Origin of the sequence: Flavobacterium ichthyis (assembly GCF_009915155.1) — a bacterium.
In the GTDB taxonomy this organism is placed as follows: Bacteria; Bacteroidota; Bacteroidia; order Flavobacteriales; family Flavobacteriaceae; genus Flavobacterium; species Flavobacterium ichthyis.
In genome coordinates this window covers 1-57,671 of the sequence record NZ_JAABLM010000012.1, presented here as the reverse complement: position 1 = coordinate 57,671, position 57,671 = coordinate 1, and the positions used below count along the sequence as shown (strand labels likewise).

General features: G+C 37.4%; 52 protein-coding genes (1 of these 52 running past the window's edge). 23 read left to right on the top strand and 29 right to left on the bottom strand.

Annotated elements, in window-relative coordinates; genetic code table 11:
* A protein-coding gene (locus GV828_RS10435; RefSeq protein ID WP_166537441.1) for a hypothetical protein crosses the window boundary here: on the top strand, positions 1 to 3,142 show its 3' portion. The gene continues 755 nt to the left of window position 1, outside the view; 3,142 of the gene's 3,897 nt are visible here — the last part of the coding sequence; its start codon lies off the left edge, out of view; its stop codon occupies positions 3,140 to 3,142.
* A 74-nt stretch (positions 3,143 to 3,216) separates the two neighbouring features.
* Here GV828_RS10435 and GV828_RS10430 read toward each other — a convergent pair whose 3' ends face one another.
* From GV828_RS10430 to GV828_RS10420, 3 genes are read right to left on the bottom strand one after another with little or no spacing between them, the layout of a single operon-like run.
* On the bottom strand, positions 3,217 to 3,852 hold the full coding sequence (locus GV828_RS10430) for a conjugal transfer protein TraD (protein WP_166537440.1): 636 nt from the start codon (positions 3,850 to 3,852) through the stop codon (positions 3,217 to 3,219).
* Between the two features lie 11 nt (positions 3,853 to 3,863).
* Positions 3,864 to 4,313, bottom strand: coding sequence for a DUF3408 domain-containing protein (locus GV828_RS10425; RefSeq protein ID WP_166537439.1), 450 nt, complete (start codon positions 4,311 to 4,313; stop codon positions 3,864 to 3,866).
* A gap of 4 nt (positions 4,314 to 4,317) precedes the next feature.
* On the bottom strand, positions 4,318 to 5,085 hold the full coding sequence (locus GV828_RS10420) for a ParA family protein (protein ID WP_166537438.1): 768 nt from the start codon (positions 5,083 to 5,085) through the stop codon (positions 4,318 to 4,320).
* 758 nt (positions 5,086 to 5,843) lie between these two features.
* Between GV828_RS10420 and mobA the strand changes: the two genes are divergently transcribed.
* Both mobA and mobB read left to right on the top strand, forming a co-directional pair.
* A complete protein-coding gene (gene mobA, locus GV828_RS10415; RefSeq protein WP_166537480.1) occupies positions 5,844 to 6,281 on the top strand; it encodes a conjugal transfer protein MobA in 438 nt (145 codons plus the stop codon).
* Between the two features lie 2 nt (positions 6,282 to 6,283).
* Complete coding sequence (mobB, locus tag GV828_RS10410) at positions 6,284 to 7,570, top strand: conjugal transfer protein MobB (RefSeq protein WP_166537437.1); 1,287 nt, start codon at positions 6,284 to 6,286, stop codon at positions 7,568 to 7,570.
* 11 nt (positions 7,571 to 7,581) lie between these two features.
* Here mobB and GV828_RS10405 read toward each other — a convergent pair whose 3' ends face one another.
* Positions 7,582 to 8,829 carry an RNA polymerase sigma factor gene (locus GV828_RS10405; RefSeq protein WP_166537436.1) on the bottom strand — a complete coding sequence of 416 codons (1,248 nt, stop codon included), beginning with the start codon at positions 8,827 to 8,829 and terminating at the stop codon, positions 7,582 to 7,584.
* The gene (locus GV828_RS10400; protein ID WP_166537435.1) at positions 8,822 to 9,166 is read right to left on the bottom strand and encodes a YciI family protein; all 345 of its coding nucleotides are present in this window, start codon (positions 9,164 to 9,166) and stop codon (positions 8,822 to 8,824) included. Before GV828_RS10400 ends, GV828_RS10405 begins: the two co-directional genes overlap by 8 nt.
* Before the next feature lie 203 nt (positions 9,167 to 9,369).
* Here GV828_RS10400 and mobC point away from each other — a divergent pair, with 203 nt between their 5' ends.
* The 6 genes from mobC (at position 9,370) to GV828_RS10370 (ending at position 14,842) form a co-directional block, all read left to right on the top strand.
* On the top strand, positions 9,370 to 11,370 hold the full coding sequence (mobC, locus tag GV828_RS10395) for a conjugal transfer protein MobC (RefSeq protein ID WP_166537434.1): 2,001 nt from the start codon (positions 9,370 to 9,372) through the stop codon (positions 11,368 to 11,370).
* 571 nt (positions 11,371 to 11,941) lie between these two features.
* Positions 11,942 to 12,490: a hypothetical protein gene (locus GV828_RS10390; RefSeq protein ID WP_166537433.1), complete on the top strand. Its 549-nt coding sequence runs from the start codon at positions 11,942 to 11,944 to the stop codon at positions 12,488 to 12,490.
* Between the two features lie 72 nt (positions 12,491 to 12,562).
* Entirely contained in the window at positions 12,563 to 13,066 is a 504-nt protein-coding gene (locus GV828_RS10385) for a GNAT family N-acetyltransferase (protein ID WP_166537432.1), read from the top strand.
* 95 nt (positions 13,067 to 13,161) lie between these two features.
* Entirely contained in the window at positions 13,162 to 13,644 is a 483-nt protein-coding gene (locus tag GV828_RS10380) for an OsmC family protein (RefSeq protein ID WP_166537431.1), read from the top strand.
* A gap of 28 nt (positions 13,645 to 13,672) precedes the next feature.
* Positions 13,673 to 14,083 (top strand): P-loop NTPase family protein, encoded by a 411-nt coding sequence (locus tag GV828_RS10375; protein ID WP_235935452.1) that lies wholly within the window; start codon positions 13,673 to 13,675, stop codon positions 14,081 to 14,083.
* Positions 14,084 to 14,230: 147 nt separating this feature from the next.
* Positions 14,231 to 14,842: a helix-turn-helix domain-containing protein gene (locus GV828_RS10370; protein WP_166537430.1), complete on the top strand. Its 612-nt coding sequence runs from the start codon at positions 14,231 to 14,233 to the stop codon at positions 14,840 to 14,842.
* Between the two features lie 24 nt (positions 14,843 to 14,866).
* Here GV828_RS10370 and GV828_RS10365 read toward each other — a convergent pair whose 3' ends face one another.
* A complete protein-coding gene (locus tag GV828_RS10365) occupies positions 14,867 to 14,971 on the bottom strand; it encodes a zinc-binding dehydrogenase (protein ID WP_235935451.1) in 105 nt (34 codons plus the stop codon).
* Between the two features lie 199 nt (positions 14,972 to 15,170).
* Complete coding sequence (locus GV828_RS10360) at positions 15,171 to 15,788, bottom strand: DUF2306 domain-containing protein (protein WP_166537429.1); 618 nt, start codon at positions 15,786 to 15,788, stop codon at positions 15,171 to 15,173.
* A gap of 138 nt (positions 15,789 to 15,926) precedes the next feature.
* Here GV828_RS10360 and GV828_RS10355 point away from each other — a divergent pair, with 138 nt between their 5' ends.
* Positions 15,927 to 16,289: a winged helix-turn-helix transcriptional regulator gene (locus GV828_RS10355; protein WP_166537428.1), complete on the top strand. Its 363-nt coding sequence runs from the start codon at positions 15,927 to 15,929 to the stop codon at positions 16,287 to 16,289.
* A 109-nt stretch (positions 16,290 to 16,398) separates the two neighbouring features.
* Here GV828_RS10355 and GV828_RS10350 read toward each other — a convergent pair whose 3' ends face one another.
* From GV828_RS10350 to GV828_RS10310, 9 genes are all read right to left on the bottom strand, one after another.
* A complete protein-coding gene (locus GV828_RS10350) occupies positions 16,399 to 17,418 on the bottom strand; it encodes an aminoglycoside phosphotransferase family protein (RefSeq protein WP_166537427.1) in 1,020 nt (339 codons plus the stop codon).
* A gap of 77 nt (positions 17,419 to 17,495) precedes the next feature.
* Positions 17,496 to 18,050 carry a dihydrofolate reductase family protein gene (locus GV828_RS10345; RefSeq protein ID WP_166537426.1) on the bottom strand — a complete coding sequence of 185 codons (555 nt, stop codon included), beginning with the start codon at positions 18,048 to 18,050 and terminating at the stop codon, positions 17,496 to 17,498.
* Positions 18,051 to 18,428, bottom strand: a complete 378-nt coding sequence (locus GV828_RS10340; protein WP_166537425.1) for a nuclear transport factor 2 family protein — start codon at positions 18,426 to 18,428, stop codon at positions 18,051 to 18,053.
* A complete protein-coding gene (locus GV828_RS10335; protein WP_166537424.1) occupies positions 18,418 to 18,912 on the bottom strand; it encodes a GNAT family N-acetyltransferase in 495 nt (164 codons plus the stop codon). Before GV828_RS10335 ends, GV828_RS10340 begins: the two co-directional genes overlap by 11 nt.
* A gap of 1 nt (position 18,913) precedes the next feature.
* On the bottom strand, positions 18,914 to 19,789 hold the full coding sequence (locus tag GV828_RS10330) for an AadS family aminoglycoside 6-adenylyltransferase (protein WP_166537423.1): 876 nt from the start codon (positions 19,787 to 19,789) through the stop codon (positions 18,914 to 18,916).
* 76 nt (positions 19,790 to 19,865) lie between these two features.
* A complete protein-coding gene (locus GV828_RS10325) occupies positions 19,866 to 21,011 on the bottom strand; it encodes a M23 family metallopeptidase (protein WP_166537422.1) in 1,146 nt (381 codons plus the stop codon).
* Complete coding sequence (locus GV828_RS10320; RefSeq protein ID WP_166537421.1) at positions 20,984 to 21,481, bottom strand: SRPBCC family protein; 498 nt, start codon at positions 21,479 to 21,481, stop codon at positions 20,984 to 20,986. The genes GV828_RS10325 and GV828_RS10320 overlap by 28 nt, the downstream gene beginning before the upstream one ends.
* A gap of 30 nt (positions 21,482 to 21,511) precedes the next feature.
* Positions 21,512 to 22,057: a DinB family protein gene (locus GV828_RS10315; RefSeq protein WP_166537420.1), complete on the bottom strand. Its 546-nt coding sequence runs from the start codon at positions 22,055 to 22,057 to the stop codon at positions 21,512 to 21,514.
* Positions 22,058 to 22,311: 254 nt separating this feature from the next.
* Positions 22,312 to 23,481, bottom strand: a complete 1,170-nt coding sequence (locus GV828_RS10310) for an MFS transporter (protein WP_166537419.1) — start codon at positions 23,479 to 23,481, stop codon at positions 22,312 to 22,314.
* A 109-nt stretch (positions 23,482 to 23,590) separates the two neighbouring features.
* Between GV828_RS10310 and GV828_RS10305 the strand changes: the two genes are divergently transcribed.
* From GV828_RS10305 to GV828_RS10270, 8 genes are all read left to right on the top strand, one after another.
* The gene (locus tag GV828_RS10305; RefSeq protein WP_166537479.1) at positions 23,591 to 24,556 is read left to right on the top strand and encodes a GlxA family transcriptional regulator; all 966 of its coding nucleotides are present in this window, start codon (positions 23,591 to 23,593) and stop codon (positions 24,554 to 24,556) included.
* 103 nt (positions 24,557 to 24,659) lie between these two features.
* Positions 24,660 to 24,950: a DUF1272 domain-containing protein gene (locus GV828_RS10300; protein ID WP_166537418.1), complete on the top strand. Its 291-nt coding sequence runs from the start codon at positions 24,660 to 24,662 to the stop codon at positions 24,948 to 24,950.
* Positions 24,951 to 25,008: 58 nt separating this feature from the next.
* Complete coding sequence (locus GV828_RS10295; RefSeq protein ID WP_166537417.1) at positions 25,009 to 25,992, top strand: helix-turn-helix domain-containing protein; 984 nt, start codon at positions 25,009 to 25,011, stop codon at positions 25,990 to 25,992.
* 155 nt (positions 25,993 to 26,147) lie between these two features.
* A complete protein-coding gene (locus tag GV828_RS10290) occupies positions 26,148 to 27,023 on the top strand; it encodes a lysophospholipid acyltransferase family protein (RefSeq protein ID WP_166537416.1) in 876 nt (291 codons plus the stop codon).
* A 276-nt stretch (positions 27,024 to 27,299) separates the two neighbouring features.
* On the top strand, positions 27,300 to 28,235 hold the full coding sequence (locus GV828_RS10285) for a DUF6268 family outer membrane beta-barrel protein (RefSeq protein WP_166537415.1): 936 nt from the start codon (positions 27,300 to 27,302) through the stop codon (positions 28,233 to 28,235).
* A 9-nt stretch (positions 28,236 to 28,244) separates the two neighbouring features.
* Positions 28,245 to 28,589, top strand: a complete 345-nt coding sequence (locus GV828_RS10280) for a VOC family protein (RefSeq protein WP_166537414.1) — start codon at positions 28,245 to 28,247, stop codon at positions 28,587 to 28,589.
* 21 nt (positions 28,590 to 28,610) lie between these two features.
* Positions 28,611 to 28,832: a methyltransferase type 11 gene (locus GV828_RS10275; protein ID WP_166537413.1), complete on the top strand. Its 222-nt coding sequence runs from the start codon at positions 28,611 to 28,613 to the stop codon at positions 28,830 to 28,832.
* Positions 28,833 to 28,851: 19 nt separating this feature from the next.
* On the top strand, positions 28,852 to 29,676 hold the full coding sequence (locus GV828_RS10270; protein ID WP_166537412.1) for an RteC domain-containing protein: 825 nt from the start codon (positions 28,852 to 28,854) through the stop codon (positions 29,674 to 29,676).
* A 7-nt stretch (positions 29,677 to 29,683) separates the two neighbouring features.
* On the opposite strand, the gene GV828_RS10265 is transcribed toward GV828_RS10270, so the two are convergent.
* Positions 29,684 to 35,062 (bottom strand): N-6 DNA methylase, encoded by a 5,379-nt coding sequence (locus tag GV828_RS10265; protein WP_166537411.1) that lies wholly within the window; start codon positions 35,060 to 35,062, stop codon positions 29,684 to 29,686.
* Positions 35,049 to 35,486: a DUF1896 domain-containing protein gene (locus GV828_RS10260; RefSeq protein ID WP_166537410.1), complete on the bottom strand. Its 438-nt coding sequence runs from the start codon at positions 35,484 to 35,486 to the stop codon at positions 35,049 to 35,051. Before GV828_RS10260 ends, GV828_RS10265 begins: the two co-directional genes overlap by 14 nt.
* A gap of 254 nt (positions 35,487 to 35,740) precedes the next feature.
* Here GV828_RS10260 and GV828_RS10255 point away from each other — a divergent pair, with 254 nt between their 5' ends.
* Positions 35,741 to 38,140: a hypothetical protein gene (locus GV828_RS10255; protein WP_166537409.1), complete on the top strand. Its 2,400-nt coding sequence runs from the start codon at positions 35,741 to 35,743 to the stop codon at positions 38,138 to 38,140.
* 13 nt (positions 38,141 to 38,153) lie between these two features.
* Here GV828_RS10255 and GV828_RS10250 read toward each other — a convergent pair whose 3' ends face one another.
* From GV828_RS10250 to GV828_RS10205, 10 genes are all read right to left on the bottom strand, one after another.
* Positions 38,154 to 39,035, bottom strand: a complete 882-nt coding sequence (locus GV828_RS10250) for an ORF6N domain-containing protein (protein ID WP_166537408.1) — start codon at positions 39,033 to 39,035, stop codon at positions 38,154 to 38,156.
* A gap of 15 nt (positions 39,036 to 39,050) precedes the next feature.
* Positions 39,051 to 41,120 (bottom strand): type IA DNA topoisomerase, encoded by a 2,070-nt coding sequence (locus tag GV828_RS10245; protein WP_166537407.1) that lies wholly within the window; start codon positions 41,118 to 41,120, stop codon positions 39,051 to 39,053.
* Positions 41,121 to 41,139: 19 nt separating this feature from the next.
* A complete protein-coding gene (locus tag GV828_RS10240) occupies positions 41,140 to 42,600 on the bottom strand; it encodes a DUF3945 domain-containing protein (RefSeq protein ID WP_166537406.1) in 1,461 nt (486 codons plus the stop codon).
* Between the two features lie 101 nt (positions 42,601 to 42,701).
* Entirely contained in the window at positions 42,702 to 42,992 is a 291-nt protein-coding gene (locus tag GV828_RS10235) for a helix-turn-helix domain-containing protein (RefSeq protein ID WP_166537405.1), read from the bottom strand.
* A 22-nt stretch (positions 42,993 to 43,014) separates the two neighbouring features.
* Positions 43,015 to 43,368 (bottom strand): helix-turn-helix domain-containing protein, encoded by a 354-nt coding sequence (locus GV828_RS10230; protein ID WP_166537404.1) that lies wholly within the window; start codon positions 43,366 to 43,368, stop codon positions 43,015 to 43,017.
* A 261-nt stretch (positions 43,369 to 43,629) separates the two neighbouring features.
* Positions 43,630 to 44,469: an RteC domain-containing protein gene (locus tag GV828_RS10225; protein WP_166537403.1), complete on the bottom strand. Its 840-nt coding sequence runs from the start codon at positions 44,467 to 44,469 to the stop codon at positions 43,630 to 43,632.
* Between the two features lie 501 nt (positions 44,470 to 44,970).
* Complete coding sequence (locus tag GV828_RS10220; RefSeq protein ID WP_166537402.1) at positions 44,971 to 48,138, bottom strand: efflux RND transporter permease subunit; 3,168 nt, start codon at positions 48,136 to 48,138, stop codon at positions 44,971 to 44,973.
* Between the two features lie 44 nt (positions 48,139 to 48,182).
* On the bottom strand, positions 48,183 to 49,244 hold the full coding sequence (locus tag GV828_RS10215) for an efflux RND transporter periplasmic adaptor subunit (protein ID WP_166537401.1): 1,062 nt from the start codon (positions 49,242 to 49,244) through the stop codon (positions 48,183 to 48,185).
* A gap of 15 nt (positions 49,245 to 49,259) precedes the next feature.
* Complete coding sequence (locus GV828_RS10210) at positions 49,260 to 50,618, bottom strand: TolC family protein (RefSeq protein WP_166537400.1); 1,359 nt, start codon at positions 50,616 to 50,618, stop codon at positions 49,260 to 49,262.
* Between the two features lie 23 nt (positions 50,619 to 50,641).
* Complete coding sequence (locus GV828_RS10205) at positions 50,642 to 51,235, bottom strand: TetR/AcrR family transcriptional regulator (protein WP_166537399.1); 594 nt, start codon at positions 51,233 to 51,235, stop codon at positions 50,642 to 50,644.
* Between the two features lie 177 nt (positions 51,236 to 51,412).
* Between GV828_RS10205 and GV828_RS10200 the strand changes: the two genes are divergently transcribed.
* Together GV828_RS10200 and GV828_RS10195 are read left to right on the top strand one after the other, a co-directional pair.
* Complete coding sequence (locus GV828_RS10200) at positions 51,413 to 52,387, top strand: polyprenyl synthetase family protein (RefSeq protein ID WP_166537398.1); 975 nt, start codon at positions 51,413 to 51,415, stop codon at positions 52,385 to 52,387.
* A gap of 3 nt (positions 52,388 to 52,390) precedes the next feature.
* A complete protein-coding gene (locus GV828_RS10195; protein WP_166537397.1) occupies positions 52,391 to 52,744 on the top strand; it encodes a hypothetical protein in 354 nt (117 codons plus the stop codon).
* Positions 52,745 to 52,751: 7 nt separating this feature from the next.
* Here GV828_RS10195 and GV828_RS10190 read toward each other — a convergent pair whose 3' ends face one another.
* Positions 52,752 to 53,282, bottom strand: a complete 531-nt coding sequence (locus GV828_RS10190) for a hypothetical protein (RefSeq protein WP_166537396.1) — start codon at positions 53,280 to 53,282, stop codon at positions 52,752 to 52,754.
* Between the two features lie 115 nt (positions 53,283 to 53,397).
* Here GV828_RS10190 and GV828_RS10185 point away from each other — a divergent pair, with 115 nt between their 5' ends.
* Together GV828_RS10185 and odhB are read left to right on the top strand one after the other, a co-directional pair.
* The gene (locus GV828_RS10185; RefSeq protein WP_166537395.1) at positions 53,398 to 56,184 is read left to right on the top strand and encodes a 2-oxoglutarate dehydrogenase E1 component; all 2,787 of its coding nucleotides are present in this window, start codon (positions 53,398 to 53,400) and stop codon (positions 56,182 to 56,184) included.
* A gap of 81 nt (positions 56,185 to 56,265) precedes the next feature.
* On the top strand, positions 56,266 to 57,516 hold the full coding sequence (gene odhB, locus GV828_RS10180) for a 2-oxoglutarate dehydrogenase complex dihydrolipoyllysine-residue succinyltransferase (protein ID WP_166537394.1): 1,251 nt from the start codon (positions 56,266 to 56,268) through the stop codon (positions 57,514 to 57,516).
* Positions 57,517 to 57,671 lie beyond the last annotated feature (155 nt).

The window sequence follows — 57,671 nt, the reverse complement described above, 5'->3', positions numbered from 1 at the left end:
CAACGAGAAACAATCGGATGATTATTATGATGGTAAGGCAGCAAGACCGTTACATATAGTTCAAGGACTTCCCGTAAGAAGAAAGGGCTGGGAAAGACAAATTGAAGAAGCAATTCAAAAATCGGACATTGTTGTTATTAGGTCTTCCAGCGGACAGGGGAAGTCAACATTAGCATGGCAGATAGGGTATAATTTAAAAACGAACCATACTATCTACCAGTTAAATACTTGCAGAGACACAGACGAGGCTAATGTTATCGTGGAATTTTTAGAATCAAGAGTTTTTATTGGCGAAGCTCCTTTAGTTGTAATCGATGGACTAGACAGTTCGGTAATAGCTTGGTCTTATATTGCAGAGAAGACTAAGGATATGCCTATTAAATTTCTAATTACTGCAAGACAAGAAGACTGGTTTAGATTCGGTGCTGATATATCACGTATCAACTTGACTCCAATAGATATTTCTTTGTCAACCCAGGAAGCAAAAGACATTTTCGAACAGTTTAAAAGGAAAAGGAAAATCCACGCTGATATTAAAGAATGGCAACCGGTGTGGGAACAGATAATGGGTAAAGGTCTTTTGATTGAGTATACCTATCTTCTGACGAAAGGACAAATGATTCAGGAACGACTTTCTTCTCAAATAAAGTATCTATATAAATCTACATCTTCGGCAGCAAAAATCGAAATCCTACGAATGGTTTCCTTGGCGGACTGTTTGAACATTAAACTGGGGACCACAAGACTTATAAATTATGTAAAATCTGAAATTGGTTTTCAACAAGACAGAGGAATATTATTAAACGAACTTGAAAAAGAATATTTCCTGAACTTTGATGGTCAATATGTAGAAGGGATTCACCCTGTTAGATCTAATCATTTAAGAGATTTATTACATAATAATTTACCCATAGAAGAATCCCTAATCAATCTTTTAAAGATAGTTGATGAGAACTACAAACATGATTTCTTTATAAATGCTCCACTTTTCTTGAATGACAGCAATAAAGCCATCTTTTATAGGGGTTTAGCAAGCTTGTTGAGCGAAGGTGATATTTCTGCTATGGTTTTCGCACTGGATGGTATCATGCATGGAGAGCCTCAACGTTATTGGCTTTCGAATAAGGAGTTATTTGATCAGGCTTATAATACAGGAGGTATAGAGCTATTCTCTATGGTCACAGTGCCATTTACAGAGCTCAATACTTTAGACGAGCTTTCAAGAATAATGGGTGAACGAGCAAAAAATTTTCAACAGCTCGCTGAATTAAAAAAGGAATTACCAATCTATTCTTTTGAAAACACCGATTTAGTGTTGTTTGCCAATGCCTTGAAAGATAGGCTGACTAAAAGAACTGCTCCCATCACTTCTTATCAGGGACTTGAATTTCTTTTCAAATGGTTTAATGAGTTAAAATTATCGTTGAGCTTACCTTTTATACAGAATAAAATACTGATAGATGACCTGATCTGTATGGAGATTCAGGAAGCTAAAGAGTTCATGTTGTACTTGCAGGTTAGCAATCCGATAGCCTTTCAAGAATTTGCAAGCAAAAATAAACGCGTTATTCTGAGTTATCTGAAAGTAAGCACCAACTCATTAACTATCGAGGAAAAAGAAAATAATATCTATATACAATATCTATTGTTTGATAGTGAAGCAGATAAAGCAAATGAATTCAGTGTATTCAGAATACAAGTTATGCATGCTTTCCTTCCGTTTTATAAAAAGTATTGTACTGAAGCAATATTGTTGCCTTTTCCTTCAGAGGAAATTATATCTGTTGTCAAACAAAACTCCATCAAACATCTTACTGTGGAAGCCATTGGTAATTTGTTTGATGTACATCTCAATAAAATATGGTTGTCTGTCATACAAAAAAATTATCAGGAAACTTCGGCTTACGAATGGCAAAAGAACATCCTTGAGGTTCGTAAGATAGCTATTGAGTGGTCAAAGGATATTATTAAATTAGTAGATTCACTACTAGAGGGGAATAACCACAAAAAAGAAAAGGTTCTCCCATCTATTGATAGGGTCAGAGTTAAGCTTAGTAATGCACTTTCCAAAAAAAGACCTTATCCTAAGTATGAGAAGAAATATTTCGAACTGGAAAACCATGTACCCGAAGAGAAGGAAATAAACAAATGGTTTTCTTCTCTTGGGAACACCAATAGTCAGTTGCTAAACATATTTGTTCCCAAAGAGGCCCATGATAGAAATGTTGCCTTAATTAATTTTAAAGCCGTTTATTTAGGATTAGGCAATATGCAGGGAGCATTTAGAAAAATTGAAGGTAGGACAATTCCTTATTTTGATTCGGAAATTATATGTCATGAGGAAAAAAAGTGTTTTGAAAGACTGTATGCTACCATACAATATTACATTTCTAATATTCCTTTAGAAAATAAAAAAGCAGTGCATGTTGCTCGGAAAGCAGTCGAGGAATGGTGGCCTCAAGCCAAAAACGAAAAGCTGAACAAATTTAAAGCAATACTAAATGCAATAGAAGGGAATTCTAACTATGAATTCATTCTACCAAATGGTCTTGAAGAAACCGAGACACTTACATACGCTACTTTCGGTATTATGGACTTTGATTTTTCTGATGCAGATGCCTTCTTTCAATTGTCAATGGATTTATCATTGTTATCAAATCTTGATATTGACTTTTTTTCGATTATTGTTGTAAAGGATGATGTGGCTATTGGAGGATTGAGATTTAAGAAAGATTATTTTGAAGCCTTTAGTAAGTTATTAATGGGAGAAGAAAATATTGATCAAAATAGATTAAGTCCTCTACCCATAAATATTGACCCAAAAATAATTGCAATCTTGCCAGAGATTGGTTTACCAGCTCCTTCTTTTATTAGTCAGGAAAAAGAAAAGCAGTGTCAAATTTTATTTGAATTATGGAAGCTATCTGAACACAGGATTAGGTTGAATAAGGAGTCAGAAATAGAAAAAAAATGGCTACAAAACGTCGAATCACAAAGTAAGAAAGCGATAAACAAATTGATTAATTCCGTAAGTCGACAGCATCAAGATTTTGAAGAGTTTGTCAATAAGGGATTGGAAAAAGATATAGTTTATACAAAAGAGGAAGTCGTTGGGCAATTGTTTAGAACAGTACAAAAGTAGAATGATACGATTCAAGTTCAAAATCTTGATAGTGTTTAGTTAATATTAAAAATATAGCAAGACGGGGGGCTTGCTCAAACAAACTCCCCAATGTCAAAATCACTCAAATCACTTTTCCGCAAAGTGGAAGAACTGTTGTCCGTTTCAGCCGAAAGTGTGCTATCCAAAAGCTCGGCAATTTTTCGGGAAGCCCCCTCTATGGAATTTTCCAGTAGGCTGAATAATTCAGTTCCCTGTAATTTGTGAACTATGGCTACCGCTGTTTCCTTTTGAGCCTGTTCCAAATTCTCTTTTTGGAGCAATGCCCCTACGGAGCTCAGTTCGTCGTAGGTAACCCCTTGGGCAAAACCGTTATCGCCACCGGATATTCCGTACCTGTTCCATTCTTCTTCCTCTTCTTCCAAATCAGGCATATTGCTGAAAACTTCGTCCAGTTCTTCCTGCGGAATTTGAATGCTGACATTTTCGTTTTCGTCGTATTCGATGTCTAAATTATCAGGGTTTATCTCCGGTTCGGTTATTTGGCTTTCATTGGCAGTGTTTGGCACTGAAAGGCTTCTTACAGGCTTAGGCTGACCCATAATATCGGGGAGGTTCAGGTTAACTTTTTTTTGCATCGGCTTTTGTTCCGACCTTTTTTTAATGACAATCTTATCCTGCAAAAGCAGGATAATGACGATGAGCAGGCAAATCACAATTATTATTTCCATAACCAGGTGCTTTAAAAAATGGGTTTAAACTTTTCGTTGAAATCATCGATAATCGCTTTCTCAAACATTTCAAAATGATGTTCCAGTATATTATCAAGGTAGGCATACAGCGGTATCTCATCTTTACCAATGACCTGTACAATACGGGATAAGCGTTCGTGGTATTCCTGCCGGATATAAATGCTTTTATCGCCCCGCTTTGTCATCGAGTGCGTTTTCAAAAAATGTTCGCCGTAGCTGCCGTCAAGATTTTTCTTGTTGCGGTTACGTTCCTTTTGTACAGGTTTGCTTTGTTGTAATTCTTCTTGTTTTACCTCGTTTTTTGCCGCTTCCTTTTTCTGCTCTTTGACAGGTTCGGGCGGAAGCTGTATGCCGTCTTTTTTAATGCCGTCCACCATCAGGTTCATCATCAACTCTTCGTTGATGTCCGGCGTGACTTTTCTTTTATTATCTTTCTCCATACGGCTATAATTGAATGATTTTTAAAAACTCGTTGATGAACAGGTCTAACTGGCATGCTTTCATCAAACGCTCATCGGGTGGCATTACCGTGGAACGGAAAACCGTTTTGCTATCCGCTTCGCTTTCTTTGCGAAATCGGGTACTGTTCTTCACTTGGCTCTGCATCAGGCTTAATCCCAGTTGCTCAATAAGCTGATTGTAAACGTCATATAAAGGTGTGCTTTCCCTGCCATCCACCTGGTTCCAAAACAGGTTAATACTTTCTATAGACGTTTCACCTTTTTTCATAATCACATCCTGTAAAAGCTGCGTGAAAATGAGGGTACTTTCCATTACCACACGGTCTGCGGTAATAGGCGTAAAAATGTGGTGCATTCCTGCCAACGCTTTCAGTATGCCGGGCGTGTTTACGGTTCCGGGCAGGTCAAAGAATATCACATCAACCGGAACAGCAGAAGCCGTTACAAATTCGTGTGCCGCATCCAATACGCTATCTGCTCTGTGCTGCGTAATGGGATAGGCTTTTTTATTGATAGTGGTAAACTGCTTATACGCCAGTTTTTTCAAAGCCTCATTTTCCATTACCATTGCTAAATCACGGGCTTTCATTTTCATCAGGCTGTGTTGCGGAAAATCCGCATCAAATACGGCTATGTTGTAGCCCAACCGATAGTGCATCGTACTAGCGACAAGCGTGGTAAATGTGCTTTTGCCAACTCCGCCTTTTTGAGAAGAAAAGGCGATAAACAGAGGTTTCTTTTTTGTGTCCATATTTTTAAAATTTAAAGTTTTAAATTCCTGTTTTCAGGCTTGCAGGCGTTCCGGCAAGCCGTTCTGATTTCCTGGGTTCTTTCAGGATAGCTATCAGGGTTGCCTGCGTTCTTACCTGATTGCCTGCTTCCTTTCAGTACAGCAGCCTTGCAATCATTCTGGTAGTTTATCAGGCAGGCTTGCCGTCATTCTTTCATTGTGTCAACCAATCCAGCTATCAGGCGAGCCGGATAGTTGGGCAGCAAGCGTTCACGCTTTCCGGCAGTCGTACAATCTTGCTTTCTTGCATTCCTGCAATTTTGCAGGCAGTATAAACTGCCAACTTGATTGTGTGCCGTCTGCTCTTCCTGAAGTACGGGCTGCCTGTCATCCTGCCATCATTCAAAGGCAAAGAACCGATCAATTTCATTCGATTGTATGTCTGTGGCATTGTTTGGCGATCAGAGGCACTGTTTGGCATTGTGGCACAGTGCAACGCTATCGGAAACAGGGCTTTACTTTGTATTGTGATTTTTATTAACGGATTTATGCAAATGACTTTTGACATATTGGGAGGTAACGGGAACGGCAACAAGCCATTTTTCCCTGTTACATTCAATCCGTCCCGCAGGGCGGATTTTTGTGTTCACCGGAACACGGCAAGTTGTGTTTTGAGGCACTCGAAACCGAGTTCGTGCCTCAAAACAACTTGCCCTTTGCAGGGGGCAGAAAACACCTTCCGAAGTCAGGGTTTTGTATGGATTTTAAATGGATTTGTGATGAACGAAAATAGTAACAGAAAAAAGAATAAGGGCGGACGGACACCTAAAACCGACCCAAGCATCCATCGCCACGTTTTCCGTCTTACAGATGAAGAAAACGCCAAACTTTTATCACTTTTTGAAGCATCGGGAATGACCAATAAAGCGAAGTTTATCATTTCCCTACTGTTTGGTAAGGAAATGAAATCGGTGAAGATTGATAAAGGAACAGTTGATTTTTATATGCGGCTGACCTCTTTTCACAACCAGTTCCGTTCCGTAGGCGTGAACTACAATCAGATTGTAAAGCTATTGTACAAGCATTTCTCCGAGAAAAAGGCAGCAGCATTCCTTTATAAACTGGAAAAACAGACGGCAGAAATGGCAATGCTTTGTCAAAAAATCATTCAGCTAACGGAGGAGTTTGAAGCGAAACATCTGAAAAAACAGCGGTAGAAATGATAGCAAAAATCGGAAGAAGCGGAAATTTGTATGGAGCATTAGCGTACAATCAGCTCAAAGTGGAGAAAGAAAATGGGAAAATTCTACTTACGAATAAGATAATTGAAACCGCAAGCGGCCATTATTCCGTGGCACAATTAGCCCAATCATTTGCTCCTTACCTGATAGCCAACCGTAATACCGAAAAACATACGTTACATATTTCGCTCAATCCCGACCCGAATGACAAGGTAAGTGATGATAAATTTCGGGAAATGGCAGAAGAATATATGCGGGAAATGGGCTACAGCGAACAGCCTTTTGTTGTCTTTAAACATACCGATATTGACCGTAGCCATATTCATATTGTATCGGTTTGCGTGGACGAGAACGGTAAAAAAATTTCAGACAAGTTTGAAAAAATGCGGTCAATGAATGTATGTCGTGAACTCGAAAGGAAACACGGATTAATACCCGCAACCGATAAAGAGCGCAATCAGAATGACAAGGTTTTTCGTCCGGTAGATTATGGGGCAGGCGATGTAAAGAGCCAAATTGCATCAGTCGTTCGCCACCTGCCAAATTATTACCAGTACCAGACTTTGGGCGAATATAATGCCTTACTATCCCTGTTCAATATTACCACCGAAAAGGTGCAGGGCGAACTGCACGGAAAAATACAGCAGGGTTTGTTGTACATTCCTCTGAATGAAAAAGGAGAAAGAACAGGGCATCCGTTCAAGGCTTCGCTATTCGGAAAGAGTGCGGGGCTTCCTGCTTTGGAATTGCATTTTGTAAAATGCAAAAATGCTTTGAAAGACAGTCCAACCAAACAGACCCTAAAATCTGCCGTTTCCATTGCGTTGCAATCTACAAATGATGAATTGAGTTTTAAGAAACAATTAGCCGAACAAGGAATTAATGTGGTGGTTCGCCGGAATGATACAGGGCGTATTTACGGAATAACTTTTATAGACCACAATTCTAAAACGGTTTGGAACGGTTCACGTTTGAGCAAGGAACTTTCTGCCAATGCCATTAATGATTATTGGAACAACAACATCAAACCGGAGATAAAAGAAGCTGCCGTACCAACACCCAAACAATCCACATCAAATGATGCGGATCTTCCTGCGGAAGAACCACACCATTTGTTCGACTTCTTAACTACGGAAAAACACGAAGACGGTTTGATTGAAGCATTGGGCGGTTTGCTACCCGATGCCCAGGGCGAGGATTATGAGGAACTGGACTTTGCCAATAAAATGAAGAGGAAAAGGAAGCAGTTAAGGAAACCCAAATAATAAAACCCCTTTTATTTTTTGCATTCTTCTTTCAACCGTTTGATTTCTCTTGTCAATGTTTGTTTTTCGATTTTCGATTTGGTTAGCTTAATGGCTTGTTCGTAGTGTTCAATAGCTTTTGTAATGTCTGTATCAGCATAAAGGTAGCCTAACAATTCATTATAATAATTGCTATCGAACAAATTCAGTTTTTCGGCTTCAGGAATAGCTTTTTCATTTCCGTAAACTTTGGCAAAAGCAAAAGTTCTGTTGAGTGCTGTGATCGGCGAATATTCAATTAAAATAAGCTGATTGTAAAGCTGTAAAATATGTTGCCATTTGTTTTGGTCTGTCGGTGTGCTATGCCAATATGCAATTCCTGCTTCCAAATGGTATTTTGAAATTTCATTTCCCTTCGTAGCATTTATCAGATAATAATTTCCTCTTTCGATAAGTGATTTATCCCACAAATTTTTATCCTGTTCATCGAACAAAACGGCTTCTCCTTTATCATTCGTTCTTGCTTCTAATCGTGAACTTTGAAAACACATAAGAGCCAATAAAGCATTGGTTTGAGGTGTGTTTGTCAATGGATTTTCTGTTAAAAACAAACTTAGCCTTGTAGCTTCTGAGCAAAGGTCTATTCTTATTTGCCTATCATTTGTTTTAGAAAAGTACCCCTCGCTAAATAGTAAATACAAAGTTTTTAAAACAATGTCTAACCTTAATCTGATTTCAGTTTCGGTTAAACTTTTAATTTGAAAATTATCATTTCGAAGATTTGTTCTTGCTCTTTGCAGTCGTTTTTTAATGGTTTCCGATTTTGTCAAAAACGCATTGGCAATTTCTTCGACACTAAAACCGCAAAGAATTTGAAGAGCCAGACAAATTTGGCTTTCATCTGAATTTACGGGATTGCAAACCGCAAAAATCATTGCTAATTGACTATCGGAAATTATCTGATTATCAAATTCAAAATCGTATTCATTTTGAATATTGGGTGGCTGTTCATTTTTGATTTTTGTTTCAAAAACCGATAGATTTTTAAAGTAATCTTTGGTTTTGTTTTTAGCAACCGTATATAGCCACGCTGTCGGGTTTTCAGGTATTCCGTTGATAGCCCAATGTTCGGACGCTTTTAAAAAAGTTTCACTTGCAATGTCTTCTGCAATCTCAATATATTGCAAACCAAAATGACGGCACAAAACAGCCGTCATTTTAGCATATTCCTGTCGGAATAAATGCGGTAAAAGTTCCTTATGTGATTTTGAGTTAATCACGTTTCAAAACTTCTCTCACTTCAATACTTCCACCTACTTGGTCAAAAATCGGATTGCCTTTTGCCATTTCTACCGCTTCATCAATATTATCGGCTTTCACAACAATATAACCGCTGATAAATTCTTTGATTTCGGTATATGCTCCGTCCGTTATCACATTGTTAGACTTTACAGTTTTTGCACTTCCTTCAAATGGTAAAAGCGTATTGCCTTTATCCACTAATTTGTTTTGTGATGCAATGCCTGCCAACCAATTCATACGTTCCTGCATTTGTTCAGGAGTTGGTTTAAAGTCTGAAATGTCTTTTAATCTGAAAATTAATGCAAATTCTTTCATTGTTTTTTAAAATTTTAATGTTCGCCCTAATGACGATTGAACTTTTAAAAGGGGGACAAAACATTCTATTTTTCTCAATACTAAATTAGAAAAAACATTCCTATAAAGGCCCCTCACAGCCAAGTACTTCCTTTGACTGCCACTTTGTTATAGCCACTCAACATAGCCTATAAATTCACGCCCGAACATTAAAACTTAAAATAATGCAGGGAGAAGACGATTTAAGAGGGCTTGCCAAGATAATGTCTTTTATGCGGGCAGTCAGTATTCTATTGGTGCTGATGCACCTTTATTGGTTCTGCTACAGTTTCTTTTTAGAACGTGGCTGGACGTTAGAACTCATCAACAAAATATTAGGCAACTTTCAGCGTACAGCCGGACTGTTCTCACACACTCTATATACCAAATTATTCGCTTTGGTATTGCTGGCTTTGAGCTGTTTGGGTACTAAGGGAGTTAAAGACGAAAAGATAACCTGGTCTAAAATCTATGTTGCTTTAGCGATTGGCGTTATTCTGTTTTTCCTGAATTTTCCTTTACTAAAGCTGTCGTTAAACACCGCTACAATACTGTATGTTCTTACCACAGGTTCAGGCTATATCGCTTTAATGGTAGCCGGAGTTTGGGTAAGCCGTTTGCTGCGCAACAACCTGATGGACGATGTATTCAACAACGAGAACGAAAGTTTTCAGCAGGAAACTCGTTTAATGGAAAACGAATATTCTGTCAATCTCGCCACGAAGTTTTATTACAAAGGAAAGTGGAACAATGGCTGGATTAACATAGTCAATCCTTTTCGAGCCTCTATTGTGTTGGGTACTCCTGGTTCAGGAAAATCTTATGCAATCGTAAACAATTACATCAAGCAGCAGATTGAGAAAGGCTTCTCAATGTACATCTACGATTTCAAGTTTGACGACCTATCTACCATTGCATACAACCATTTATTGAAGCATCAGGGTAAATACAAAGTTCAGCCGAAATTTTATGTGATAAATTTTGACGACCCACGCAAGAGCCACCGTTGTAATCCTTTGAACCCCGACTTTATGACGGACATTTCGGATGCTTATGAAGCGGCTTATACCATAATGCTTAACCTCAACCGAAGCTGGATACAGAAGCAAGGGGATTTTTTTGTGGAAAGCCCAATTATCCTATTAGCTGCCATTATTTGGTATCTGAAAATCTATGAGGACGGTAAGTATTGTACATTCCCACACGCCATTGAATTACTGAATAAGAAATACGCAGACGTGTTTACTATTTTAACCTCATATCCCGATTTGGAAAATTATCTATCTCCATTTATGGATGCTTGGCAATCAGGAGCGCAAGACCAATTACAGGGACAGATTGCATCGGCAAAAATTCCTTTGTCAAGAATGATTAGCCCGCAATTGTATTGGGTAATGACAGGCGATGATTTTACGCTCGACATCAACAATCCCAAAGAACCTAAAATTTTATGCGTAGGTAACAATCCCGACCGCCAAAATATCTATTCGGCAGCTTTGGGCTTATACAATTCACGGATTGTAAAGCTGATTAACAAAAAAGGACAATTGAAAAGTTCGGTTATCATAGATGAGTTGCCGACAATCTATTTCAGGGGATTGGATAATTTGATTGCAACGGCGAGAAGTAATAAGGTAGCGGTATGCTTGGGCTTTCAAGATTTTTCGCAATTAACAAGGGATTACGGCGACAAAGAGAGTAAGGTAATACAGAATACCGTCGGTAATATATTCAGTGGTCAGGTGGTTGGAGAAACGGCAAAAAGCCTTTCGGAACGCTTCGGTAAAGTGTTGCAAAAACGCCAAAGTATGACAATTAACCGCAATGATAAATCTACGTCTATCTCAACACAGTTAGACAGCCTTATCCCGGCTTCCAAAATCTCTACATTGACACAGGGGATGTTTGTGGGGTCTATATCGGATAATTTTGATGAGCGTATCGACCAGAAAATCTTCCACGCTGAAATTGTGGTGGATAATGAAAAAGTTGCCGCAGAAACTAAAGTCTATCAGAAGATACCAGAAATCTTATCTTTTACAGATGAACACGGTACTGATAATATGAAGCAGGAAATAGAAACTAATTACCGACAGATAAAAAAAGACATCGTACAAGTTATCGAAGCGGAGCTTGAACGCATCAAAAACGATCCTGATCTACAACATTTAATTAAACAAAACTAACTTATTGGAGAGTAATTTAAGTATCGACTTTCTTTCAAGGAATCTAAAACCAGTTGCTCAAATTCATCTTTGCTTTCGGCATCAAAGAGGTTAAATATAGGTAATTCAATCGATTTAGAATCTGCAATAACAAGTTGTGTCTATGTTCGCTATGCTCTGCTTAGTCACTCCTTAATAACTACGTACAATGATTACTGTCTTGTTGGGAGCCTGTTAGTTATTCAAAAATCAGCATCTCTTACAGAAGCGTAAGACCCTGCTAACAACGTAAGGAATGGCAAGTTTTTCGAAAAAGCTTCAAGTTTACAGCAAATACTCATTCATCGGATTTCTAAAATAATCCTTTTTACGAAACTAAAATTCCCTTTTAAAGAACTGAAACGAGCATTTAAAACTCAATTTTGACAAAAATGACTAATTCAACGAAAGAATTACAATTAATATTAACTGTTGACAAACTGGATGAAGTAATAGACATTTCATTTGTGTTCAGGTAGTTAGCAAAAAGGCCACCTAAAAGCTTTCTTGAACCCAAGCATCAACAACAACTTTATAGAAAAACAAAGTTAGTATGTCACAAAATGAAATCTTAAATATCCCTGTAATAAACTTCGACGCTAACGGTGAATTGATCATTCAACCATCAGCTACATCTTCAAAACATGATTTCGATTTTTTTGAGGGAAAATGGCTGTTGAAAAATAAAAAGCTGAAAACTAAGCTAAACAATTGCACCGAATGGATAGAGTTTGACTCTACCCAGGAAATGTATCGGATTTTAAATGGTATTGGGAATATCGACAATTTTATCGCTGAATTCGATGGCGTTCCTTTTGAAGGTATGACCTTGAGGCTTTTCAATCCCAAAACAAAACTGTGGAGTATCTTTTGGGCAGATTCAAATGAAGGGAAACTAGATCCGCCAGTTCTTGGGTCATTCGAGAATAACGTAGGCCATTTCATCACAAAAGATATTTTTGAAGGCAAACCAATTTTGGTTGTTTTTCGATGGGATGTTAGAGATAAAGATAATCCGGTTTGGAGTCAGGCATTTTCTGATGATTATGGCAAAACATGGGAATGGAACTGGTTCATGTACATGACAAGGATTGATAGGTAGTCGTTCTGAAAATTCTACCAATTAAATACTTTTATATTACACATCAAATTTTATTCGATAAACAAGCCCATAATGACAGTTATAGAAACGGAAAGGTTAGTGATTAGGGAGATCACCCAACAAGATTTTAAAGAACTTGATATTATTTGTAGCGACCCAGAAATCATGAAGTTTATGGGAGATGGAAAGCCACTTTCGAAGGAGCAAACTCAAAGATGGATAGATGTAACCCTAAAGAATTACAAGGAAAAAGGTTTTGGAGTTTTTGCTGTCATTGATAAAAATAGCGGTGTATTCATCGGTTATAGTGGATTGGTATTTTCTGAGCAAATTAAAGACTATGAACTCATTTATGCTTTATCGAAAGCTTTTTGGGGACAAGGATTAGCTACTGAAATAGCTAATCAAATGGTACGATTTGGATTTGATTCACAGCATATGAAATGTATCTATGCATCTATTGATCCAAAGAACAAGGCTTCTCAAAGTATCTTATTGAAAATTGGCTTTACAGAACTTTGCAGAATGAATGATGAATTTGGTCTTGAATCGATTTATTACCAGAAGAAAAAATAATTATCTATCTGTCTAGTAAGATTTCATCTAAAAATACTTCATCTGCAAAAGGCATCGTAGCTTTTACGGGTTTTAATTCATAAAAGAGTAGAAAAATGGAAAAAAAGCATTATTACAAATTAAATACGATCTGGACAGGCAATCAAGGTTCAGGCACTTCTAGTTACAACTCTTATAGTAGAGACCACGAAATAAATGTGGAGGGAAAACCAGTATTGCTTTCATCTTCAGATCCATCTTTTAGAGGGAATAAATCTCGCTATAATCCTGAGGAGCTATTGGTAGCTTCATTATCATCTTGCCATATGCTTTGGTATCTTCATCTTTGTTCTATAAATGGTTTCATAGTCATTGATTATGTTGAAGAGGCTACCGGGACAATGGTGGAAACTGCAGATGGTGGCGGAACTTTTACCGAAGTGTCGCTGAAGCCGGTTGTAACCGTGGCTAATGAGAATATGATCGAGTTGGCCCAGTCTCTACATTCAAAAGCTAATCAGTTATGCTTTATTGCAAATTCTTGTAATTTCCCGGTGTACCATTATCCCGAATGCAGGGTTTATAAAACGGATAGATAAAATATAAACGTAGAAAACTTTAAAAAGTATGAAGCAGATTATCATCACAAATGCGCGACAAAATAATCTGAAAAGTATTTCACTAAAGATACCTAAATGTAAGATTACTGTTTTTACTGGTGTTTCAGGCTCTGGAAAATCATCTTTGGTATTCCAAACAATTGGAGCCGAAGCACAAAGGCAGTTCAACGAAACGCAAGGTAGTTTTATTAGAAACCGATTGCAACACATCGGCATTCCGGATGTAGATAAAATAGACAACTTGAATGTGCCAATAATCATCAATCAAAAAAGATTAGGTGGAAATGCAAGATCGACAGTTGGTACTGCTACTGATGTTTACGCTTATGGAGCTTGTTTTCCAATTGAGCTCTTTCACGCATCGGTTCCAGATATTGGTGAAGAGGTATTGACTTTTTCAATTCCAAGGCTAGTATAAGCATCCGGCTAAACTGTGTAGCCCATTCAGATTGATATTTCTGTTCCAAGAACTTCAGCTCTCTTAGCAACTGTGCTGTACATATCTGATGTCCTGCAGCCTCCGTATTAAGATGGCTAGGCCAGCAATCATGAACAAGAATCGCCTTTGGAAACCCGCCGGGAAATGTTCTTTTATGGTTGCTATCCCTCTGTTTGCCGAAGCAACAATGTAGGTAGCCAATTTGTTTTGCCACGTCCAGAACCAATTCAATTGCCCATTTTGTTTCATACCTGTTTCATCTGCACCAACCACAGTGGATTTACAAACGGTCTGCTTACAGAAAGGCTTGTATTCGGAACAGAAAATATACAGCATTGGGTTACGCTTATACTGAACATCCTGTCAAGAAATATCGTGACAAATCCCAAGGGTAACACCAAGCACAATGAAGAACCCCTTATCAATAAAATCCTGACCTATATCAAGCAAAATATAGGGAACGGTGAACTGCTAAAAACCAAGAACCTATCTCAACAGTTCAACCTGTCGCAAAACTATGTGGGAGAGTATTTCAAAAACCTAACGGGAGAAAATCTCCAACAATATGTTTCACTATATAAAATGAAGTGTATCAAACAACGGCTGTTATACAGCGACTATCCCATAAGCCAAATAGCCGATGAATTAGGATTTACTGACGAGAGCCATTTAAGTACGCAGTTTAAAAAACACACCGGAATAAACCCAACAAAATTCAGACAGGAGAATACCGCTTAATAGGTTCACAAATTATTGATAGGTTTACAGTTTCACCACAACTTTCCCAACAGTATGTCCTGTTTCAATCTGCAAATGTGCCTTTGCCATTTCGTCAAAATCGAATACATGCGAAATGTAGGGTTTCAAAATGGTTAGCTGGATTTGCCAAATCCAGCATTTACCCTAGATATGAATCTGTCATAGCATCTGTTGAGAGAATCAAATCCCTAAATCCGTTAATTAATTTGCTATCATGGCGACGTGTTAAATCATAATGCTGGAGACCATTTAGAAAATCTGTTAGATAAATATATAATTGATTTTAAATGAATTAGTTAAAGATATTTTATTTGCTTTTGATTATTTCATAGATGTACAACGGTACAGACCATCCAAACCAAAAAAGTGATGGTGAGATTTCTTCGAAAGCCCCCATACTTTGAACATAAGGAATTTTGAGGATCAAACCCGATATCACAAAAGCAATTGTTACAATATAGCTCCTTACCATCCACTCTTGGTGTAGTTTAAAGTTTTTTCGGATCGCGAAATAGTAAGCGAGCAGTGTGGAACTTATCCAAATGCTCACCCACACCTGAAGAGAAAATGCATACGGAAAGCCAATTTCGTATGATACTGTAAAGGCTAGAACTACGGCACATAAGCTACTTAGCAAAACTGCCAACAGGTATAAAAAACCAATGACCCTGTGCAATTTCCAACTGCTTGTACGCAACTTCTTCCAAAACTGTATAAGGCCTAGAATAATTGAACCTCCTCCGGCCGTAATATGAGCAATCAAAAACCATTTGAAGGGATAATACCGTCCCATTGCATTTGGAGTTAATTTCAGAAAATGGTCGGCCCCTTTCATAAATGTCCAAGTGATAAACAAAACTAAAACCCACAATGACAAGGGAATAAAGTCTGTTATTGTTAGTCGAAACGGATGTTTTTTGTGCATGATTTCTCTTTAAATTAAGTAAATTCAAAGGTCTGAAACAATTCAAGATGAAGCAATAACCGAAAAAAGATTCGGTATCAAAACAAAAAATCCATAGACAATAATTTAATATTTTTGTAAACTCAAACTCGGCATATTATGTATCATAAAAAAATAAAAGAAGACCTCGATTGCGGAATAAGGATTGCCAGTAAAGTATTTGGTGGTAAATGGAAATGTTGCATTTTAGATGCAATAAATAGAGGCATCAATCGCCCAGCCGATATTAGCAGATATATTGAGGAAGCTTCTCCAAGAGTAGTGGAAATGCAATTATCGGAATTGCTTTTTTATGATGTCGTTGAAAAGTGTTCAGAAGATATTTACCCTAAAAAATCAGAGTATAAGTTAACGAAATTAGGGGAAAGCATTCTCCCTGTATTGGCTATGATGGATCAGTGGGGGTTAAAAAATGCTGAGCTTGTAAAAAAGAGTCTTGAAGAGTTACAAGATTCGGCATAACTTTTTAAGATTTCTCTCCCCTAACTTTATTAGATCCCTCAAAGGGCAATAAAAGTTGTTTTTAAATTTGATTTACAATATTTAGAAATGAGAAAAATCAGGAATAGTGTTATAAATCGCCGGAAATGTTATTAAGCTCTCGACGCAAATATTTGAAGCTTATATTTTTGTCATTTTCAGTTATTTCATCGAATTGTAATTGCTGTATAAATTCAGATATATCCTGTAGCCTTCTGCTTAACTGATAAAACTTGAGGACGGTTTCATTCACCCTAAAATCAGGATTGTGCTCGCAGTATTTTGTCAGAAATAGCTCAAAGTAAGGCTGTTGGTAGATGCTGAAAATATCAGCTTCAGGCGGTGCAAATTTTAACCCTTCCCAATCCAAAAGGTATAATTGTTCATTATTCCATATCAGATTCCAATGATGAATATCTGTATGACAAAGTGTGAACTTCAAACTCATATTCTTTAATTCAATCGATAAGTTCTTCCATTGTATGATTTTCTGCTTTAAAATCGATAGATAAGGTTTTAGAACATCATGGATTTCATGTTTAAGTTCATCAAAATCCTCACTTGTCCAAGCAGTTAGAAGTGGGATAAATTCAAGTTCAAATGTTTCGGTAATTGGTTCCAAATCAAAAGGTACATCATTCGAATTATGAAGAGCAGAAATAATTTCACTCAACTGAAATACCTGTTTTTCAGACAACTTTTGCTCTCCAACGGTCTTTCCTTCGATATATTCAAAAAGTATGTAGATATTTTTTTTGTCTGTGGCCTTAACTTCTTTATTAAATGTTCTTATCAGCCGCACTATTTTATCCCGTAAGACGAATTGACTCTCAAGCCATTCGACAATAGGAAGATAATGATCTAATTCTTTTGTCAGAGATGCTGTTGATTTTCTTTGCAAATCATATATCTTGAGAAAAAATTTTTTGCTGGCTACATCTTCAATTCTGTATGATAATGATGCCCATCCTCCACGTTGTTCAGAAATTAAATTTGTTTTAATGTGATATTCACTATTTAGGATATTTGTAATTAATTCGTTCATAATCGGCTTGCAATCAATATATGTTGCAATTAATTTGTATTCTTCATAATTGATTAAATCGGCCAACTGATAGTTATCGTTTGGGAGAATTCAGAACAGATATCTTATAAGTTTTGAAGAATTATTTCTTAATTAAAATACAATTATTCATGATTTATAAATGGTTTATAAATTAGTTGCACCACACCTGATTTAAACACATTCGTCTTAATCAAAATAAGATTCAAACGACCTTGTAACTCCTCAAACAAGGGTTTTCCACTTCCCAACACTACAGGATGAACGGAAATACGATACATGTCGATAAGACCTAGCTTTATGAAAGTTTTAATCAAAGTTGCTCCTCCATAAAGCCAAATGTCTTTGCCAGGCTGCTGCCTTATCTCCGCTACTCTCTCCGCTATATGGGAATCGATAAACGTCGCTATATTATCCTCTCTCAACTGATGAGAAAAAACATATTTTTTCTTTGAATGAACATCTTTCCACAACTTCGTCTCTGCCTGACTTATGCCATCTTCAGGTATAAAATTCCCCCAGGTATCATAACTAACCCTACCGTAAAAAATACTGTCAATGGATGATAGAAAATCATCAAACCCCATGTCGTTGTCCATAATGCACCAATCAATTTCCCCATTCGACCCTTCTATAAAACCATCTAGGGTAACGGCTAAATCTAATACAATCTTTTTCATTTAGCTTTTATCTGTTAATCTAATAATCTTGCCGTCTTGAAACTCAAAAATGGATATGCCTTTTAAATTTATCTGTTGACCTTTTTTCATGCCATTTTCTAAATCAATGCGAAGCGTGGCATTGTAGTTGATTTCGATTTCAGTTGTTTTTTCCGAATGCTGGATAGAGCTTATGGTTTGTGTTCTTTCCGAAAAATAGGTTGCTGCTTTTTCCGCCTGCTCTTTGAAATCTTCCAATCCGGTAATTACCAAATTGGTTTCTCCTCCTTGAATATTTTCAAAAATAATAGTGTCGTCAAGATCTGCTACCATTTTATCAATATTAAATTCGTTATAGCCATCAATGTAGTTGTTGATAATCAATTCTCTATTTTTCATTGTTTTCAATATTTAGAACGTGTTTTTTAGCACTATTTTCAATTTTATAAACGTTTGGATTGTAGCGTTCCATATAAATTTCCGGTTGCGGCACTTTTACAAAACCATACTTTTCGTAGAGCCAATCTGCTGTAGAAGTAAGTAAAATCCATCTTCTCAAGCCTTGCAACTGTGGATGAGCTACGATTTCATCCATCAATTGTTTGGAAAGCCCCTGCCCACGGTAATCATCTAACACATAAATATCTCCCAAATAGGCAATCGTTGAAAAGTCGGAAATAACCCTTGCAAAACCTATCTGATGGTCACCATGAAAAAACCCAAAATTTAACGAATGTTCTATGGATGTTTTTACTCTATCAAATGGTATGTTGTCACTCCATCCTGATTTTTTTGACAGGAAATCATGAATGGCAACAATATCCATTTTTTCTTTATCGGTCGTGATCAAAAAATCTCCTATTCTCTTTTCTATGATTTCCATATTAGTTTGTTCCTTTTTTACATACATCAATTAAATACTTTCTTATATCTGCTTCTAACTGTGTAGGATATTTGTAATTTAATTTTGCAGATAAATAAGTTCCCATTTCATTTACCAAATCAGCCATGGCAAACATAGCGTCCCAGTTTTGATTTGTATCATGGCCTGAAAATGTTTGCAATATTCTTTGCCACATTTTGGATGGGAGGTATTGCTCAAAAAGCCTTCCGTGCTTGTTAGTAGTGATTTTCCAATTGTGATCACTTGCGATATACCACTCGATCAACGGTTTTAAATATTCAGTTCGAATATTGTTTTCCAACATAAACTTTGCGTAAAATATATCTGATCTGGCAAGGCATTTTGCTACATAAGTGGTGTCCCACCAAAAGTCGTTTAGTAACTTTTCAAACTCATCCGCATCAGGTTGTTTTATAATCGAAACCTGATAAGTTGGTTGCGTCATACCGACCGTCAATCCATCTTTATCAATAAGTATTTTGTAGCCAATATCCCAGTCTTCACATAACTCAGTTTTACTTATTTCTTTTAGGAAATTAGCCTTACTATATAACTTAAAATCGACTTTTACGTAGTCATTATACAATACCATTTTCATGGCATACTCACCGTTGAAACAGCTTTCATCTTCCTCTAACTTAGCGATTGGACGTCCGAAATTATGTATCCACATATTGTCGGATATGTAGTCCGTATTATTTTCAAGAATAAGTTCAATGTCAAGGTCACTAAATTGATCTACAGGGGCATCAAGATTTGCAAGCGAACTGGTAAGCAATACGGCTCTTACCTCAACATTTTGCTGAGACCAATCGACAATTGCTTTCAATTTTTTTTCTCTTGCATCTTCGTTCATTTGTCCAATTTTTGAAATATTAAATTAAATCATTCAGTAAAGCGCTGCAATAATTATTAATGGTTTACACAAAAATTCAGTTGGGGAAATTAATTACTGAGTTTTGCAAAGGGCGACTTGGTAAGAACCTCCTAATTTCGGTTTTGTTGAGTGACTTCCATCGCTGTTTTCCAAAACTGCTAAAATCATCATAAATACCTTCGTAACTGAACTGTTTGAAAACAAAAGGTAGTCCTTCCGCACCGAGTACCGAATTTTTATCGGCAACGTGAAAATGAAGATGAGGTTCAGACGCATCACCTGTGAAACCAACTTTTGCAATAACATCGCCTCTATTAACTTTGTCTCCAACTTTGAATGGTATAGATCCAGGTTTCAAATGTTCGTAACAAGCGTACAAATCATATCCAATTTCCAAAATCAAATAATTACCTGAAGCATCGTTTTCTGTATGCGACTGATTGCCCGAAATAGTTTTACTTTCTTTGAAGTCATTTCTTAACGAAACAACAGTCCCATCCTCAACAGCCAACACATCTTCATCATAACTGTAATAGTTTGTTACTACTTCTGGTTGCTGTCGGCAAAGCTTACCTTCGTCGTCCAACTTCACAAAATCTATGGCAAAGCGGCCAGGAATTCTAGATTGTCCTTCAACCGTATAATATACCCGTCTATGCCCTCTTTGCCACTCAGAATTATAAATTGCAACCCAGTTTTTCCCATTTAGTGGAGCGGCAAGAACCGTGGGCTTTTGAGCAGAAAAGGTTGCCACGAGAGTTAATTTAAGTGTTTTACCCAGACTATCATTATAATCAAAAACAAATAGTAAAGGCTCTCCGTTTTCAAGCTGTTTATGCGGGATGTCAAAATAAAAAATACAGCTATCACCAACCGGCAAATCCCTACTATTTATACTCGACAGCTTTTCCAGTTGCTCATTTGATTTGTTGTATAAGTATTTGTCAGTTTTTGTTTTCACGTTTGCGGAAAAAATTGATATGGGCAATTTACTCTTATTGATAATTTTGACTTCACTATAGATAAAGTTTTCTCCACTAATATTTACGCTACTTGAGATGTAAAGTACTTTTCCAATTACTTCATTATGATTTTGAGCAATTGCATGACAGCTTACAAAAGATATAGCAATGGAAAAGAAAATCGCCCTTAAATATTTCATAGCTGCTAATTCTAAGAGATTTGATGCTGTGAAGGCCAAGGTGTACCTTTACCGGTTTCGCAATATAATTTCAGGCTACGGAGGAAAATTGCCCAGGTATAACTGCATTCGGCAAAAGATGGACTATACGCTTTCCAGTTTCTGTGTTCAAAAATAAGTACGGTTTTTACTGTAGTTTTGTTTTGTTCAAGTTGGCCTTTAACCTCCGGGTGTTCCATCTGTAACGATGGCAAATCTTTTTGCACAAGCTTGAAGTTAATCTCAGTATTAATCCACTCTTTATCTCCTTCTACACATCGCCATTTGACAAATACATCGGATAACAATTCCACGATTTCCATATGCTTTACGTAATCTCTTTCAAAGGGAAATTTGGCAATACTACCAACTTCCGATATAGCCTGAACATTCGGAGTCCACCACGCTGAAAGTCCACCTGCTGTGGTTAGTGCATTGTAAATAGTATGAGGAGCTGCCTCAATTACTAGGGTATGTCTTATATCAACCATTATATTAAAAAGTTTTGTATGTTAAATGGATTAATAATCAATTTGTTTATGTCGGTTACCAAACAAGAATCTAGCATAACCTATTTCAGATGCATTTTTCATCAATTCTAAATTCAACCATGCTATTATATCACTAAACGGACAATCTTTTAAAGGGAATTTAGCAAGTTCAGTAGATTGTAGATCAGACATAGATAAATTTGAAACGATTTCTACCCAGTTATTCTTTAATTCATAAAATTTTCTCTGTATATCCGGAATAGATGGATTCCACTCAATCATATCCGCATCTAAAGTGGCATTACCAAAAGTGTGATTTATTACCATAGACCACCAATAGTCAATATGCCAAGTAAGCCACGCTATGTTCGGCGCACCGATGTTATAGCTCTCGCTCACGGGAAAGCTACCTTTGTAATTGTTATCATCAACTTTAATCAAAAAAATTCCTTTTTCGGTTGGTTGCCATAAGCATTCTTCTATGGACAAATCTTTTAAATGATAATTTAAGAGTTGCCAAGAAATATCAAATTGCTTTAGTAGACATTCCTTTATATAATATTCAGTTCCTTGCAAAATACTTTGTTAATTATTTATCTTTTTTATGATTGATTCGAACTTCTAATGATCAGCCAGCGATACCGCTAAATCCAATATTATTTTTCTCGTTTTATAACCTATTTGATTAGCTCAAACTTCTACTGAGCTTATTTATCATTATAACTTCAATTTTTTAAGTTGAAAATGTAATGTAAAGTTTGTTCAAATTTAGTTTTTATAGTACAATTACACTATCCAAATAAGTACTTTAAGTTTCGTAAAAGGGATTATTATTCTTTATTCTTTATATTTAGATAAAATGTACAAACTCCAATTACGGTAAAACCAATAGCCATAGCAATGAGACCAAATGAAATAAAGTAACTGATCAATGTACCTATCATCGCTCCACCAAAGAAAAAACATGTGCCATAAAGTGCCGAAGCCGTACCTGCATATTCACCAACATGTTTCATAGCCAAAGAACTGCTGTTGGGTTCCGCAGCGAGATTAATTCCCAACAACAAGGCGATACAACCAAAAAAGAAATAGATATTGGGCAAAAGCATATTTACGCCGACACCAACTAACATTACTATCGCAATAATCAAATAACAGAACAAGAGTTTATTAATTGCCTTCTTTGCACCATAAACAGCCACCAATTTGGAATTGAGTAGTGCCCCCATGGCCATTGCTAGCCCAATACAGCCAAAAACCCAAGTAAAAAGTTCTGGCTTCTTATATATATCACTGACTATAAATTCTGCATTTGAAACATAGGAACTGATACCGCCAAATAACAAAGTAGTAATGAAAGTGTAGCGTAAGAAAGAACGTTGCTTAATTATTTTATGCAGCAGTGGAAATAGATCAAAAGCTTTAGTGCTAGAACGCTTGGCTGAAGGCAGTGTTTCTTCGATACGCAGAGACCAGAAAAAAACCATCACGGCAAATACAGGTGGTACAAAAAATACCGTACGCCAGTCTGAAAGTTTAAGGATCGCTAAGCCTAAGAACGGCGCAACAACAGGGGTAAACAAAAAGACGGTAAAAATAAATGACATAACACGAGCCATTTTATCTCCACTAAATTTGTCTCTAACTATGGCAATAATAGTCATAAATACAGCTGAAGCACCCGCACCAGCTATAAATCGACCAACTATCATGGGGGTTAAGCTCCCCGACAATGCCGCTACAACACTTCCAACAATATAAAGCATAAATCCTACACGAAGTACATATAACCTGCCTAAGCGGTCAGACATTGGTCCGAATATGATTTGGAAAAATTGCCCCCAAAAAAACACTGTAACAATGTATGCTGTATTCTGTGCATTTTCTTTTAGTCCAAAGTCGTGGCGAATATCTCTAAATGCTGGCAGCATTACATCAATGCCTACCGCAGTAAGCATCATACATGCAGCAGATACGGCTATAAATTCGACTGACCTCATTTAATTTTAGTTTGATTTTTCAAAGTTAAAAGGAGCAATTGTGAATACATAGGGCTTAATAGACATTTTTTAGGGCGATATGGACATTTTTTTTTCTTATATTTGTTGCATGAATCAGGTTATGTTTTTGGTACCAGAAGGATTAAAGAACTGGAGCAGTATTACAGCTATCAGCGAAATAATTATTTGGGCGGATGACCATTGGAAAAATAACGGAAATCGGTCTCAAATAAATTTGCAAATTGCGAGAAGAGCAAATTTATTCCGAGCAGAATTCCTGCCCCAAATTCACATTGATAGGATTGAAAAAGCAGATTTAATAATTATTCCATCACTATCGCAACAGTATGACGAAGTGCTACATAATCAACCGCATCTTATTGAATGGTTAAAGAAACAATATAGCAAGGGAGCGGAGATAGCAAGTGTATGTACAGGCGCCTTCATATTGGCAGCTACAGGTTTAGTAAATGGTAAGGAATGTGCAACTCATTGGGATGCTGCCGACCAGCTGAGGATTAAGTTTCCAAAAGTAAAGGTGAGTATGGATGTGTTGACAAAAGCAAATGGAATTTATACTAATGCAGGAGGATATTCCTTTCTGAATTTAGCTTTGTTTCTTGTTGAAAAATTTTTCGATAGAAAGACTGCTATTCTGTGCAGCAAAATGTTTCAGATTGATATTGGCCGTCGATCACAATCTTCGTTTGCGATATTTAACACCCAAAAACAGCACGGTGATGCAATCGTATTGAAGGCTCAAAATTTCTTAGAAGAGAATGTCAGAGATAAAATTACTTTTGAAGAACTTTCTAAAAACCTAGCAATGAGCCGCCGGAATTTTGATAGACGTTTTGTGAAGGCTACAGGAAACACACCTTTAGAATATGTTCAAAAATTAAGAATAGAATTAGCGAAGGTTGACTTGGAAGAGACCGATAAATCCCCGTTACAAGTAATGTTGGATTGTGGATATACTGACGAGAAATCCTTCAGGGAACTGTTTAAAAGATTTGTGGGTGTTTCGCCTGTAGATTACAGAGCTCAATACCATATTAATGCAGTTATAGTATAATTCAGATTTGCAACATAAATTGGAGAAAGTAGAACATTCAATTATAAATTCAAGTTGATTAGGATAATAATTGTTTCGAAGATGAATAAACTTATACTATAAAATGCTAAAAATAAAACCCAATTGCGAAAACTGTGGGAAATTGCTCCCTAATGATAGTGTGGAAGCGATGATATGCACATTTGAGTGTACGTTTTGTATAGATTGTGTGGATGATATTTTATTCAATGTTTGTCCTAATTGTGGAGGGGGATTTGAGAGAAGACCTATTAGACCTATATCTCTTTTGAAAAAATATCCTGTATCGGAAGAGAAATTTTTAAAACCAATAAATGAAGAGGCTTTTACAGAAAAGCTTAAACAATATCAAGCCATTGAACCGCAAAAAAGATAATCATACTTTAATAACCCGATAGGAATTAAAGTAATAACATTTAATGTAAGGGAGTATTATGAAGGTAATTATTTCAAGAAGTGATAAGAGTATTATATCTGAGATGGATAGTATTTCAGAAAACGACCTCTCTTTTCAATCTTATAGCAAATTGAAATATTCAAGTGATGAAAGTTTTTGGAATAGTCATGCACATGAAATTAAATACTGCGGTACGCACATTGCGAGGCATCAGGTAAATGTTCTTGAGGATATTTCCCTTCAAACGGTTGATGCACCAAATGTGGTGAGCCTATTTTTTGTTGAAAAAGGATTAATTCAATGTAATTCAGTAAACAATGGACTTTGGGAAATTGGTGCGCTGCAGCACAACCTGATCTATAATTCTTATAACACCAATGAAACACTCTTTAAAAAGCAAAAAGATTTGCGGCTTACTATAGTAAGTTTTGCACCAGACTACTTCATGCAGCTAAGTCATGGAGGTGGGAGAGTTACAGATAAAATTGCGTCGAATGTAGTTAGCGGAAAGAGTTTTAGTCTGGGCAGTGCGCCAAATTTACGCCTCACCCTGCAAATGCTACAATTGCTAAATGGTTTAGATCAAGAAGGTCACAACGAAGCTGTAGAGCGACTATTAATAGAAGCAAAAGTTTTAGAGTTGCTGGCATTACAGATAGGTCAACTTTATCTGGAAGACGATTTGCTATCGGGAAGAAAACTAACTGCATTAGACATCAAGAAATTACATGATGTCCGCGATATTATTCTTTCTGACTTATCAGCTAATTTCACTTTAAATTCTCTGAGCCGAGAGGTTGGGTTAAATGTCTATAAGTTGAAATTCGGTTTTAAGTTTTTGTTTGGTCAGCCAGTATTTCAGTATTTGAAAGAGGCTAGATTAAAGTATGCCGCCAAACAGATTTCATTAGATACAAAACCTATTTCTGAAATCGCTTATGAAGCGGGGTTTGCAACTCCAAGTCACTTCAGTGATGCATTTAAAAAGTTTTACGGACGTTCTCCCAACAAATTTAGATAGCGTTAATCCTTTTTAGGAAACTATTATTCCTTTTTGTGACAGCCCATCGAAACCAATAAATTCATATTTGCAGAAAATACTGCAAATATGAAACTTTACATTTTAACAGGCAAAATTCCTGTTACAGATCCCTATCACTCAGAAGGCGTTTACCTATGAAAAAACAAAACGCCTTTCTTAATTTAGCATACTGGTGTTCTTACATTCTAATTTATTCTTTTAGTTTGTTACCGGTCAGACTTCTTCGTTGCCTATCTAACATTACATTTTGGTTGGTGTATAACATAATTGGTTACAGAAGAGAGGTAGTAATCCAAAACATCTCAAGAGCATTTCCGGATAAACGATATGATGAAATCCAAAGCATATCAAAAAAGTTTTATAAATGCTTCATATCTTATTTTGCAGAAATTCTTAAGACTATCTCGTCTTCACCAACTGATTTGCAAAAAAACATCATTTTTGAAAATTTCGAGGTATTAGAGAAGTATATACATTCTGGTCAAAACATAATCGCCTGTCTTGGGCATTGTGGGAATTGGGAATTGCTGAATTTGCTCTCCTACAAAATTGATCAGGAAGTGTACGCGGTTTACAAACCTTTAAAGTCTAAGGTAATGAACAGACTTATGATTAAAATCCGTGGTCGTTTCGGAATGAAGTTAATTGCTGATAAATCGGTTGCTAAACATATTCAATCTAAAGATACTAGCACAGCTATCTATCTTTTCCTAGCGGATCAATGTCCACTTATCAAGGATGAAAAATTCAGTTTTTCCTTTCTGAACCAAAAAACGTATTTTTTTTCCGGTATGGAAAAATTGGCTCGGAAGAGCAATTCAGGAGTAGTCTATCTAAACATTTCCCAGCTTTCAGCCGGATCTTATAAAATAAAGTTCATACCGATATGTTTCCTTGCAAAATTCACGGATGAGCGTAAAATAACCCAAGAATATGTTCGCTTATTGACTGAAAATATAAAAGAGCAGTCACACGTATGGTTGTGGTCACATAAAAGATGGAAAAGATAGGTTATGGAAATTGTACTAACTATTATTATCGTCATTTCGACATTAGTTGCTCTATTTTTTCTGATTTGTATAGCCTTTATCTACATTTTTCTTAAAGTGCTCTTCGAAGACGAAATAAAGACTGCGCAAAATAAGCCGTAGACAATTCGGTAGGACAGTAATCCATTACTTGTTTATTACACAAAATCCCTTTTACGAAACTAATAGTGCTTTTCATGATACTCCGCCAAATCGATTAGTTTCACTTTTGCAAAAAAGATATTTAAAAATTTAAAAATGATAAATCGCTGTTTTATTTCGTTACGATTAATCTTAGGGTTAATTATTTTTGTTCCTTATTTCTGTAGTGCGCAAGGGAACGATGTTGAGTTTAATGTAAAATACCATCCGACTTCTAAATACGTCCCTCCGCTAGACAGTCTTTCCAGAGTGGGTAGTACGAGAATGATAGAATATTCGGCCAGCTCTCATCTTAGCCTATATCAGAAAATAGATACAACCACAGGTAAGGTAAAATTGCTAAACGGAGCATTTTTTGGAAGGCAAACCTCTTTTTCAAATTCTGGTTATAACCAAGAAATACTCCCAGATAATCTTTATTCTATTAGTGCCGGTGTTTCCTATTACGCCACGATGAATAATAGATGGGCCTATACAATTCTTGCTAGTGCATCAATGAATACGGATTTTATTGCTGTTGATTTTAATGATGTTTTTCTGACGGGTGGAGTGCTGTTCATTAGAAATTTCTCTCCGAACTTTAGGTTAGGGTTTGGAGCGATCATACACAACAACCTTGGTAAGCCTATGTTCTGGCCGGCCTTATCAGTGTATTGGAATTTCGGAAAGCGATTTAATTTTGATATCCGCGTACCGGATGAGGGAAATGGTCTTGCGTACACTATTGGTGTTGGCTACAAATATAATGATAATTTTAAGCTTGGATTTGCATTTAAGCCACAGACCATATCGTATGACGTTGAGCTGAAAAACGGAATAAACAACCGACTTATGAACTATTGGCAGTTGCCGTTTGAACTTGCGGGAACCTATAAAGCTGGGAAGTTTGAGTATACTGGAAATGTTGGTTTTACAGCCTTGCGAAGTTTTGCATATGCGGAAAAAGATATTAAGAATATGTTTACGAAGTATCCGTATTATGGGTTAAGTACTAACTTGACATTCGGCGTAGGTGTCAGATACCGTTTTTAAATCCTGATTATGAAATTTAAGAATGTGGCCCCACAATTTCGCGTGAGCGATATTGTGGAGGCAATTGAATTCTATCAGATAAAGCTAGGGTTTGATTGTATATATAAGAAGAATGGGTTTGCTCGGATGAGTATTGATGACGTCGAGCTATATTTAGAGGAAATTGATAATAACAAAGATGTTGCTTCATGTAGATTTCAGGTGTCTGATATTCAGTCATTATATGATGCCTATTTGATAACTGGGGCTATAGATCAATCAATAGCCATTGGTATTCAGCCTTGGGGGCAAAGAGATTTTAGACTAATCGATGCATGTGGAAATACCATCACCTTTTTCGAAGAGATAGTGTAACACTAAATGATTGAATTTCAAATGAAAATAGTTGAAATTTTTAAGACAAATGTTCAGAATAATAAAGATGCGAACAACATAATTGTTTCTTTCTTAAATGAATATCCATGCTACAAAACTAATTTTGATCTTGAAGATGAAGATAAAATTTTTAGAGTGGAAGCAACTCAGAAGGATATTGAGATAGCGGGGATTATTAAATCTATACAAAATTTAGGCTACAGTTGTGAAAGAATAGAATAAACTATAAACACCAAATCTTATGGAAAAATTTTACAATGAAAAGTTGTCTAAATTAGAAATTGCCATCAATGATTTGGAGATTGATACCGACTATTCTTTACAAAGAATTGAAGCGGCTATAAAGCTTATTGTTAGGACACTATCTGAATTGAAAGAATTTATAATCAAAAAAGGCTTTAAAAACTTACAAGAAGAAATACATTTTTTTAAGCATCAAAAGCCCGTGATTGTTGCTAAGCTTATTTACTACAATGCCATTTATAAAATAGAAACAAAAAAACCTAACGAAGCGAAGGCTATTAAAAAAGTATTGAATGCGGAATTAGCAAAGCTCAAAAGGTTTTTTGATAATAATCTTGAGTTTTACAGATATTACAGAACCAACAATTCATTTATAGATGAGAAGCTTTTTGTTAGAGAAAAGCATGATCTTAAATTAAGCTTGGACACGGTATACTTTGAAACCGACCATAGGTTTTCGACTTCGCATGATTATAAAGTTGCTAAAATCATAGCCAATGATCAGATACAGGTTTATATCGAGGATCAGCTATCCAATAAAAAGAAGGTCATAAACCCTGATAGCTACTCTCTAAATTGGACTGGTAGCAAAACAGCTTTAACAGAGTTGATTTATGCATTATATTTACAGGGATTATTTGATAATGGCAACGCTGACATAAAAAATATTGCGAAAACATTTGAGAAAGTTTTCAATATCAATCTAGGTGATTTTTATCACACATTCATGGAATTAAAATCCCGGAAAATAAATAGAACAAAATTTCTTGATGGCTTGCGAGATGCTCTCATTAAAAAAATGGACGAACAGGATGAGACATAAAGGGTCTTTAAAATGCTTTACGAAATGTTATAGCTTCTTTTTGTTTTTCAGCCTGTACCACCGGTTCGTCTTTAGGTTCCGGTATGATTGACAACTGAATTTTCCGTTCAACGGCAGCAAGTCCCGTTTTGAGTTCGCTCAACCGGGTTTCTTTAGACCAGGTACCATTAATCACTTCCTGAAGAACAGGCAAATCTTTTTGTATTTCTACAATTTTCTTTTGTTCCTGCTCGATATAGCCGGGCAGTTTTTCCAAAGCGTTCAGGAAATTCATTGATGCCAATTTTTCATCTTTGGCGATAATACCGTTATTGTAGGTGTATTTAATATTTCCCTCACCTTGTATCAAAAATCGGTTTACGCGAATATCAATGCCCTCTTTCTGCGACATTTCTGTTTTTACTAAAAGCTGAAAACCGTAAAGGCTTCCGATTTCTTCATACCCCCCGCCTGTACGTGATTTATCGGCAAGCTGATTGAGTTTTGTGCCGATTTGCTTGATGTCGGCATTAGGCGGTAAACCGTATAGCATAACAGGGTTGGCAACAGTACCATCCGACCGCATTTGTATGCGTTGCTGCAAATTGTCCCAGTCGAGGCTCATACGATCAAAGCGGGATTTGGCTTTGTCAAGTTCTGCTGAATAGTCTTCCAGCTTATACTTGGCACCAAATTTAGAACGATTGAAAGCCTGCTTTTCGCTTTCCAATCCGGCAATCTGTTTTTCTAATTTGGCTTTATCCAACAGGTCTGTATTTCCTGATAGTATAGCCACATATTCCGAAAAGTTCATTCCTGATTTTTCATCCATACTGCCCTCATCAATAGTTCGCTTGCCGAGGTTATTATTTTTTAATTGGTCAATGAAAAGTTGCTTATTGTATAGCAGATTAAACTTATAGCTATCCAATGATTTTTCTACGGCATAAATGATTACATCTACTTTATTTTCTGCAAAAAACTTGGCGATCTCATTGCCTTTACGAACAGCTCTGCCGTCCCTTTGGGCAAGGTCGCTTGGTCGCCACGGCGTATCGAGATGATGAACGGCAACGGCTCTTTTTTGTGCATTCACACCAGTACCCAACATACTGGTTGAACCGAACAGTACACGGATTTTGCCTTCGTTCATCCCTTTGATAAGCTCCTTGCGTTGCTTATCATTTTTTGCTTCTTGTATAAAGCGGACTTCATGAGCCGGAATGTCGTGGTCTTCCACAAGTTTGCGTTTGATTTCAGAATACACATTCCATTCGCCTGGCTGGTAGGTTCCCAAATCGGAAAAAACGAACTGCGTTCCTTTTTGTGAGTTGTATTGGTTGTAGTACTTAGCAATGTTTACTGCACAATGAGAAGCTTTATTGTCGGGGTGGTCATCATACGTACCGCTTACCATACGCATATCCAAAGACATCTTGCGGGCATAGTCCGTAGCGATGAGCATTTTTGCCTTTTCTTCTGACGGAGATAAAGGAGCTCTTCCTAATAAAGAAGCATTTCCCGATTTGGCAAATTCCATCAGTTTTTGGATAAAAACTTCCTGGTCTGGAGTAGGCGGTATGTTATACAGTACCTCGTTCTTTTCAGGACGGTCAATGCCTATATCTTTTGCTGTCCGGTAATCCGTAATTTCAGAATAGAATTGTGCCAACTCTGGCACTTTGATAAAATACCGGAAACGTTCTTTTGCAACAATATTGTTGGCAACCGAAAATTCATAATCAGTCGTTTTTCTTGCGTAAATAGCAGCCCAGGCATCAAAGGAATGAATGCCCTGTTTTTCCATTGCCCGTGGGCGCAGGTATTTGAAGAGCAGGTATAGCTCCGTTAAAGAATTGCTGATCGTTGTTCCCGAAAGAAAGGTTGCTCCCATATCGGCATTGATACGTTCCTGAATAGTACGGATAGCAAAAAGCAGGTTCATAGCCTTCAGGCTTCCGTCCACATTCCCTAATCCTGCAACCCTTGAATGCCTTGTATTGAACATCAGGTTTTTAAATTGATGGCTTTCATCCACAAACAGATGGTCTATACCCATCATCTTAAAATCTACCACATCATCTTTACGATTTTCAATATCGTGTTGCAGGGTTTTGAGTTTGACTTCGAGGTTTTCTTTTCGCTTGATTACACCGGCAAGCATTCCTCTGGTCACTTCCTTGCCTTGCGATTGCAGGGCATCAAGGTTACGCTCCACGCTGTCCAATTCGAGTTCGAATATTTCCTTTTGTATTTCGGGCGATTGCGGTATCATTCCGAATTGGTCGTGTGTGAGAATAACACAATCCCAATCGTTGTTTTTAATATCGCCAAAAATACGTTGGCGTTTTTGGGGTGTAAAATCTTCTTTGCCCGGAAACAATATTTTTGCGTGTGGATAAGCGGTACGGTAAGCTTCGGCAATTTCGTGTACATTGCTCTTTAGCCCGATAATCATAGGCTTATGAGCCAACCCTAAACGCTTCATTTCCTGGGCTGCCGTACACATTACCAATGTTTTTCCTGCACCTACTTCGTGGTCGCAGATAGCACCATTGTTCAGCTTAATCATCCAAACCGTGTCCTTTTGGCTGGAATACAAATCTTCAATTCCGAGTGCTTTGCGGTCTAAACCGGGAAAGTCCTGATGAGTTCCGTCGTAATTCGGACGGACAAAGCAATTAAACGTGTCGTTGTATTTGTCGGTAAGTCTAGTCTTAAATTCATCATTTTGGGCATGAAGCCAGTCTGTAAAAGCGGTTCGGATTTCATCAATCTTAGTATTCGCCATTTGTATGGCTTCCATATCACGTACCTTGACTTCTTGATCGCCAACCATCACTTTTTTGGTAATATCAGGTGTAGTATTGACAAGGGCGTGTTTGAGCAGAGCAATCCCGTCAAACGTCCGGCTTTCAGCTTTTACGGCGTATTTATCCCATATATGAACATTCTTTTGTTTACAGCTTACAGAAAAATCATCAGAACTCTCCGAGTAATGAATGCTGACCTCCGTATCAAAAAGATGTGAAGCAAACCGGCCATAAATACCAGTGGGTATCCAACGTTCGCCTAGGTTAAAATCCAATTCTTCAAACTCAATTCGTCTTGGTCGGGCTTCTTCCAAAACGGTGAGGCTTGCTTTGGCTTCGATATCATTGGGATTGTTTTCAATATAGTTCTGTACCTCTTGGGCTTTTTCCACAACGTTACCTGCAATCCAGCGTTCGGATATTTCGTATTCCTTTTGTAGAGGATTGTAATAAATACGACCGTGTAAGTCTTCTTTCAAAGCGTCATCAGTCATACCGCTGATTTCGGACATATAGTCCATATCCACGTTTCCGTACTTATTTAGCGAGGCCGCTAATGCTTCTTCAGGATTGTCCGTTGTTATGGTTAAGGTAGAAAAACTTACAGTGCGACTGAATATATCGGCTTTGTGTACCACGCCACCAACCACACGCTCCAAGTAAGGGATTTCTTTTCCTGAGCTGTCCGTTTTGATGAGCTTGATATTATCGGCACTGTTGAGGTTTCCGTACCTTTTGACAAAGGCATCGTATAATTGATTAAGATTTTCTCTTTCTTCTTTGTGTTCGGTCTGAAGCTTCGCCTCCTTGTTATAAAGATCTTGGTAAACATCACGTACAGCAATGTAGGCTTCAGCTCTTGCTTTTTGTGAGGCTGGTAATTGCAATGGGTGGAATACAGCCTTACCATTTGATGTATCTACATCTTGCAGATGACCGACCCAACCATTATCCAATACAAGGCAATCGTTACGGTGGAATGATTTTAATTCTCCACCATACGGAGCAAGTTCGGGAATAGTATTCATGAGGGAAGGTTGAGCAGCCTGGCTATTATCATTAATGCCCGAAAACAGGTCGCCGATGGCTTCCTGTTTTTTGCCATTGGTAGATGGGCTTCCGTTGGCGGTTCTATCGGTAATCGGAGGTGTATAAGGTTGCTGTATCCCATTGAACAGATCGGTCTGGCGACCTACTGCACGGCGGTATGCTTTAGTGCTTTGCCTTTTGGCTTGCGTCGTACTCTTAGGCGGAGCAAGAACCGCTACCGGTTCATCTATATTTTCAAACAGATCGAAAATGCTTAACTGCTTTAATTCCTGTTGACTTTGCTGAATAATTGTAGGTGTATCTAATAACTGTCGTTCCTGACTGATTACTACAGGTTCTACAACTGGCGGTTGCGGTGTTATGGGAATTTGTATAACAGGTTCATCGTTACGCTTTCCTTTATATAAATTCAAATCCAAATGCTTTTCAAAATCATTCATAAGCATTTGTTTCAGGTCTTTGGCAATTCCTGTAACCCCGCCTTTGTGTGTAAAAATTAATGCAGGCTTTCCGTATGGGTCGGTATCTAATTTCTGTTCGGTATGCACAATCCTTGTGCTGTCCTGAAAAAGTGCATTGCCAGGCGTATTATACTGCGTTTGCTTGCTTTGGCAAAAGAATTCTTCCGCATCTGTCAGGCTTTGTTTTGCCGTATTCTTTTGGAGGATAATCAGGTCGCTTCCGACTTCTGTACCCGCATATTCTGTAAAAAGATTGTTGGGTAAGCGAACAACTGAAATCAGATTATTATCCTGCATCAATGCCCTGCGTATCGGTTCGTTCTTTGGGCTGTTTAAAATTCCTTGTGAAGTAATGTAAACTAACAAACCGCCCTCACGGAGCATATCAGTACCTTTCAGAAAGAAGTAATTGTGAATGCTTCGTGCAGCTTGTACTTTGGCTGTGTCTTTACTTCTGGAATAAGAAAGATCAAACACGGATGTGTCGCCGAACGGTATGTTACTCGCAACCACATCATAGCTGTTTTGTTCTTTTTCGGGGATTTCCTCAAAACCACTTATACGGATATTGCTTTTCGGATAAAGCTGTTTTAAAATCTTGCCTGTCAACAAATCTTTCTCATAAGCTGTAACATTTGCCGATTGATTTTCCGAAAAAGATTGTATAAATGAGCCGATCCCTGCGGAGGGTTCAAGGAATTTCTGAATGTCCAAGCCGCTTTCACGTAAGGTTGCGGAAACCGCATCTATGATTTGTGGTGGCGTATAAAAGGCCGTCAGTACAGAGCTTTTCATGCTATCCACATACCTGCGGTATTGCTTATCGTCTTCAGAATTTTCTTTGAGTAGTGTGTGGAGTTCCTGCGTTAGCGGAAACAGGTCGTGTTCCGTCTTTCTCCAGTGATTGATGTCTATTGCATTCTCTATAGGGTTCAGCACGAATTTAAGACCGCCAAATCCGCTGTATTGCCTCATTAGCAGTCTTTCGCCTACGGTGGCTTGTCTTTTCTCCTTTTGCAGTTTAAAAGCAATTCGTAAGGCATCAATATTCAGTTGGAGATGTTGGCGTTTACTGAAGCCCATTTTCCTCTATCCAGATTGCGATGGTTCCGGTTATTTCGGTATAGAGCAGGTCAAACTCAGGACCGTTTGCGAAGTCATCGGTTAGTTCATAGCTGGAGAAAATAGGCTCGCAGACAGGGAACATTTTAAGTGCGAACGGTCGCAGTTCCTCGTCTGCCATTAGGGAATCAAACTCATTGCATACCACTTGAAAAACGGTGTCGAATTTGGAGAAGCGTAAGCCTTCAAAAAGGATGTAGTTAGCGATCTCATCGCACTGGTCGATGGAGTTTCCTGAACGAAAAGCACTTTCATAGGCATTGGCTGCCCACGATGAACGTTGTTCTATAAACTTGTTGTCGTATGCCTTTTCAGGAAAGCTGGTATATAGTAGTTCCTGTAGTCGTAATCTGAAATACGATAGGTCTTTGTGTTGTGTATCCATATAGAATTTTATTTAGAATTATTACCTGAACCATAAATTTAGAGCAGGTGACAAAAGCATTTACGGAAGTGGAATGGTTTGGCGTTAAGTGGCGGGATTTGGCACAAGAAGATTAATACCGAGGGATTTAATTTGTATTTTTGGGAAACAAATACTTGCTGGCGTTATCACAGAATGCGTACTGCGCATCTTTAAGAATTTGTGATTATTTAAGGAAAGACCTTAAATGATATTCATTAATAAGACAGAAATAAATGACTATAGGAGTAAATCAGGCAGTATCGCCGATAAGATTTTGTTTTTTAATTGAACCTGACAATGAAAGCAAATTTGAACGTGCAGTAAAAATTGCATTTTCATATTGGGGTGGTATTTTCAGCCCAATTCTTCCACTTCATTCAGATTTACCAGAAGCATTCGTTAGGGAATATGCCATTGAGTATGACGCTTCGAATTATTACATAAATACAATAGACAATTTTGACCCCGACATAATTCTTTATGACAGTTCTTTAGATGAGAATTACATAAAGACATTAATCGGGGATAGAACTTTACTAACAATTGAAGAGTTTCTTTCTTGCACTGAAAAAGGCGAAATTAGATACGGCATAAGTATTCTTGAACTAATTTCTCATACCATTGAAACAGAGTTTAAATTCGTAAGAAACGATAACTTAAAACTTTCACTTCCCAACACAGAAAATTCAGGATTATTTTTAAAGTCCTTCATTGGCTGCTTTGTGGACAGCTTTCAAAAAGAATTAAGTAATCAATTAAAACCCTATGCATATTTTGAACAGCCCGAAATTACTTTTGAGAATATTGCTGAACATTTTCCGAATGAGAACATTAGCACATTAGATATCAATGTAGAAGCGATTAAATCTTTGCCTGAAAGACGTTGGTATAAAGGCGAAGGAATATATTTTCTAAACGAGACAAGGTTAAATGACATTATCAATTATTGGAATTTGCGAGCGCTTGGTTGGAGCATTATTCCTATCCCTCTTAGCCAAATTAGCAATGAATACTTTAATGGATTTATAAAAAGATTTTGCAAGTTTCAAGAAGACAAATCCCAAAGTTTCTCAATCGTTAATTTTCAAGTTAGCACTTCAGCAACTCCGGAACAGAGACAAGAAATTGAACAAAAACTTCAGGATATTAAAAACGAAATAGGAGGTAATCTTAATTTCGCATTTCAAGGTTGGTTTCCGAGATTTTGGGCAGAAGATAGGTCGGTATTGGAAGCAGATAAGGTATTATGCGCACAGACACAAATTAATTCCACCTATTCGCAAGTAGAAGTAAAGGAAAATTATGTGAAGTTTAAAACTGATGATATACCGTTCAAACTTAAATACAACTACAACCTCGCAGCCTCACATAAAGTAAACCTTACATTTGATTACTTTGATGAATATTTGAATGATGCGGGGCTTATATATGGAATTGAAACAATCGACTGGATAAGATTAACTCATTCTTTTGGCAGGGACAAATGGCGGTTATCCAAAGGGGGGTTAAGTCACTATGTTCGAAGGGAGGATGACGAAGTGTATTTTTTCATTCCAAAAGCCAAAGATTTTTTCAAAGTATTTTTCGCTAAAAGCGGCAACAAATTAAACCAAACATCCAATGGTCGTTTAGCTAAAGAAGTATTAAAGAATATTGGGGGCATACGAGGCTCATACTTTTTACAAAATAAATCCTCACTTAAAATGCTCGAATTAATTGAAGACGGAAAAACCGTTTACCATCCACAATTAGTTGGAGAAATCAAGAAGAGTCTAAAAATTAATGATAATGAACAAGTCAACTCCTACATAAAAAAAATCATAGAAAATAAGATAATTGAATTTGGCTCAATTCTCCAATGTGAAGTTTGCCATCAACACGCTTTTTATCTTCCCACGGAGTTAATGGAGACAATGACTTGTGCCATTTGCAGAAACAACTTTGGCTTACCAACCCACCACCCACAAGATATTAAGTGGGCTTATCGTGGAATTGGACCATTTAGTAAGAATAATAAAGTTGGTGGGGTCATAACTGTATTTTTAACGCTCAAATTGTTTAATGAAGAATTTGCAGAAACCACTGGGAATATGTCTGCGCTTATTGGTTTTGAACTTATAAAAAATAAAGTAACCAAAGAGGTTGACCTCGCCTTGATACTTCAGGAAGGTCACAAAAACAGCATTCCTCCAGATTTAATTTTTTGCGAATGCAAGACCTATAAGCACTTTACATCTGACGATGCAGATAGAATGATTGAATTAGGAACAGAATTTCCAAACTCGATTTTGACTTTTGCCACATTAAATGAGGAATTAACAGATGAAGAAAAAGTAGAAATTTCAAAAGTTGTAAACCATTTTAGAACTGGTGTCGGACATCGACCAACAAATCCAATACTTATTTTAACTGCCAAAGAATTATTGCCGAATGAATTTGGAGACCATTTTTCAGAATACAAAAATGAGGCTAAATCGTACCACAGATATAATGACTGGATTGGAAATCTATGTGAGTTTTCAGTCAAGAAACACTTGGAGATTAAGACTTGGGGAGAAATACAAGGCGAATTATGGCAAGAAGAAATGAAGAAGCGTAATGAAGCACTACAAGAAAACCCACAGACAGAATAGAACTAGCTATACATTATGGCTTATTGAGAATTTGAAGCATCCTACCGACTTCAATATCCATTCTTGAAAAGGCAAACCACTTTTTGCCCAAATCTTTGAGTGATGCCCCGATATGGTACAGCTCTGTTCCGTCAATGATAAGAAAGCGGTCGTGTGCCTGGGCGAATGTATGTACATCAATAGATGGGTACTGGCTATTGTAGCGTTGCAGATCAAGTTGTAATTGGTTACTGATATTTTTGGTATAAATCGTGGCAGTCACCGACCGCCCACGTTTCCCAAGCAATGTGAGTACCGTATCATCAACGTAATTGTCAATGAGTATAATTGAACGTCCGGCATTTCTTATGATGTCGGCAACGAACGTATAAGCATCAAAAATCTGCCCATCGTAAAAAACACCTTTTTCGCTGTGAATTTTGTCGCTTTCCAGCGCCTTAAATATTTCTTCAAATTTCTGGTCGGCTTCCAGTTGTTTAAGCTCTATTTTGTCCAGACGGTTAAACAGGGAGGCATTGGTGGTAAGGATTCTTCGCATCTCTACAAAGGCTTCCATAATTTCTACGCTAACCTTAATGGCAATTTCAGACCGGAGAACGGCTGAGGCCATTGCCACCCCTGATTCTGAAAAAACCATTGGCAAATAACGCCTACCGCCGTGGTTTAAACTTGAGGTGCCAAATTGGAACCTCAAGTTTTCTACCTCCTCTTCGGTCAATTGAAAGCAGAATGATTCAGGAAACCTTTCAATATTCCTTTTTACAGCACGGTTAAGGTTCTTTGTTTCCACCTGATACAAAGAGGCCAGGTCGCTATCCAACATCACCTGTTTGCTACGTATGCTGTATATAAGTTTCCTAATTTCATCGTGGCTAATGATAGATTTATTATCCATTATTTTTTGTAGCTTTTAATTTTTCTCAAATTCAAATGAGCTTTCTGCTTTTTCATTCAGTACGATATAGGCATCGAATTTTTTACAGGCTTTGCTCTTCATCCCTTTGATCAGGGCAGTTCTCCGCTTGGTAACAAGACTTTCTATATCGGCTATGCTGAGTTGCACCTCACATACATTTCGGAACTGTACCCAATTGCAAGCCTCATCGGGGCATTTTACAATCTTATCCCTGATAATTAATTGGTGGCTTTTACATTTCGGGCAACTGAGCTTGGGCAGGTTAGTTTGGGCAATGGAGGTTTGTAGCAGTTCCTGGGTAATGGTCGCAGCATAAGTTTCCATGTTCGTCTGAAATGTCCCGGCATTGCTTTCACCTGTTTCAATCTTTTGCAATGCAAGTTCCCATTCGGCGGTCATTGCAACATCTGCGATTTTCTTATCTTTTACCAGCTTATATACCTGCAATCCTTTTTCCGTAGGAACCAAAGATTTTTTTTCTCTTTGGATATAGTTACGGGTAAACAAAGTTTCAATTATTGCAGCTCTTGTAGCAGGAGTGCCTATACCAATGTTTTGTAATGCCTTTCGTTCATCTTCATTCTCGATTTCCTTTCCGGCGGTTTCCATAGCCGATAAAAGACCGGCTTCAGTATAGAGTACAGGCGGCTTTGTCTTTTTTTCCAGAACAGCCGCTTCCTTTATTTTGAGTTCATCGCCTTTTTTAAGTTCGGGAAGATCCTGCAAGGGTTCTGTATCATCATCGGAGAAGCTGCCTTTAATATAACGCCAGCCTGGTTCCAGTATCTTAACCCCTTTTGCAGTAAAATCGTAATGAAGTGCCAGTAAACATATATCCGTTACTTCTTTAATGCAGGCTTGGGATAGGGCTTCCAGTAAACGAAAGGCAATCATGTCATAAACTGAATTTTCCTTTGCGGATAATGCGGACGGTATTTTATCTGTAATAAGCAAGCCATGATGATCGGTAACCCGAAGGTCATTGACAATACGTTTATTGAACCGTCCCCATTTCATTTTGGTTACGGCTTGTTTGCAGCTTTCTCTATCTTGTAAGGCTCTCACAAGATTGGGGATCTCTGCCCACATATCTTCGGGTATGTACTTGCTCCCAGTTCGGGGATAGGTGATGAACTTTTTCTCATACAGGCTTTGAGCAATGTTCAAAGTTTCCTCGGCTGAAAGGTTCAGCTTCTTGTTCGCTTCTTTCTGCAATCCTGTCAAATCAAACAGTAAAGGTGGTTGCTCCGTAATGCTTTTACTTTCCACGGAAGTAACGGTAACGCTTGTGGCTCTTTCAATAGATTTCAACGTATCTTCTGCCAGCTTTTGATCATCCCATTTGTTTTTGGAAAGGCATTTAAAATCAATAAACTCTTTGCTATGTAGCAATTGTATATGCCAATATTGCTGCACTTTGAAATTCTTATTTTCCAGATAACGCTTGCATATCAGAGCCAGCGTAGGTGTTTGTATTCTTCCGAGTGAATATATCCCATTACCGGCGGCTATGCTTAATGCCTGAGTAGCGTTGATGCCCACAATCCAGTCGGCACGGCTTCTTCCTTGCGCTGCCTGATACAACCCGTTAAAAGCCTTTCCCGGTTTAAGATTATCAAGGCCCTGCTTGATTGCTTTTTCTGTAAGTGAGCTGATCCAAAGCCGTTCAAAAGGCTTCTTGCATTTCAGGTATTCATAAATGTAGCGGAATATCAATTCGCCCTCACGTCCCGCATCGGTAGCCACGATGATGCTATCTGAACGGTTAAATACCTGTTCAATTACTTTCAGTTGCTTTTGCGCCCCCGGATCTGCGGTGTAGCCCTTGTCCTTTTTTACTTTACGAACAGTAAGCAAAAAGGGATTTGGAAGTATCGGTAGAGATGCTTTGTCAAATCCCGTAATACCATAGTCTTCAGGCATTCCTAATCCTACCAGGTGTCCGAATGCCCAGGTAACAAAATAGCCATTGCCTGTCAGGTAGCCATCCTTTTTTTCGGAAGCACCCAACAAGCTGGCTATTTCCCTTGCCACGCTTGGCTTTTCTGCAATCACTACTTTCATATAATGCTGTTTTTAGTGATTACCTTTTTACGCCTTTTGACTTAGCAGGGGCTTTTGGTTTTTCCTGTTGTTCCTGCTGCTTTTTACTGTCGGGACTTTTCTGTCCTGATTTCAAAGGCTCCTTAATATTTTTTGTCGCTTCGTTGGTTTTGCCTTCCGAATTAACCGCAATTTGCGTTTTGTGGGCTTCGGTAGGTTTTACCTGCTCTTTTAGCTTATTCGGGTTTTGGAAAGAGAAATCCGTTTTGCCTGTTTCTTTATTGAAGGTGATATAACCGTTGTATTCCTTTCCTTTCTTGTCAACCAATCCGGTTAAATAAACAGTCTGACCATCTTTGAACTTATTGTATTGCTCATTATCCAAATCTTTGCCCCTGAATGTTCTCGGTGCTTCCTGCGATTGGCTTTGCTGATTACTTTGGCCGTTGCTTTGAGCTTGTTGATTGGTATTGCTTCTGTCGAAAAGAAACTCGACATAACGCTTATCGGCATTGAACTGTACAGTGGCGTTGAACTCGGCACCTTTCTTAGAAATCATGCCTTCGATGTAAAGGGGTTTGCCTTCCGCTAAAGTTTGTTTTTGTGCATCATCAAGTTTCACACCCTTAATTTCGTCAGGGACTTTAATTCTATCAGTTCGCAATGCTACCAATTCATTAGTAAGCCTGTCCACACTAATAATAGATGGAATTGTTTCACCCGTTTTAGGGTTAGTCAGATTAACCACACGCCCCATATTTCCGGTTTGAAGCAGGTTGTTTTTATCTTCTTCGTTGAACTTGTGTCCGAAAAACTCAAAGTTCAGGTTCGGCTCTTTTCGAATACCATGAATGGCAACCACTACCTGCCCGTCCTCATTGGCTTGCAAGGATAACCGGGCATCCATGCGGGTAACAGCAGTACCAAGATTGAGGCTTACGGGTACAAGCTCATTGGTTTTGTAGCCTTTCAATAAAGGATCAAGGAGGTTCATTTTTTCGAGCTTCTCTTTGTTTAATCCGAGATTGTTCATTGTTTCCCAATCAATCTGTTCCGGCTTATAGCGGTATTCGCCGGTTTCCGGTGTTGCTTGTGTTGTTTCCATATTATTTTGATTTACTTGTTTTTGATCCTGGTTTAAGTCTGGTTTTAATTCTTGATCTTTCATCACTTTTTCTCCCTCGGGAGTTGGATTGTTTATTTGTTGCTGCATTTCCTGTGCTTTCTCAACCGCAAGAGGTGCAGGTACCTTGAAGAATGAAAAATTGCTAGGGTTCTTTAGCTGGCTAAAAAAATTGGAGAAGAAGTTGGAAAAGAAGTCTCCATGTTTGTCCACCCGCATAAACTGGTTCTGATTTTTTTTAGTAAGATTAACGGTTTCCATATTCCCGTTTTCATCAATACTCTTTACAGCCTGAATTTTCTTTTTCTCTTTATCCAATACTAGAAGTATGTCTGAAAATTGTTCGGGCATTTTTTGTGTTGTTATTTCTTCACTCATACTATCAAATATTTATTATTCATTGCCGAATGTATAAGAACCGTTCATTGGTTTAGGGCAATTGGCAGTTAAAGGCAGCATTTGTCACTGTTTGGCTTTATTTATTTGGCGGGAGGATTAAAACTTTCCCTGATAAACTGGTGTACATCCGATAGTTTGTAGTAGAGTTTTCCGCTAATTGTATAGTAAGGCAGCTTACCGATGGAGCGATACCGTTGTAATGAGCGGTTACTTATTTTCAACATCTGTAGCAAATCCTGATTATCCAATAATTCTTCACCGTCTATACTGTTACGGCTTCTCTTGCTTTCATCTATATGCTCTTTTAATAGATCAAGACGTTCTAAAATACGCTCCATCCACGCTATAAATTCAATTCTGTCGATATTCATATTTATATGTTTAATGGTAGTCTTATTGCTTGCCAGTATTCAACTTTCTGCCTTTTTCGATATAGCTTTTGCCTCTTGCAATCAGCTCTTTTACATAGTCGTCACTGATTTGTACAGCATTGGCATTTAGCATATCCTTGATAGCCCCTATGGTATAGAAATATTGTCCATAGAGCTTTGAATAAGCTATCTCACCCTTGGTACGCATTCGCCATAGGGTTTTTTCGCTGATATGCAGATATTGGCATACCTCATGGTTATTCAACCATAGCTCATCGTAGCTATTTTTCTCCTGTCTTTTAAGGTAATCGGCAATGGCATTGATACGGTTGTTCAACTGTTTCCATGCCTCTTCTTCAATTGTTATAATTTTCATTGTACAACTCTTTAATGTCGCTTATGCAAAATTGAGAAGTGTGGCAGGGTTTGTCTGCCAAGCCTTACCAATTGGTTTGTCTGTTTTTTTAAATTTTCACAATTAGGAAAAGTCCTTGTTTTACAGTGATTTCAAGGCATTAGAAGAGTTTTAGAAAGGAGTTTTGCTAACATTTGCCAATTGGCAGATATGGGTAAAAGAAAAAGCAGTACGTTTTTGGTACTGCTTTTAACTTATTTGAATGTAAGTTGTATAAAATGACTAAAGATCTTTATCCATGTATTCTTCTAGAGAAATTTTGAGTTGGTCTAAAAATGCTGTCCGGGAACCTGCTCTTGTTTTCATACGGTGAAACGCATGATGAAGATCACCCAACGAAACACTAAAAACTATCTGCGCTACCATGCTTAGTTTTCTTATGCCCACTTTTCCATGTGACACAGCTCCTGAAGCATACATCGCATAAATGAGTTCTACAAGGGCGTTTTTACTACTCGTCCAAAAAATGTCTTTAGTGGCTTCTTCATCCTTAAAGTTACTGTCCTCGATTGAATCTATTTTAAGATGCAAATAATTTTGGAGCAGATCGTTGGCTATGATGCGTGCAACTTTATAATCATAATAAGTGGAAAAGTGATGGTCGATTTCAAAAACAAAGCTGTTCAACCCATCATAGAGATTAATATTGCCCAATCTGAAAAAGGTTTGATCTCGGTCATTTCTTCCCGACCGATAGTATCTGTAGAATTCGGAATTAAAAATGTGTTCTTCAAATTCCTGCTTGAGTTCTCTTATTTGGTTGGAAAAATAGTTCCTGTATATTTTTCCGCTACCTAGAGGACAGGCACATTCAATTCGATAAACCTTGTTATAATAAATCAGTTTACCAAGAATACCAGGTTTGACGTTCCTGAAAAAATTGATTTCTTCCCATTCACTCCCAAAACCTTCTTTTATAACAGATGCTTTTAATGAGGTAAGGACTTCTTGTAAATAGCTAATCATTTTGAGTGCCTCGTCCAAAGCCCCAGATGCCTCATTTACAATTTTGTTTTCATATTGACTTATATCGTCAATGATTTTATGTAAAGAGTATTTCATGGCAATATAGTTTTTGTTAGAATACTAATTGCAATTGAAGAATTGCTCTTTACAAAGATTAGGATTATCAATCGCTCTTTTTCCCAAGTTACACCCAAGTTGGGTAATATTTTTTTTCTTATACGGGTTTACTTTTCCCTATATAATACTGAATGCTATTTTATATAGTGTTTAAAAAGCAAAAAAATCTGCTTAGCACAAAAGATGTTATTCATATTTTGTAATTTTGCGCTGAGTTACAAGGAGAAAACCACTGAAAGTGAGTGCAGTTAGCACCATTACTAAATCGTTACCTATAAGAGACCTCCTTAATGTAATCTACTCTGTATTAACTCGCTTAGAGTTTTCTCATGTTTTTTATGAAAAAAAGAAAAGATTGAAATGTACAGCGGGAAATTCGTTTAAAAAATGCCTAGTCCCGGTGCTTAGGGAGGCTCCAAAAAAAAATCCCGACTAGTTTTAAATCAGTCGGGATTTTCAGGAAAAAAGTGGTATTTAGAATTAGTGTTTCGGGGTGAAACCGTCTTCGCTTAATTCCTTGTGGTCGTAATCTTCGGTGATTAATGTGGCGTAATCTGTTTCTTCTTTTCCTTTGTTGATGCGGTTTTTAATGCTATCGAAGATAGAATATACAACCGGAACAATGACTAAGGTTAAGAATAGTGAGGAAATTAATCCTCCGATGATTACCCATGCTAATCCGTTGTTCATTTCGGCTGCGGCTCCAGAGGCGATTGCGATTGGGAACATACCAAAAACCATGGCAATTGTGGTCATCAAAATGGGACGAAGACGTGCGTGATTGGCTTGGATTAAGGCGTTGTAAGTTGATTCGCCGGCTTCTTTACGATGGTTGGCAAAATCGACTAACAAGATAGCATTTTTACAAACCAAACCGATTAGCATGATGATTCCCAAAATGGTAAATACGTTGAGGGAATTATTGGTCAATGCCAAGGCTACCAACGCTCCGATGAAGGAAAGCGGAATGGAAAATAGTACAACAAATGGCGTGGCGAAACTGTTGTATAACGCTACCATTACCAAATAAACTAAGATAATTGCCGCCAAAAGTGCGATTCCTAATGTTCCGAATCCTTCGGATTGGTTTTCCATGTCTCCACCCCAAACGTAACCTACACCTGCGGGACGTTCTATTTTTGAGAAAATTTCTTCCCATTCTACGGCAACGGTTCCGGCAGGACGACCAACGGTTTGTGCTTCGATGCTTACCGCCGGAGACTTGTCTCTACGTTCGAGCAAACTTGGTCCAGAAGTTTGGGTAATGGTGGCAAATTGTGACAATTTTACTTGTTGGCCTGCTTTGTTGATGAAAATTAATTCGCTAACATCGTTAAAATTGCTTCGGTTAAATTCGTCATAGCGAAGGTTAATATCGTACTCATATTCTCCGGCACGGAATTTTCCATCAGTGTTACCGTTGAAGGCCGTTTGCATGGTCATTCCTACCGTTTGAAGGTCGAGTCCTAAAAGTGACATTTTATCGCGATCTACCTGAACGTTAATTTCTGGATTTCCGTCTTCGGATGTTAGTTTAATTTCAGTTGCTCCAGGAATTTTGCGGAGTTCGGCTGCTGCTTTTTCGGCGAAAGCCATCGCATCTTTTTGGTTGGCACCGGTTACGGTTAACATCAAAGGCGCTTGATCTGCTCCAAATAATCCTACAGGAACGGTTTTAATTTTGGCTCCAACTAAAACTTTTTCGAGTTCACGTTTAGTTTTGGCAGCGTAAACGAAAGTATTGTCTTCCCGTTCGGATTTGTCGTTTAGCGTTACTTTAATTTCGGATTTGTATAAAGTAGTTTGTGAACCTCCAAAACCGTCACTAGTTTGTCCTACTGTTGTGATTAAACCTACCACTTCTGGTTTAGAACTCAAAAATTTCTCAGCTTTTTGTACCGCAAAATTTGATTGTTCGATAGAAGCATCTTTTGGTAATTCTACCTGAACCATGAATTCGCCTTTATCGATTTTGGCAAAAAATTCTCCTCCAATAAATCCTCCAGCTGCTAATCCTAATGAACCAAAAAACAAGACTACAACGATTAGTAAAGTGATAATTTTATGTCGCAAAGACCATTTTAATACATCAGTAACCCAATGTGTAAATTTGTCCAAGCCATTTTCGAATTTTAAAATAATTCTTCCGAAAAATGTTTTGTTAGTAATGTGCTCTAATTTTCCGTAACGAGAAAACAACCAAGGCACGATGGTAAATGAGGCTAACAATGATAATAAAGTAGCGATTACAACCGTCATACAAAATTGTGTGATGATGTTAGAAACCAATCCGGTACTCATGGCAATTGGTAAGAAAACCACCACAATTACTAAAGTAATTGCTGTTACGGTAAACCCAATTTCTGAAGCTCCGTCGTAAGCGGCACGAACTTTATTTTTCCCCATTTCCATGTGTCGGTGGATATTTTCGAGAACCACGATGGCGTCATCTACTAAGATTCCAACCACGAGTGAAAGTCCTAACAAACTCATCAAGTTAAGGGTGTAGCCTAACAAGTAAATTCCGATAAACGTGGCAATCAATGATGCTGGAATGGAGACCATTACAATTAATGCGTTTCTAAAACTGTGTAAGAAAAATAACATTACAAAGGCAACCAAGAAAATCGCAATGAATAAATCTTTCATTACTGAATTTGCCGCTACAAGCGTAAACTGTGTGGTATCATCTGCAATGGCTAATTTTACGCCGTTCGATTTATAATCAGCTTCCAATTGAGAAACCGTTTTTTGAATTTCTTCACTTACCGCAACTGCATTGGCATCCGATTGTTTGATCACTTGTAATAAAATCGCACTGTTTTGGTTGACACGCGCAATTTTTTCTACTTCTTTTTGAGCATCTTGGACATCGGCAACATCTTTTAAACGAATTTGGATTCCGTTGTTCGTTGAAACTACAAGATTTCTTAGTTCTTCGACGTTTTTATATTTTCCTGCCAAACGAATTAAGGTAGCGTTTTCTCTTGTTTTGATATTTCCGGTAGGGAAATCAAGGTTTGAGGCTAATAATGTTTGCTGAATTTGTGGCACTGAAAGCCCGTATCCTTGAATTTTTTTGGCATCAAGACTTACTTGAATTTCTCTTTCTTCACCACCCACTAAATTTACCTGAGCTACACCTTGAACACGTGATAAAACCGGTTGGATTTTTTTATCAAGCAAATCGTAAAATTCTACCTGATCCATATTTGCGGTAGCACCAATGGTAATAATGGGCAAATCCGAAATGGAAAATTTCACTAATGACGGCGGATCTACATCATCCGGTAAATCTTTTAAGATGGCATTAATTTTACGTTGCGCATCGTTCAGAGAATAATCTGCATCAGCATCGGCGGTTAACGTTACCATTACCAATGACAAGCTTTCGTAAGATTTTGCCTCTACTTTTTTTACATTTTCGAGCGAAGCAATCGCATCTTCAATTTTTTTCGTGACCGTATTTTCTACTTCCGACGGTGAAGCTCCAGGATAAACCGTAGAAATGGTCACTACGTTCATTTCAAATTTGGGAACTAACTCATAACCTAACTGGGTATAACTAAAAATCCCTCCCAAAGTTAGTATGATAAATAAGACCGCAATAATCGTAGGTCTTTTTATGGATATTTCTGCTAATTTCATATATTTTGTGTGCTGTTGAAATTTTCCGAAAGGGAAAAAATCAATTATTTTACAACTTGAACTTTAGTTCCATCAGTTAAATTAATTTGACCGCTGATCACTACTTCGTCACCTTCATTCAATCCGTCTAGAACTTCTACTTTTTCGCCAAAAATTCTTCCAGAAATAATTTTTGTTAATCTGGCAACGCTGTCTTTTACTACAAAAACTTCGTTATTGGCAACACTTCCTACAAATGCTGCTCTCGGTACAATTTTAAGTGGTGTTTTTTGTTCTAAGTTTGTAGCAAAATGAGCGGTTCCGTACATTCCGGCTTTCAAATCGTTATTAGCGTTATTGCTGATTTCAATTTCTACTGGGAAATTTAATGATGCATCTGCCATTGGCGCTACGAAAGTAATTTTTCCCGAAAATTCTTTGTCAGGATAAACGCTTGCTTTCACTTTTACCGGCGAACCTACTTTTAAAGCTGCTACTTGACTTTCATTTACAGTAACTTTCAATTTTAATTTTGATACGTTTACCAAGTCGAAAAGAGGCGTTCCGGGAGAAACTACTGAGCCTGGCTCGATATATTTTTTATTTACAATTCCGTTGATGGTAGATTTGATTGTGGCATCGCCAAAATTAATTTTTGCCTGGTCCAATTGTGCTTTTGCGTTAGAAAGTGCCAACTTCGCCTGATCCAATTGTTGCTTGGTAACACCTCCGGTTTTAAATGCATTTTCAAATCTTTGACTATCTGCCAAAGCATTTTGATAGTTGGCTTTAGCATTATTTACATCTACTGAAAGACGATCACCTTCAATTATTGCTAATGTTTGACCAATTCTTACTACGCTTCCTTCTTGTACCAAAACACGCTGTACTCTTCCAGAATTTTCGGCAGAAAAACTCAATTCTTGCAAAGGCGCAAAATTTCCATTGGCGACAAATTCGTTTGCTAAATTTTCGCTTGCAATTTTTTGCGTTTTTACCGTTACAGCGCTGTTTTTTTGTGCCACAACAGCGGTTTCTTCCTCGTTTTTCTTTTTGTTGTTCATCAAAGTATATGCACCTGCACCAACGATTGCTAAAGCAATTACTATATAAATTATTTTTTTCATTTGAATAAGATAAAATTATGGGTTGATTAATGATTTGAGTTGACCTCTTGATTTTATAAGTTGAATTTCAGCCAATTTATAATCCAGCAATGCCGAATTATAGTTGGTTTGTGCTTCGATTGAAGAATTTTCGGCATCGAGTAAATCCGTTAATGTGGCCAAACCGTTTTGATAATTATTTTGTGTATTTGCCAGAACTTCTTTTGCTAACTGAACATTTTCTTGTTGCACTTCAATCGTGGCAATACTGTTAATCATTTGTGTTTTAGCATTTTCAAAAGCAAGGTTCAAAGCCAGTTTGGTATCTTCTTTATCGACTTCCATTTGTTGAATTTCAATTTCTGCCTGACGTACTTTTGCTCTTGTTCCAAATCCATTGAAAATAGGAACACTTAAATTTAAACCTACGGTTGAAAAATCAGACCAGTAAACGCCATCTGAAGGCTTGGCAAACCAAGGAAATTCCGGCCCTTGACCAATATAATTATAACCTGCTGTTAACGATAATCTCGGGAAAAATTCCGCTTGAACTGATTGTTTTTGAAATTTCAATAATTCCGATTGTTTGTCTAAAACCAAATACTGTGTCAATTGCGTAACGTCAGTAAGTTCTCCTTCGGCAACAGGTTTTACCGCAATTTCTGTTTCGGTTAAAATTATTGGTGTTTCAATTGGCATTCCGATATAAAATTTTAAGGCGTTTTCTTGTATCTGAACGGCATTTTGCGCTTGTTGTAATTGCGTTCTGATGTTTGAAACGTTTACCGTCATTCGATCTAAATCAATTTTTTTAGCCAAACCATTTTCGTATTGACCATTGATAATGTTGCGAACTTTATTGGTGTTTTCTAAATTACTATTCAAAATTTTCACTTGTTCGCGGGTTACAAAAACCTGATAATAACCATTTGCCACTCTTTCGATTACTTGTTCTTCTGTGAGTTGCTCGTTAATTTGGTAAAATTCTCTGGTGGTTTTTGCGGCTTTTAATCCGGTAAAAACCGATTGGTCAAATAAAGTTTGGTTTAAATTTACCCCTGCTGTAGAAACCCATTCTTGTCCCAAAGGTGCTAAAATTGTGGTTCCCGGAGCTCCAAAAAAATCTCCTGGCAAAGCGTTTAATTGCAAAATTGGGTTGTATGTAATATTTCCCGAAGCCGAAATATTGGGCAATGCTCTCGAGCGAACTTCCTCAATTTGGTAATTGCTATTTTGCACAGCAAGCTTGGCTTTTTTGGCTTCAACTTTATTTTTCAACGCATATTCGATAGCGTCTTGCAACGTGAGATTTTGCACTTGTGCGAAACTTCCTACGGAAAAACCCGTGGAAAGTATTAAAATCATCGCAGATTTAAGGATTGTTTTTATGTTCATTGTTCTAATAATAATAGGTTGGGTTATTTGATAAAAAGCGTGTCCATGATAATTTTTTTGCGATCTTGCAAAATTCTATCGTATTCTCCATCATTTAAATGCATCGATATTTGTAATAAAGGTCGCATTGAAATAGGAAATGAAACTAGTGATATCATATTTAGAATAAACTGGATTGGTTCAGTTTTACGGATTAATTTATTCGTCATCGCTACTTCAAATTCTTCATAAAATTTCTTTAAAATCCGCTCCATTCCTTCTTCGTCTTTATGAAAACAGCCTTTATTGAATTGTGTAACCAAATACATTTCGAGATATGGATATTCTTTTGCAGATTGGTAAGCTTCATCAATAAATTCTTCTATTTTGGCTTTAAAAGGAAGTTCAGAAAAAACAATAGCTTCTCTCCTTTTATGCTCGTAATCCATCGCATCTTGAAAAACCAAGTCAAAAAGTTTATCGCGCGAACGAAAATAATAATTAATCAAAGTACGGTTAACTCCTGCGGCATCTGCAATTTCCTGAGTAGTAGCGTTAAATTTACCTTCACCAAAGAATAATTTTTTGGCGGTATTTTTTATCAACTCCTCGGTTGCTTCATCTTTTTTTACTGACATAATTATTTAACTAAAATATTTAACAAAATTGTCAATGCAAAGATATAAACATTTTTGTTTGACAAAATTGTCAAATCGCTTCTTAACTGTTTTTTAACAAAAAACGTTTTCGGATAACAATTCCGCAAGGTTTTGCGCTATAACTATAAATGTTTTACATTAGCCAAAAAATTACTCATGCAACCTGTAGCTATTTACCACAAACATTTTACAGCTTATTTAGAGGAAAATATTCAGTCACGAGAACCACGAGGTTTATATGATCCAATACTTTACATTCTCAACTTAGGAGGCAAAAGAATCCGCCCTATTTTAACACTCTTAACGGCAGAAATTTTTGGGAAAAATTATCAGGAAGCGCTTCCGGCAGCACTTGCCATAGAAGTTTTTCATAATTTTTCTTTGGTTCACGATGATATTATGGATGACGCTCCATTGCGTCGTGGGAAAGAAACGGTTCACGAAAAATGGAACCTCAATACCGGAATTTTATCGGGAGATGCGATGCTCATTTTGGCCTACCAATATTTTGAAAAATACAATCCCGAAACTTTTCAGGCTTTGGCAAAATTGTTTAGCAAAACCGCATTAGCAGTTTGTGAAGGACAACAATGGGATGTGGACTTTGAAGTTCGTGATGATGTAACCATCAACGAATATTTAAAGATGATTGAATACAAGACCGCTGTTTTGGTTGCTGCTGCAATGAAAATGGGAGCCATTATTGCGCAAACTTCTAAAGAAAATTGTCAGAAAATTTATGATTTTGGGCTGAATTTAGGCATTGCGTTTCAGTTGCAAGACGATTACCTTGATGCTTTTGGCAACCCGGAAACCTTTGGCAAACAAGTAGGTGGCGACATTATCGAAAATAAAAAAACTTATCTTTATCTCAAGGCTTTAGAATTGGCTTCCGCCGAAGAAAAAAATAGTTTGCTCGATTTATATTCTATTCAACCGAATGATAATTCAGAAAAAGTAGCTTCAGTTAAAGAAATTTTTATACAAACCAAATCCTCAAAATTGACCCAAGAAGCCATTGCGTTGTTTACCGAAAAAGCGTTTACCGTTTTAGAAACTTTAGAAATTGGCGATGCACAAAAAAGTGTGTTGAGAAAATTTGGCGAAAGCCTAATGAAACGCGACGTTTAAAAAATGAATTACGTTGTACCAAAATCTACTGAAGAGATTATTTCGTTAGCCGAAAACGAACTCTTGTACGCCAAACTTTTGGAACAAATTAATAAGGATTTTAATCTAGCCAACGAACCGCTGGATTTCCCCATGAGTACTTCGCCCGAAGAATTGACCATTCAATTACACGAAAAAATTTACCGCTTGATCAGTTATCGTTTCGCGGAATACTTGAATTTGCTGTATATCATCGACGTTTCTGAAGAAGAAATAAAAGCTTTAGACGGTTCGGATTTAGTCCAACTTTCGAAAGAAGTTTCGTTTTTAATCTTAAAACGAGAATGGCAAAAAGTGTGGTTTAGGAATAGGTTTTGAAAAAATATTAAAAATAAACCCTCACAAACGGCATAAACGCATTGGCATAGATATTTTTATCATCGTCGTGCAACACGTTATATCGAATACCAACAGTAACATTTTGCGTTCTGTAACCAGCTCCTAAAAACAAGGCGGTATTCCAAAAATTTTCGCTTTGTGGCAAATTCCCATCTTCATATTCGGTATTCACACGAAGTTGTTCTAACTCTGCTGAAATTTGCAATTCTTCAATGGGATTAAAAAGTGTGATGACACTTGGCCCGTAAATAAACGATTCGTAAAAATTGCGTTGCTTCACATAACTCCCTTGAAATCCCAAACCTGCCGAAAAATACGGATTGAAGTCGTAAATGGCACTTGGAGCCAAAATAATATTCGTAAAGCCAGAACCCAAACTAACGCCTAAACCGCCACCAAATCTTATTTTACTTTCAAAATCGGAATTGTTTTGTTGGGAAAAACCAACGGAAAAAATAAATAAAAAAACGGTGGTGATTTTAAATTTAGCGAAAAGGTTTTCTATACAATTTTTCATGGCGTAATTTTAAGTTAAGTTTAAGAGATAAAAGTAAGAATTTCAAATGATATTACGGTAAATATCGTACTTTTGCAAAAAAAATTTTAACAAATTAGGACTTTCAATTATAATTATGGATAGGTTTTCCTTTTTAAACGCGGCCCACACAGAATTTTTCGCTCAATTATATGATGAATACCTTCAAAATCCGGATAGCGTAGAACCAAGCTGGAGAAGTTTTTTCCAAGGTTTTGATTTCGGAATGGCGACATATAACGAAGAAAATGGCATAGAACCTGCTCAACAAATGGCTTCATATGCAGCTTCATCAAATGTGGATGTAAGCAAAATTTCTGAAAAATTACAAAAAGAATTTAATGTTTTAAAACTCATTGATGCTTACAGGACGCGTGGCCATCTTTTTACCAAAACCAATCCGGTAAGAGAAAGAAGGATTTTTTCGCCAAATCTCGAACTTTCCAATTTTGATCTTTCTGATGCAGATTTAGAAACCGTTTTTGATGCCGCAAAAGCCATTAGAATTGAACCTACTTCGTTAAAAAATATTTTAGCCCATCTTGACCGCATTTATCGCTCGCACATTGGTGTAGAATACATGTACATCCGCGATCCCAAAGTGATTGAGTGGATTCAGGCGAAAATTGGTTATAATGACAACCATCCAAAATTTGACGAAAATCAAAAAAAACATATTTTAAGCAAACTAAATGAAGCGGTTTCTTTTGAGAATTTCCTTCACACCAAATATGTGGGACAAAAACGTTTCTCTCTTGAAGGTGGTGAATCTCTAATCCCAGGCTTGGATGCCTTGATTGAAGCAGCTGCTGAAAAAGGCGTGGAACAATTTGTCATGGGAATGGCTCACAGAGGTCGTTTAAATGTTTTAGCTAATATTTTTGGCAAAAATACTCAAGATATTTTCTCGGAATTTGACGGAAAAGATTACGATGATGACGCGCTTTTTGATGGTGACGTGAAATATCACTTGGGACTTACGGCAGATAAAAAAACAAAATCAGGAAAAAATATTAATATTAATTTAGCTCCAAATCCTTCACACTTAGAAACCGTTGGTGCTGTTATTGAAGGAATTACCAGAGCAAAACAAGACCGTTATTATCCGGACGATTTTTCGAAAGTGTTGCCTATTGCTTTGCATGGTGATGCTGCCGTTGCCGGACAAGGAATTGTTTACGAAATCGTTCAAATGGCGCAATTAGATGGTTACAAAACCGGAGGAACCATTCACATTGTGATTAATAACCAAGTTGGTTTTACCACCAATTATCTTGATGCAAGATCATCAGTTTATTGTACTGATATTGCAAAAGTAACCTTGTCGCCAGTTTTACACGTAAATGCAGACGATGCCGAAGCCGTGGTTCACGCCATGCTTTTTGCACTTGATTTCCGTATGGAATTTGGTCGCGACGTGTTTATTGATTTATTAGGATACAGAAAATACGGACATAACGAAGGCGATGAACCTCGTTTTACCCAACCGAAATTATACAAACTGATTGCCAAACATAAAAACCCACGTGATTTGTACGCTGCAACTCTTATTGAACAAGGCATTATCGATGGAGATTATGTAGGAAAATTAGAAAAAGATTACAAAAAAATGTTGGACGAAAATCTTGAAGCTTCGCGCAAAAAAGATTTAACCATCATCACACCATTCATGCAAAATGAGTGGGAAGGATACGTTCAGGCAGATGAAACCGAAATGCTTCAAAAGGTGAATACCGCTTTTTCGAAAGAAATTTTGACTGAAATTGCCGAAACAATTACCACTTTGCCATCTGACAAAAAATTCATCAGCAAAATCCAAAAACTTATCAATGATCGAAAAAATATGTTCGAAAACGATAAGTTAGATTGGGCGATGGGAGAACTATTGGCATACGGATCATTAATCACCGAAGGTTTCAGTGTAAGAATTTCTGGTCAAGATGTGGAACGCGGTACTTTCTCTCACCGTCACGCAGTTATCAAAACTGAAGACGCTGAAGATGAAATTATTTTGTTACAAAATTTAAAACACCAGCAAGGTCGTTTCGATATTTACAATTCATTATTATCAGAATATGGCGTTGTAGGTTTTGACTATGGTTATGCACTTGCAGCACCAAAAACCTTGACTATTTGGGAAGCACAATTTGGAGATTTTTCTAACGGAGCCCAAATCATGATTGACCAATATATTTCTGCCGCAGAAGATAAATGGAACAACCAAAACGGTTTGGTCATGTTATTGCCACACGGTTACGAAGGTCAAGGAGCAGAACACTCTTCGGCAAGAATGGAACGGTATTTACAACTTTGCGCCAACCACAACATGTTTGTAGCAGATTGTACCACACCGGCAAACTTTTTCCACTTGTTAAGACGCCAAATGAAAACAACTTTCAGAAAACCTTTGATTGTTTTCACGCCAAAAAGTTTATTGCGTCATCCATCAGTAGTTTCTACCGTTGATGAATTGGCAAACGGAAGTTTCCAAGAAGTGTTAGACGATCCAATCGCAAACGCTAAAAAAGTAAAAAGTTTAGTTTTCTGTACCGGAAAATTTTATTACGATTTGGTTGCCGAAAGAGAAGCAAACGGTCGTGATGATGTAGCATTTGTAAGGCTCGAACAACTTTTCCCGCTTCCGGTGGATCAGTTAAAAGCTATTATCGAAAAATATTCAAACGCTGACGATTACGTTTGGGCACAAGAAGAACCACGCAACATGGGAGCTTACAGTTACATGCTTATGAATTTTGATTTGGTAAAATTCAGGGTTGCATCGCTTAAAGCTTACAGTGCACCAGCTGCCGGAAGTTACGCACGTTCTAAAAAACGTCACGCCACAGCAATTGCAATGGTATTTGATAAAGATTTATTTAGTTAAAATATTAGTTTCAGGTTTAAGGTGTAAAGTTCGTGAGCAACTTTAAACTTTAAACATTTCAAACCTTAAACAAAAGATAAGATGATTTTAGAAATGAAAGTTCCTTCACCAGGGGAATCCATCACAGAAGTTGAAATCGCAACTTGGTTAGTAAAAGACGGCGATTATGTAGAAAAAGACCAAGCTATTGCCGAAGTAGATTCGGATAAAGCAACATTAGAGTTACCCGCAGAAGCAAGCGGAATCATCACTTTAAAAGCTGAAGAAGGTGACGCTGTAGCTGTTGGCCAAGTGGTTTGCCACATCGATACAGACGGAAAACCATCTGGCGATGCAGCTCCAAAATCAGATAAAAAAGAAGACAACAAAGAAGAAGCTCCAAAAGCTGAAGCTCCAAAAGAAACGCCTAAAAAAGAAGAAGCGAAACCTGCTGCTAAAGAAGAAAAATCTTATGCTTCAGGAACGCCATCTCCAGCGGCAAGAAAAATTTTGGACGAAAAAAATATTGACGCATCAACCGTTTCTGGAACTGGAAAAGGGGGCAGAATCACTAAAGATGATGCAGTAAATGCACAAGCTTCAATGGGAACTCCAACTGGCGGAAATCGTGGTTCGGAAAGAACAAAATTGTCAATGCTGCGTCGCAAAGTGGCAGAAAGATTGGTTTCGGCTAAAAACGAAACTGCCATGTTAACTACATTTAACGAGGTAAACATTACGCCAATTAACAAAATAAGAAATGAATATAAGGATGCTTTCAAAGCTAAACATGGTGGATTAAACCTTGGCTTTATGTCGTTTTTTACCAAAGCTGTAACAAGAGCCCTACAAATGTATCCTGATGTTAACTCAATGATAGATGGTCAAGAAAAAATTTCATTTGATTTTTGTGACATCTCAGTTGCCGTTTCAGGACCAAAAGGATTAATGGTTCCAGTAGTAAGAAATGCCGAAAACTTAACATTCCGTGGGATTGAAGCGGAAATCAAACGTTTGGCAATCAAGGCTCGCGACGGACAAATCACTGTTGACGATATGACTGGTGGAACATTTACTATTTCTAATGGTGGTGTTTTTGGAAGTATGTTATCTACACCAATTATAAATCCGCCACAATCAGGAATTTTGGGAATGCACAACATTATCGAAAGACCGATTGCGGTAGATGGTAAAGTAGAAATTCACCCAATGATGTATGTAGCTTTATCTTACGACCACAGAATTATTGATGGTAGAGAATCAGTTGGATTTTTAGTAGCCGTAAAAGAAGCACTCGAAAACCCAGCAGAATTATTGATGGACAATAATCCTAAAAAAGCTTTGGAACTATAATTTCAAACTTTTTATAAAAAAATCCCGTTCAGTTTGAACATGCCCCAAAAAGTTAGACACTATTTGGGGCATTTTTTATGGAAAGAAAAGTTAAGTATGATTACGCATTTAAATTAGAATGTGTTAAGTTAGTTTTAGAGAAACATTATTCTGTT

What these genes read in the sequence shown, in the direction of transcription:
- GV828_RS10430 (WP_166537440.1), bottom strand. Translation starts at nt 3,852, where the DNA reads ATGGAAATAATAATTGTGATTTGCCTGCTCATCGTCATTATCCTGCTT.
- GV828_RS10425 (WP_166537439.1), bottom strand. Translation starts at nt 4,313, where the DNA reads ATGGAGAAAGATAATAAAAGAAAAGTCACGCCGGACATCAACGAAGAG.
- GV828_RS10420 (WP_166537438.1), bottom strand. Translation starts at nt 5,085, where the DNA reads ATGGACACAAAAAAGAAACCTCTGTTTATCGCCTTTTCTTCTCAAAAA.
- mobA (WP_166537480.1), top strand. Translation starts at nt 5,844, where the DNA reads ATGAACGAAAATAGTAACAGAAAAAAGAATAAGGGCGGACGGACACCT.
- mobB (WP_166537437.1), top strand. Translation starts at nt 6,284, where the DNA reads ATGATAGCAAAAATCGGAAGAAGCGGAAATTTGTATGGAGCATTAGCG.
- GV828_RS10400 (WP_166537435.1), bottom strand. Translation starts at nt 9,166, where the DNA reads ATGAAAGAATTTGCATTAATTTTCAGATTAAAAGACATTTCAGACTTT.
- mobC (WP_166537434.1), top strand. Translation starts at nt 9,370, where the DNA reads ATGCAGGGAGAAGACGATTTAAGAGGGCTTGCCAAGATAATGTCTTTT.
- GV828_RS10390 (WP_166537433.1), top strand. Translation starts at nt 11,942, where the DNA reads ATGTCACAAAATGAAATCTTAAATATCCCTGTAATAAACTTCGACGCT.
- GV828_RS10385 (WP_166537432.1), top strand. Translation starts at nt 12,563, where the DNA reads ATGACAGTTATAGAAACGGAAAGGTTAGTGATTAGGGAGATCACCCAA.
- GV828_RS10380 (WP_166537431.1), top strand. Translation starts at nt 13,162, where the DNA reads ATGGAAAAAAAGCATTATTACAAATTAAATACGATCTGGACAGGCAAT.
- GV828_RS10375 (WP_235935452.1), top strand. Translation starts at nt 13,673, where the DNA reads ATGAAGCAGATTATCATCACAAATGCGCGACAAAATAATCTGAAAAGT.
- GV828_RS10360 (WP_166537429.1), bottom strand. Translation starts at nt 15,788, where the DNA reads ATGCACAAAAAACATCCGTTTCGACTAACAATAACAGACTTTATTCCC.
- GV828_RS10355 (WP_166537428.1), top strand. Translation starts at nt 15,927, where the DNA reads ATGTATCATAAAAAAATAAAAGAAGACCTCGATTGCGGAATAAGGATT.
- GV828_RS10345 (WP_166537426.1), bottom strand. Translation starts at nt 18,050, where the DNA reads ATGAAAAAGATTGTATTAGATTTAGCCGTTACCCTAGATGGTTTTATA.
- GV828_RS10340 (WP_166537425.1), bottom strand. Translation starts at nt 18,428, where the DNA reads ATGAAAAATAGAGAATTGATTATCAACAACTACATTGATGGCTATAAC.
- GV828_RS10335 (WP_166537424.1), bottom strand. Translation starts at nt 18,912, where the DNA reads ATGGAAATCATAGAAAAGAGAATAGGAGATTTTTTGATCACGACCGAT.
- GV828_RS10330 (WP_166537423.1), bottom strand. Translation starts at nt 19,789, where the DNA reads ATGAACGAAGATGCAAGAGAAAAAAAATTGAAAGCAATTGTCGATTGG.
- GV828_RS10320 (WP_166537421.1), bottom strand. Translation starts at nt 21,481, where the DNA reads ATGGTTGATATAAGACATACCCTAGTAATTGAGGCAGCTCCTCATACT.
- GV828_RS10310 (WP_166537419.1), bottom strand. Translation starts at nt 23,481, where the DNA reads ATGAGGTCAGTCGAATTTATAGCCGTATCTGCTGCATGTATGATGCTT.
- GV828_RS10305 (WP_166537479.1), top strand. Translation starts at nt 23,591, where the DNA reads ATGAATCAGGTTATGTTTTTGGTACCAGAAGGATTAAAGAACTGGAGC.
- GV828_RS10300 (WP_166537418.1), top strand. Translation starts at nt 24,660, where the DNA reads ATGCTAAAAATAAAACCCAATTGCGAAAACTGTGGGAAATTGCTCCCT.
- GV828_RS10295 (WP_166537417.1), top strand. Translation starts at nt 25,009, where the DNA reads ATGAAGGTAATTATTTCAAGAAGTGATAAGAGTATTATATCTGAGATG.
- GV828_RS10290 (WP_166537416.1), top strand. Translation starts at nt 26,148, where the DNA reads ATGAAAAAACAAAACGCCTTTCTTAATTTAGCATACTGGTGTTCTTAC.
- GV828_RS10285 (WP_166537415.1), top strand. Translation starts at nt 27,300, where the DNA reads ATGATAAATCGCTGTTTTATTTCGTTACGATTAATCTTAGGGTTAATT.
- GV828_RS10280 (WP_166537414.1), top strand. Translation starts at nt 28,245, where the DNA reads ATGAAATTTAAGAATGTGGCCCCACAATTTCGCGTGAGCGATATTGTG.
- GV828_RS10275 (WP_166537413.1), top strand. Translation starts at nt 28,611, where the DNA reads ATGAAAATAGTTGAAATTTTTAAGACAAATGTTCAGAATAATAAAGAT.
- GV828_RS10270 (WP_166537412.1), top strand. Translation starts at nt 28,852, where the DNA reads ATGGAAAAATTTTACAATGAAAAGTTGTCTAAATTAGAAATTGCCATC.
- GV828_RS10265 (WP_166537411.1), bottom strand. Translation starts at nt 35,062, where the DNA reads ATGGGCTTCAGTAAACGCCAACATCTCCAACTGAATATTGATGCCTTA.
- GV828_RS10260 (WP_166537410.1), bottom strand. Translation starts at nt 35,486, where the DNA reads ATGGATACACAACACAAAGACCTATCGTATTTCAGATTACGACTACAG.
- GV828_RS10255 (WP_166537409.1), top strand. Translation starts at nt 35,741, where the DNA reads ATGACTATAGGAGTAAATCAGGCAGTATCGCCGATAAGATTTTGTTTT.
- GV828_RS10250 (WP_166537408.1), bottom strand. Translation starts at nt 39,035, where the DNA reads ATGGATAATAAATCTATCATTAGCCACGATGAAATTAGGAAACTTATA.
- GV828_RS10245 (WP_166537407.1), bottom strand. Translation starts at nt 41,120, where the DNA reads ATGAAAGTAGTGATTGCAGAAAAGCCAAGCGTGGCAAGGGAAATAGCC.
- GV828_RS10240 (WP_166537406.1), bottom strand. Translation starts at nt 42,600, where the DNA reads ATGAGTGAAGAAATAACAACACAAAAAATGCCCGAACAATTTTCAGAC.
- GV828_RS10235 (WP_166537405.1), bottom strand. Translation starts at nt 42,992, where the DNA reads ATGAATATCGACAGAATTGAATTTATAGCGTGGATGGAGCGTATTTTA.
- GV828_RS10230 (WP_166537404.1), bottom strand. Translation starts at nt 43,368, where the DNA reads ATGAAAATTATAACAATTGAAGAAGAGGCATGGAAACAGTTGAACAAC.
- GV828_RS10225 (WP_166537403.1), bottom strand. Translation starts at nt 44,469, where the DNA reads ATGAAATACTCTTTACATAAAATCATTGACGATATAAGTCAATATGAA.
- GV828_RS10220 (WP_166537402.1), bottom strand. Translation starts at nt 48,138, where the DNA reads ATGAAATTAGCAGAAATATCCATAAAAAGACCTACGATTATTGCGGTC.
- GV828_RS10215 (WP_166537401.1), bottom strand. Translation starts at nt 49,244, where the DNA reads ATGAAAAAAATAATTTATATAGTAATTGCTTTAGCAATCGTTGGTGCA.
- GV828_RS10210 (WP_166537400.1), bottom strand. Translation starts at nt 50,618, where the DNA reads ATGAACATAAAAACAATCCTTAAATCTGCGATGATTTTAATACTTTCC.
- GV828_RS10205 (WP_166537399.1), bottom strand. Translation starts at nt 51,235, where the DNA reads ATGTCAGTAAAAAAAGATGAAGCAACCGAGGAGTTGATAAAAAATACC.
- GV828_RS10200 (WP_166537398.1), top strand. Translation starts at nt 51,413, where the DNA reads ATGCAACCTGTAGCTATTTACCACAAACATTTTACAGCTTATTTAGAG.
- GV828_RS10195 (WP_166537397.1), top strand. Translation starts at nt 52,391, where the DNA reads ATGAATTACGTTGTACCAAAATCTACTGAAGAGATTATTTCGTTAGCC.
- GV828_RS10190 (WP_166537396.1), bottom strand. Translation starts at nt 53,282, where the DNA reads ATGAAAAATTGTATAGAAAACCTTTTCGCTAAATTTAAAATCACCACC.
- GV828_RS10185 (WP_166537395.1), top strand. Translation starts at nt 53,398, where the DNA reads ATGGATAGGTTTTCCTTTTTAAACGCGGCCCACACAGAATTTTTCGCT.
- odhB (WP_166537394.1), top strand. Translation starts at nt 56,266, where the DNA reads ATGATTTTAGAAATGAAAGTTCCTTCACCAGGGGAATCCATCACAGAA.